At 59.4% G+C, this 57,477-nt stretch carries 52 protein-coding genes, 1 pseudogene and 1 riboswitch; of the genes and pseudogenes, 20 read left to right on the forward strand and 33 right to left on the reverse strand.

The features are described from left to right. Window positions 1–384: 384 nt before the first annotated feature. Window positions 385–2,208 (reverse strand): biosynthetic-type acetolactate synthase large subunit, encoded by a 1,824-nt coding sequence (gene ilvB, locus ACNA0I_RS22080; protein WP_415808237.1) that lies wholly within the window; start codon window positions 2,206–2,208, stop codon window positions 385–387. Between the two features lie 93 nt (window positions 2,209–2,301). On the opposite strand from ilvB, the gene ACNA0I_RS22085 reads away from it, so the two are divergent. The 3 genes from ACNA0I_RS22085 to ribB all read left to right on the forward strand — a co-directional run bounded on the left by ACNA0I_RS22085 (window position 2,302) and on the right by ribB (window position 4,507). Continuing rightward, window positions 2,302–2,775: an Lrp/AsnC family transcriptional regulator gene (locus ACNA0I_RS22085; protein WP_415808179.1), complete on the forward strand. Its 474-nt coding sequence runs from the start codon at window positions 2,302–2,304 to the stop codon at window positions 2,773–2,775. 140 nt (window positions 2,776–2,915) lie between these two features. Next, window positions 2,916–3,443: an SET domain-containing protein gene (locus ACNA0I_RS22090; RefSeq protein ID WP_415808180.1), complete on the forward strand. Its 528-nt coding sequence runs from the start codon at window positions 2,916–2,918 to the stop codon at window positions 3,441–3,443. 39 nt (window positions 3,444–3,482) lie between these two features. Next, window positions 3,483–3,634, forward strand: a riboswitch (FMN riboswitch). Window positions 3,635–3,769: 135 nt separating this feature from the next. Then, the gene (gene ribB, locus ACNA0I_RS22095) at window positions 3,770–4,507 is read left to right on the forward strand and encodes a 3,4-dihydroxy-2-butanone-4-phosphate synthase (RefSeq protein WP_415808181.1); all 738 of its coding nucleotides are present in this window, start codon (window positions 3,770–3,772) and stop codon (window positions 4,505–4,507) included. A gap of 125 nt (window positions 4,508–4,632) precedes the next feature. On the opposite strand, the gene ACNA0I_RS22100 is transcribed toward ribB, so the two are convergent. Next, a complete protein-coding gene (locus ACNA0I_RS22100) occupies window positions 4,633–5,148 on the reverse strand; it encodes a nucleoside 2-deoxyribosyltransferase (RefSeq protein ID WP_415808182.1) in 516 nt (171 codons plus the stop codon). Window positions 5,149–5,194: 46 nt separating this feature from the next. Then, window positions 5,195–6,124, reverse strand: coding sequence for a 2-dehydropantoate 2-reductase (gene panE, locus ACNA0I_RS22105; RefSeq protein WP_415808183.1), 930 nt, complete (start codon window positions 6,122–6,124; stop codon window positions 5,195–5,197). 218 nt (window positions 6,125–6,342) lie between these two features. On the opposite strand from panE, the gene ACNA0I_RS22110 reads away from it, so the two are divergent. After that, window positions 6,343–7,398, forward strand: a complete 1,056-nt coding sequence (locus tag ACNA0I_RS22110; protein WP_415808184.1) for a BMP family protein — start codon at window positions 6,343–6,345, stop codon at window positions 7,396–7,398. Here ACNA0I_RS22110 and ACNA0I_RS22115 read toward each other — a convergent pair. Both ACNA0I_RS22115 and ACNA0I_RS22120 read right to left on the reverse strand, forming a co-directional pair. Continuing rightward, entirely contained in the window at window positions 7,380–8,210 is an 831-nt protein-coding gene (locus ACNA0I_RS22115) for an AraC family transcriptional regulator (protein ID WP_415808185.1), read from the reverse strand. The genes ACNA0I_RS22110 and ACNA0I_RS22115 overlap by 19 nt on opposite strands. A gap of 128 nt (window positions 8,211–8,338) precedes the next feature. Further along, window positions 8,339–9,502 (reverse strand): alpha-hydroxy acid oxidase, encoded by a 1,164-nt coding sequence (locus ACNA0I_RS22120; protein ID WP_415808186.1) that lies wholly within the window; start codon window positions 9,500–9,502, stop codon window positions 8,339–8,341. 90 nt (window positions 9,503–9,592) lie between these two features. On the opposite strand from ACNA0I_RS22120, the gene ACNA0I_RS22125 reads away from it, so the two are divergent. From ACNA0I_RS22125 to bioD, 4 genes are all read left to right on the forward strand, one after another. After that, window positions 9,593–9,877 carry an acylphosphatase gene (locus ACNA0I_RS22125; protein ID WP_415808188.1) on the forward strand — a complete coding sequence of 95 codons (285 nt, stop codon included), beginning with the start codon at window positions 9,593–9,595 and terminating at the stop codon, window positions 9,875–9,877. Window positions 9,878–10,244: 367 nt separating this feature from the next. Next, window positions 10,245–11,585 carry an adenosylmethionine--8-amino-7-oxononanoate transaminase gene (gene bioA / locus ACNA0I_RS22130; RefSeq protein WP_415808189.1) on the forward strand — a complete coding sequence of 447 codons (1,341 nt, stop codon included), beginning with the start codon at window positions 10,245–10,247 and terminating at the stop codon, window positions 11,583–11,585. Window position 11,586: 1 nt separating this feature from the next. After that, window positions 11,587–12,780, forward strand: a complete 1,194-nt coding sequence (bioF, locus tag ACNA0I_RS22135; protein ID WP_415808190.1) for an 8-amino-7-oxononanoate synthase — start codon at window positions 11,587–11,589, stop codon at window positions 12,778–12,780. Next, on the forward strand, window positions 12,770–13,486 hold the full coding sequence (gene bioD / locus ACNA0I_RS22140) for a dethiobiotin synthase (RefSeq protein WP_415808191.1): 717 nt from the start codon (window positions 12,770–12,772) through the stop codon (window positions 13,484–13,486). The genes bioF and bioD overlap by 11 nt, the downstream gene beginning before the upstream one ends. On the opposite strand, the gene ACNA0I_RS22145 is transcribed toward bioD, so the two are convergent. Then, window positions 13,487–14,392 (reverse strand): LysR family transcriptional regulator, encoded by a 906-nt coding sequence (locus tag ACNA0I_RS22145; protein WP_415808192.1) that lies wholly within the window; start codon window positions 14,390–14,392, stop codon window positions 13,487–13,489. A gap of 223 nt (window positions 14,393–14,615) precedes the next feature. On the opposite strand from ACNA0I_RS22145, the gene ACNA0I_RS22150 reads away from it, so the two are divergent. Together ACNA0I_RS22150 and ycaC are read left to right on the forward strand one after the other, a co-directional pair. Further along, window positions 14,616–15,482 carry a pirin family protein gene (locus tag ACNA0I_RS22150; RefSeq protein ID WP_094823990.1) on the forward strand — a complete coding sequence of 289 codons (867 nt, stop codon included), beginning with the start codon at window positions 14,616–14,618 and terminating at the stop codon, window positions 15,480–15,482. A gap of 118 nt (window positions 15,483–15,600) precedes the next feature. Beyond that, window positions 15,601–16,227, forward strand: a complete 627-nt coding sequence (gene ycaC, locus ACNA0I_RS22155; RefSeq protein WP_415808193.1) for an isochorismate family cysteine hydrolase YcaC — start codon at window positions 15,601–15,603, stop codon at window positions 16,225–16,227. A 19-nt stretch (window positions 16,228–16,246) separates the two neighbouring features. Here the strand turns inward: ycaC and ACNA0I_RS22160 are convergent, their stop codons facing one another. Genes ACNA0I_RS22160 through ACNA0I_RS22200 form a run of 9 tightly spaced genes read right to left on the reverse strand, consistent with a single transcriptional unit; the run spans window position 16,247 to window position 25,620 of the window. Continuing rightward, the gene (locus ACNA0I_RS22160; protein ID WP_415808194.1) at window positions 16,247–16,978 is read right to left on the reverse strand and encodes an IclR family transcriptional regulator; all 732 of its coding nucleotides are present in this window, start codon (window positions 16,976–16,978) and stop codon (window positions 16,247–16,249) included. An 18-nt stretch (window positions 16,979–16,996) separates the two neighbouring features. Beyond that, entirely contained in the window at window positions 16,997–17,986 is a 990-nt protein-coding gene (locus ACNA0I_RS22165; protein WP_415808195.1) for an NAD(P)H-dependent flavin oxidoreductase, read from the reverse strand. A gap of 13 nt (window positions 17,987–17,999) precedes the next feature. Further along, on the reverse strand, window positions 18,000–18,812 hold the full coding sequence (locus tag ACNA0I_RS22170) for an SDR family NAD(P)-dependent oxidoreductase (protein WP_415808196.1): 813 nt from the start codon (window positions 18,810–18,812) through the stop codon (window positions 18,000–18,002). Window positions 18,813–18,859: 47 nt separating this feature from the next. After that, entirely contained in the window at window positions 18,860–19,651 is a 792-nt protein-coding gene (locus tag ACNA0I_RS22175; RefSeq protein ID WP_415808197.1) for an enoyl-CoA hydratase/isomerase family protein, read from the reverse strand. Window positions 19,652–19,661: 10 nt separating this feature from the next. Next, complete coding sequence (locus ACNA0I_RS22180; RefSeq protein ID WP_415808198.1) at window positions 19,662–20,819, reverse strand: thiolase family protein; 1,158 nt, start codon at window positions 20,817–20,819, stop codon at window positions 19,662–19,664. After that, window positions 20,816–21,205, reverse strand: coding sequence for a Zn-ribbon domain-containing OB-fold protein (locus ACNA0I_RS22185; RefSeq protein ID WP_415808199.1), 390 nt, complete (start codon window positions 21,203–21,205; stop codon window positions 20,816–20,818). The genes ACNA0I_RS22180 and ACNA0I_RS22185 overlap by 4 nt, the downstream gene beginning before the upstream one ends. 38 nt (window positions 21,206–21,243) lie before the next feature. Beyond that, the gene (locus ACNA0I_RS22190; RefSeq protein ID WP_415808200.1) at window positions 21,244–22,323 is read right to left on the reverse strand and encodes a CaiB/BaiF CoA transferase family protein; all 1,080 of its coding nucleotides are present in this window, start codon (window positions 22,321–22,323) and stop codon (window positions 21,244–21,246) included. After that, the gene (locus ACNA0I_RS22195) at window positions 22,320–24,449 is read right to left on the reverse strand and encodes an acetate--CoA ligase family protein (protein ID WP_415808201.1); all 2,130 of its coding nucleotides are present in this window, start codon (window positions 24,447–24,449) and stop codon (window positions 22,320–22,322) included. The genes ACNA0I_RS22190 and ACNA0I_RS22195 overlap by 4 nt, the downstream gene beginning before the upstream one ends. Window positions 24,450–24,468: 19 nt before the next feature. Further along, window positions 24,469–25,620, reverse strand: a complete 1,152-nt coding sequence (locus ACNA0I_RS22200; protein ID WP_415808202.1) for an acyl-CoA dehydrogenase family protein — start codon at window positions 25,618–25,620, stop codon at window positions 24,469–24,471. Between the two features lie 185 nt (window positions 25,621–25,805). Between ACNA0I_RS22200 and ACNA0I_RS22205 the strand changes: the two genes are divergently transcribed. Further along, window positions 25,806–26,795: a Bug family tripartite tricarboxylate transporter substrate binding protein gene (locus ACNA0I_RS22205; RefSeq protein WP_415808203.1), complete on the forward strand. Its 990-nt coding sequence runs from the start codon at window positions 25,806–25,808 to the stop codon at window positions 26,793–26,795. A gap of 89 nt (window positions 26,796–26,884) precedes the next feature. On the opposite strand, the gene soxR is transcribed toward ACNA0I_RS22205, so the two are convergent. After that, window positions 26,885–27,361 carry a redox-sensitive transcriptional activator SoxR gene (soxR, locus tag ACNA0I_RS22210; RefSeq protein WP_415808204.1) on the reverse strand — a complete coding sequence of 159 codons (477 nt, stop codon included), beginning with the start codon at window positions 27,359–27,361 and terminating at the stop codon, window positions 26,885–26,887. 160 nt (window positions 27,362–27,521) lie between these two features. On the opposite strand from soxR, the gene ACNA0I_RS22215 reads away from it, so the two are divergent. The 3 genes from ACNA0I_RS22215 to ACNA0I_RS22225 are packed head-to-tail and all read left to right on the forward strand — an operon-like array spanning window position 27,522 to window position 33,441. Continuing rightward, the gene (locus ACNA0I_RS22215) at window positions 27,522–28,754 is read left to right on the forward strand and encodes an efflux RND transporter periplasmic adaptor subunit (protein WP_415808238.1); all 1,233 of its coding nucleotides are present in this window, start codon (window positions 27,522–27,524) and stop codon (window positions 28,752–28,754) included. Window positions 28,755–28,766: 12 nt separating this feature from the next. Beyond that, entirely contained in the window at window positions 28,767–31,973 is a 3,207-nt protein-coding gene (locus tag ACNA0I_RS22220) for an efflux RND transporter permease subunit (RefSeq protein ID WP_415808205.1), read from the forward strand. Further along, window positions 31,966–33,441, forward strand: a complete 1,476-nt coding sequence (locus ACNA0I_RS22225; protein ID WP_415808206.1) for an efflux transporter outer membrane subunit — start codon at window positions 31,966–31,968, stop codon at window positions 33,439–33,441. The genes ACNA0I_RS22220 and ACNA0I_RS22225 overlap by 8 nt, the downstream gene beginning before the upstream one ends. An 88-nt stretch (window positions 33,442–33,529) precedes the next feature. Here the strand turns inward: ACNA0I_RS22225 and gyrB are convergent, their stop codons facing one another. From gyrB to ACNA0I_RS22245, 4 genes and pseudogenes are all read right to left on the reverse strand, one after another. Next, window positions 33,530–35,983 carry a DNA topoisomerase (ATP-hydrolyzing) subunit B gene (gene gyrB / locus ACNA0I_RS22230; RefSeq protein ID WP_415808207.1) on the reverse strand — a complete coding sequence of 818 codons (2,454 nt, stop codon included), beginning with the start codon at window positions 35,981–35,983 and terminating at the stop codon, window positions 33,530–33,532. A gap of 95 nt (window positions 35,984–36,078) precedes the next feature. Next, a complete protein-coding gene (dnaN, locus tag ACNA0I_RS22235) occupies window positions 36,079–37,188 on the reverse strand; it encodes a DNA polymerase III subunit beta (RefSeq protein WP_415808208.1) in 1,110 nt (369 codons plus the stop codon). Between the two features lie 2 nt (window positions 37,189–37,190). Continuing rightward, a partial coding sequence (gene dnaA, locus ACNA0I_RS22240) for a chromosomal replication initiator protein DnaA (RefSeq protein ID WP_415808209.1) occupies window positions 37,191–38,334 on the reverse strand: 1,144 nt, incomplete at its 5' end. A gap of 7 nt (window positions 38,335–38,341) precedes the next feature. Beyond that, window positions 38,342–38,654, reverse strand: a pseudogene (locus ACNA0I_RS22245) (DnaA N-terminal domain-containing protein); the annotation flags it as partial. 279 nt (window positions 38,655–38,933) lie between these two features. On the opposite strand from ACNA0I_RS22245, the gene rpmH reads away from it, so the two are divergent. The 4 genes from rpmH (at window position 38,934) to yidC (ending at window position 41,530) form a co-directional block, all read left to right on the forward strand. After that, window positions 38,934–39,068 carry a 50S ribosomal protein L34 gene (rpmH, locus tag ACNA0I_RS22250; RefSeq protein WP_003800771.1) on the forward strand — a complete coding sequence of 45 codons (135 nt, stop codon included), beginning with the start codon at window positions 38,934–38,936 and terminating at the stop codon, window positions 39,066–39,068. 48 nt (window positions 39,069–39,116) lie between these two features. Further along, complete coding sequence (locus tag ACNA0I_RS22255) at window positions 39,117–39,497, forward strand: ribonuclease P protein component (protein ID WP_415808210.1); 381 nt, start codon at window positions 39,117–39,119, stop codon at window positions 39,495–39,497. Window positions 39,498–39,501: 4 nt separating this feature from the next. After that, window positions 39,502–39,774: a membrane protein insertion efficiency factor YidD gene (gene yidD / locus ACNA0I_RS22260; protein WP_415808211.1), complete on the forward strand. Its 273-nt coding sequence runs from the start codon at window positions 39,502–39,504 to the stop codon at window positions 39,772–39,774. A gap of 61 nt (window positions 39,775–39,835) precedes the next feature. Further along, entirely contained in the window at window positions 39,836–41,530 is a 1,695-nt protein-coding gene (gene yidC / locus ACNA0I_RS22265; RefSeq protein ID WP_415808212.1) for a membrane protein insertase YidC, read from the forward strand. A gap of 73 nt (window positions 41,531–41,603) precedes the next feature. On the opposite strand, the gene ACNA0I_RS22270 is transcribed toward yidC, so the two are convergent. The 12 genes from ACNA0I_RS22270 to ACNA0I_RS22325 all read right to left on the reverse strand — a co-directional run bounded on the left by ACNA0I_RS22270 (window position 41,604) and on the right by ACNA0I_RS22325 (window position 54,100). Continuing rightward, on the reverse strand, window positions 41,604–42,083 hold the full coding sequence (locus ACNA0I_RS22270; RefSeq protein WP_415808213.1) for a low affinity iron permease family protein: 480 nt from the start codon (window positions 42,081–42,083) through the stop codon (window positions 41,604–41,606). Window positions 42,084–42,132: 49 nt separating this feature from the next. Further along, entirely contained in the window at window positions 42,133–43,218 is a 1,086-nt protein-coding gene (locus tag ACNA0I_RS22275) for a calcium:cation antiporter (protein WP_415808214.1), read from the reverse strand. 104 nt (window positions 43,219–43,322) lie between these two features. Next, complete coding sequence (locus tag ACNA0I_RS22280; RefSeq protein ID WP_415808215.1) at window positions 43,323–44,198, reverse strand: ABC transporter permease; 876 nt, start codon at window positions 44,196–44,198, stop codon at window positions 43,323–43,325. A 97-nt stretch (window positions 44,199–44,295) separates the two neighbouring features. Further along, entirely contained in the window at window positions 44,296–45,108 is an 813-nt protein-coding gene (locus ACNA0I_RS22285) for an ABC transporter ATP-binding protein (RefSeq protein ID WP_415808216.1), read from the reverse strand. Continuing rightward, complete coding sequence (locus ACNA0I_RS22290) at window positions 45,109–46,155, reverse strand: ABC transporter substrate-binding protein (RefSeq protein ID WP_415808217.1); 1,047 nt, start codon at window positions 46,153–46,155, stop codon at window positions 45,109–45,111. It lies immediately after the preceding gene. Window positions 46,156–46,157: 2 nt separating this feature from the next. Further along, the gene (locus ACNA0I_RS22295; RefSeq protein WP_415808218.1) at window positions 46,158–47,060 is read right to left on the reverse strand and encodes a TauD/TfdA dioxygenase family protein; all 903 of its coding nucleotides are present in this window, start codon (window positions 47,058–47,060) and stop codon (window positions 46,158–46,160) included. Between the two features lie 112 nt (window positions 47,061–47,172). Then, window positions 47,173–48,372: a M20 aminoacylase family protein gene (locus ACNA0I_RS22300; RefSeq protein WP_415808219.1), complete on the reverse strand. Its 1,200-nt coding sequence runs from the start codon at window positions 48,370–48,372 to the stop codon at window positions 47,173–47,175. 101 nt (window positions 48,373–48,473) lie between these two features. Beyond that, window positions 48,474–49,541: an ABC transporter ATP-binding protein gene (locus ACNA0I_RS22305; protein ID WP_415808220.1), complete on the reverse strand. Its 1,068-nt coding sequence runs from the start codon at window positions 49,539–49,541 to the stop codon at window positions 48,474–48,476. Then, a complete protein-coding gene (locus ACNA0I_RS22310) occupies window positions 49,541–50,581 on the reverse strand; it encodes an ABC transporter ATP-binding protein (protein ID WP_415808221.1) in 1,041 nt (346 codons plus the stop codon). Before ACNA0I_RS22310 ends, ACNA0I_RS22305 begins: the two co-directional genes overlap by 1 nt. A gap of 13 nt (window positions 50,582–50,594) precedes the next feature. After that, on the reverse strand, window positions 50,595–51,512 hold the full coding sequence (locus ACNA0I_RS22315; RefSeq protein ID WP_415808239.1) for an ABC transporter permease: 918 nt from the start codon (window positions 51,510–51,512) through the stop codon (window positions 50,595–50,597). Between the two features lie 8 nt (window positions 51,513–51,520). Continuing rightward, the gene (locus tag ACNA0I_RS22320) at window positions 51,521–52,495 is read right to left on the reverse strand and encodes an ABC transporter permease (protein WP_415808222.1); all 975 of its coding nucleotides are present in this window, start codon (window positions 52,493–52,495) and stop codon (window positions 51,521–51,523) included. Between the two features lie 18 nt (window positions 52,496–52,513). After that, window positions 52,514–54,100 carry an ABC transporter substrate-binding protein gene (locus tag ACNA0I_RS22325; RefSeq protein WP_415808223.1) on the reverse strand — a complete coding sequence of 529 codons (1,587 nt, stop codon included), beginning with the start codon at window positions 54,098–54,100 and terminating at the stop codon, window positions 52,514–52,516. Window positions 54,101–54,211: 111 nt separating this feature from the next. On the opposite strand from ACNA0I_RS22325, the gene mnmE reads away from it, so the two are divergent. Further along, entirely contained in the window at window positions 54,212–55,570 is a 1,359-nt protein-coding gene (gene mnmE, locus ACNA0I_RS22330; RefSeq protein ID WP_415808224.1) for a tRNA uridine-5-carboxymethylaminomethyl(34) synthesis GTPase MnmE, read from the forward strand. A 43-nt stretch (window positions 55,571–55,613) separates the two neighbouring features. On the opposite strand, the gene ACNA0I_RS22335 is transcribed toward mnmE, so the two are convergent. Next, the gene (locus ACNA0I_RS22335; protein WP_415808225.1) at window positions 55,614–56,360 is read right to left on the reverse strand and encodes a sulfite exporter TauE/SafE family protein; all 747 of its coding nucleotides are present in this window, start codon (window positions 56,358–56,360) and stop codon (window positions 55,614–55,616) included. 95 nt (window positions 56,361–56,455) lie between these two features. Here ACNA0I_RS22335 and ACNA0I_RS22340 point away from each other — a divergent pair, with 95 nt between their 5' ends. Then, on the forward strand, window positions 56,456–57,367 hold the full coding sequence (locus ACNA0I_RS22340) for a LysR family transcriptional regulator (RefSeq protein ID WP_415808226.1): 912 nt from the start codon (window positions 56,456–56,458) through the stop codon (window positions 57,365–57,367). Window positions 57,368–57,477: the final 110 nt, after the last annotated feature.

Genomic DNA, 57,477 nt, shown 5'->3' on the forward strand with positions numbered 1-57,477 from the left:
GGCTGGNCAAACTCGCTCCGCTGCGCTCCACTCAAACATGCCCAGCCGACTGCCCCCCGCCTGACAAGGCAGGTTCGGCGGGCTCTACGGGCCGGCAGCGCCTATACGCGACGGACACCGGCTCGCAATGTCTGCAGGTTACGGATGCTTTGATGCGGTGGGTCGTGCTTTGAATGACGGCCTAGTTGTGGTGAGGGACTGCGGTGGCATGCCATGACTGTGAGTCGCGGGCGGTTGCCATGGGCCANGCTGGCCTTTTGAGCNNNGATTTAGCCCGCGAAGCGGGCCGAGGCCCCTGGTCATGGGCCGAGTCNNNGCGGCGACTAGGCCAGCGTGGCCCATGGCAACCGCCCGCGACGTGTTAACAGCGAAAGACCCACGCCATCAAACGCTGTCATCCTCGTACCAAACCCCTTCAGCCAACATCATCCGATGATGCCCCTCGCCAGCAGGCATCATGGGAAAACAGTTTTCCTGCGCAGCCACCGCAACGTCCAGAAAATATGGCCCAGGATGCGCCAGGCATTGCGCCAACGCCTCATCCAGCTGCGCCGGATCGTCCACCCGTGCCGCTCCCCAGCCGAACGCCTTGGCAACTGCAACGAAATCGGGCAGAGATGCGTTGTAGCTGTGGCTATAACGTCCACCGTGAATCAATTCCTGCCATTGGCGCACCATCCCCATATAGCCGTTATTGCACAGCACGACCTTGACGGGCGTGTCATGCTGCATGGCAGTGGATAACTCCTGGATATTCATCAACACCGAAGCATCGCCACTGACACACACCACCGTTTTATCGGGATGTGCCACTTGCGCGCCGATTGCAGCCGGCAGCCCATAGCCCATCGTTCCCGCACCGCCCGAGGTCAACCAACGATTCGGTTTATCGAAACGTAGATATTGCGCGGCCCACATCTGGTGCTGGCCTACATCGGTGGAAATGATCGCGTCGTGGCTGGCCAATGCAGTGTTCAACTGCTGCATCAACTGCTGCGGCAAGATCGCTTCCGGCGTGGGTGAGTAGGCCAGGCAATCTTTCGCACGCCATGTGTCGATCCGGCGCCACCAGTCGGCCAGTCTCGCGGCCGGCAGGGGATGCTCGTTCAGCGCACTGCGCAGTGCATCGATCAAAGGCAGGCAATCGCCAACGAGAGCGACATCGACGCGCACGACCTTGTTGATGGATGCAGGATCGATGTCGATATGGATCTTGCGGGCATGGGGGCAAAATTCGGCGAGTTTGCCGGTGATGCGATCATCAAAGCGCGCACCGATGCATACCACCAGGTCGGCCTCATGCATGGCCATGTTGGCCTCTAACGTGCCGTGCATGCCCAGCATGCCCACGAATTGAGGATCTGATGCGGGAAACGCTCCCAGGCCCATCAATGTCAGCGTGCAGGGCGCCCCCGTGTGACGCACGAGATCGGTGAACGCCTGGCAGGCCTGCGGGCCGGAATTGATCAGGCCGCCACCACCATAAAAAACGGGCCGACGCGCCTGTGCGATCAGGGCCGCAGCACGGCGCACTGCAGTTTGCGGCAGTTTCAATGGGGCTTTGCCCGCTTGCCGGCGCGCGCGCAATGCGGCGACACGCGAGCCTTCTGAGAGCTCTGCCGTCTCGGGCGATGACGACAACGGGGTCAACTGCACGTCTTTCGGAAAATCCACGAGCACAGGCCCCGGCCGTCCCTGACGCGTCAGATCAAAGGCGCGCCCGACCACATCGGCCACGTTATCGACGGTGCGAATCTGGGTATTCCACTTGGTGACGGAGCGCGAAATCCCCATGGCATCGCACTCCTGGAAAGCGTCCGTGCCAATCGCGGTGGTGGCCACCTGGCCGCTGATGCACAACACCGGAATCGAATCGCACATGGCATCCAGCAAACCGGATGTCGTGTTCGCCATCCCCGGACCCGAGGTCACAAATACCACGCCGGGCCGGCCGGTGGTGCGGGCATAGCCTTCAGCGGCGTGGACTGCCGCCTGCTCATGGCGCACCAGCACGTGACGCAAACGCGGCTCGGCGTACAGCGCATCGTAAAGCGGGAGTACGGCGCCCCCCGGATAACCGAACACAGTATCGACACCACGCGCAATCAACGTGTCGAGCAAAATTTGCGCCCCGTTGCGGGCGGGGCGGGAGTCGGAATTCAAGGCGGCGAGGGCGCTGGCGTGGAGTCGATCGTTCATAGTGGATATCTTATGCCTTTCTGCCCAGAAGATTTCTCTTATTTTCTCCAAATTCCGGGATTTTCCAGTAAATTAATCTTTGTTTTTAAGGAAACCCAGAAAATGAAACTAGACAAATTTGATCTTGCCATTTTGAGGGCCTTACAGCGAAACGCCCGAGCCAGTCTCAATGAGATCGGCGCCGAGGTCGGCCTGTCGTCCACGCCGTGCTGGAACCGCATCAAGCGCATGGAGTCCGCGGGCGTCATTCGCGGCTATACGGTGGATCTGGATCCTGCCAGTCTGGGCTTCATGGATACCGTCATCGTGCACATCACGCTGGAAAGCCACAGCGAGGAAACCCTTTACGAATTTGGCCGCGCGCTGGCGCAGATTCCTGAGGTCCTGGAGGCCTTTCTCGTATCGGGCGACTATGACTACTACATCCGCATCGCCGTGCGCGACACGCGCGACTATGAACGGCTATTGCGCGAACAGCTTTATCGCATTCCGGGCATTCGCCATAGCAAGTCCTGTTTTGTGTTGCGCCGATTGAAGGAAACGCAATTGCCCTTGAATACGGAGATCACCACGTGACGACCGCGCAGAACGCGTTGCCTTGCCCCATGCACTTGTCCACCCAAAAGGGCCACGCGGATCTGGCAAAACGCATCGCTTAGGGACTGTCATCCATTGCACCTATAATCCCCGCTGGCCCGCTACCTGGCTTTGCCTTCATGACCACTGCAGAATCCCCCAAGCCCTGGCACGTCGTGCGCCGCTCCAAGCTGCACGGCAATGGTGTCTTTGCTGCCCGCAAGATCCCCGCCGGCACCCAGATCATCGAATACCAAGGCGCACGCATCAGCGCCAAGGAAGCCGATCGCCGTCACCCCACCAACCCCGACGATCCGTTCCACACGTTCTTCTTTTCGCTGAGCTCGGGCCGCGTGATCGACGGCGGCGACAACGGTAATGATGCTCGCTGGATCAACCATGCCTGCGAGCCCAACTGCGAATCCCAGGAAAGCGCCGGCGGCAAGCGCGTCTTCATCACCGCACTGCGCGATATTGCGCGTGGCGAAGAACTGTTCTACGACTATGGCCTGGTGCTCGAGGACAAGATCACCAAAAAGCTCAAAGCAGCTTATCTCTGCCTGTGCGGCGCGCCGACCTGCCGCGGCACCATGCTGGCGGTCAAGACAAAGAAAAAGAAAAACAAGAAAGACAAGAAGGCCCTGAAAGATCAGGCCTCCTCGGACTAGGCGTACAATGTCCTTCGTGCCGCGTGTTGCGGCATAGCAGTACGTCTTCAGGGCGGGGCGAAAATCCCCACCGGCGGTAAGCCACAATTGGCGAGCCCGCGAGCGCCCGGTCTGTCTCATGGCAGCCGGGGTCAGCAGATCTGGTGCGATTCCAGAGCCGACGGTTACAGTCCGGATGAGAGAAGATGTGCCAGCTGAACCCACCCAATCGCGGGCAATCCGTCTCGGCCATAGGCCGTCGCGCGCTGCTTGGCTGTTGTACGGGCAAAGATGGCTATCATGTGCCCTGAAACGTTTTTCGCCACCTTTTTTGCGAGAGCGTTTCAATGTCTAGCGTTATTTCTACCGCAATTCCCACCAGCCACAGCGCCGGTATCCCAGCCTCACCGTATTCCCCGCCCGATCTCTACGCGCAACCGTTCCAAACCCGGCTGACGCGGGCATTGCATCATCTGCGCCTGGGCCGTCCCGTCATCTTGATGGACGATTTCGATCGCGAAAACGAGGCCGACCTGATCGTCGCTGCCGACAAGCTCACCGTCCCCGTCATGGCACAACTGATCCGCGACTGCAGCGGTATCGTCTGCCTGTGCCTGACCGATGAGACCTTGGATCAGTTGCAGTTGCCCCCCATGGTGGCACGCAACGAAAGCCGCTTCAGCACCGCGTTCACGGTGTCTATCGAAGCCCGCAACGGCGTGTCCACCGGCGTCTCCGCCGCCGACCGCGTCACCACGATCCGGGCCGCGATCGCCACCAGTGCCCAAGCCGACGATATCGTCAGCCCCGGCCATGTGTTTCCCTTGCGGGCGCAACCGGGTGGCGTGTTGACGCGGCGTGGCCACACCGAAGGCTCGGTCGATCTCGCCGTGCTGGCAGGTCTGCGCCCAGCCGCCGTATTGTGCGAGCTGATGAATCCCGACGGCACCATGATGCGCGGCCCGGCTATCGCACGCTATGCAGCGGAACATGGCTTGGTCGCCTTGACCATTGCCGAGCTGGCCGATCATCGACGTCAATTAGAACGAGCGGGCGCAACAGCGCCAGATGCTGTCGCCGCGTAATTAAAACGAGCCAGACAGACGCTGACCCCGCGTGCTTCATGCCAACGCTGATGGCGACGTAACGGGCCTGACGGTCTAACGATCGTCAGGCCTCAAACACCGTGATACGCCTGCGGCTTGATCCGTCAGGCGTCTTGCGCATGATGCAGCGTCCGCGCCATACGAGCCAGGCACTCTGCCGCATCCCCTACGACCACCGACGCACTGCAGGCCAGCATCAAATTAAGATTCAGGCCAAAGTCCTCGACGGTATAGCCTTCGCCATCAACATGACGCGGCGGATCATCATGTTGCGCGACCGCCAGACGTTGCACCAACGAATCCGCCTCGTCCACATAGGCCCATACCGGCTTGCCCAGTGCCGAGGCATAGCCCACCTCGAACGCCGTCCCCGAGTCGGGCTCCGCGCCGCGAAACGCATTCAGATTCGCCATCACCGCATCGGCCTGACGAATGAGCGCGACATTGGCCTCGTAGATCCACTGCGCCAAAGCCCGTCCCGACAGATGGGCCGGCGCCTGGTTGTCCAGGGGATACAGCCCCTCAAAGCCATAGCGGCGGCATTGCCGTTTCAACCATGCACCGTAAACCAGCGAGTCCGCACGAAACACGTCAAAGCCCGCCAGGTAGATCGTCTTCATCGGTTACCTCAGTCTGCGCACACCACACCGCCCAGGCCTGCGCGGCCTACTCTTTCGCTGCACGCTGCGCCTGATAGACCTGCAGATGGGTATAAGCCACTCGCAGATGCGGCACATCCAGCTGCAATACGCCGGCGCGCCGCACCATATCGCCAACAATGTGATCGGCCTCGACCGGCGCATTCAAGCTCAGATCGCGATACATGGACGCGGTCATGGGCGACTGGCGGTCCGTCAGGATCTTCAGTGCCGACTCGTCCGCCTCGGCACGCACGGCATGCCCGGACGCCGCTGCCACCTGCTGGCATTCCCTGAGCAGGCTGCGCAGAATGTCCTCTCCCGAATCCGTCGACGCGATCTGTCCGATGGGTCCGCGCATCAGGCAGGTCGCCGACGCCATGGTGGTCAGGAACACGTACTTTTCCCAGATGTCCTGCTGAATCTCTGTGCTCAGGCGGCTGGTGAATGCTGCATCGGCCAATGCGGCCTCCAGTGCAGTACAACGCGCACTGCGCGGCTCGCCGGCGCGTTCGCCGTACACAAACACCGCATGCTGACCTAGATGCTTGACCTGGCCCTCCGCCCCCAGCGTCGCATTGATCTGACAGAGCCCACCCAATACGCGCGATGCCCCAAACGCCGCATCCAGGGCATCGTATTGCAGCACCCCGTTCATGATCGGCAAAATCGCCGTATCCGGCCCGACCGCAGGACGAATCGCCTCGATCGCACTGGACAGGTCATAAGCCTTGCAGCTGACCACCACCACGTCATAGGCCGCTTTCAATTCGTCCGCCGTGACCAACTGCGGCTGCACGACGGCATCGCCACGCGGACTTTCGATCCTCAACCCCTCTGCCCGCAGCTTTTGGGCACGCGCCTCTCGTACCAGAAACGTCACATCGGCGCCCGCTTGCGCGGCCCGCCCGCCGAAATAGCCGCCCGTACCGCCAGCGCCAAGGAACAACAATCTCATGCGTTTCTCCAGTGAATGCTGCGCACCGCTTCAGGACGGGCGCGGAATCTGAAATTATGCACCCATGCAGGCCTCACACGGGGCACAAGCTGCCTATAATCATCGCTACGCGCAGTGACGACGCACTACAGCGCCAGCTCGTCATGTTGCACTGCGCGACTTGTGCGCATGGCGCGGCCTTATGCCGCAATGTTACTGGGCGATCAGGAACCTCACCCATGACTATTGGTGCTTCTTTGCCAACAACCGAACTAACACGACGACGCGCGCTGCTGCAGCTCGGCGCAGCGGTGGGCGCTATCCTGATAGCAGGAAAACTCCACGCGCAATCCGGCGACAAGATCAAAGTCGCCGCCGTCTACACTGTCCCGATCGGGCAACCTTGGGTATCACGCGTACACACAGCACTGGTGCTGGCCCGGTCTCGCGGCGAGATCGACTACCTCTATTCGGAGAATATCCTTCCCGAAAACTACGAGGCGACAATGCGCAAATACGCCCAGCAGGGCGTACAACTCATCATCGGCGAAGCTTTCGACAGCGAGTCCAGCGTCTATCGGATTGCCAAAGACTATCCAACCATTGCGTTCCTGGTCGGCTCCACAAACCGTCCGCAACAACCCAATCTTTCGGTTTTCAACAACTACATCCAGGAACCCGTCTATCTGGCCGGCATGATTGCCGGCGGCATGAGCCAAACCGGCACTATCGGCCTGATCGCCTGCGATCCCATCCCGGGCACCAACCGCTTATTGCACGCCTTTATGGATGGCGTACGCGAAATCAATCCCGACTCAAAATTTCTCCTCACGTTCATCCATTCGCGCTTTGATCCGCTCAAAGCCAAACAAGCGGCCTTTTCCCAAATCGACCAGGGGGCCGACGTCCTTTACGCAGAGCACTTCGGCGCTGCCGAGGCAGCCGAACAACGTGGCAAGCTGATCATCAGCAATATCGTCGACATGCAAGCTCAGTATCCCGATACCGTTATCTCTTCGGCGGTATGGGATATGGCGCCGACCATCGAGCGAGCGTTGACCATGGTCAAGCGCGGCACATTCAAGGCGGACGATTACGGCAAATACTCGCAAATGCGCTACCAGGGCGCGATGCTGGCGCCGCTAGGGACCTTTAAAGACAAAGTCCCCAGCGCACTGATCGCTCGCGTAGAGGCCCGTCAACAGACCATGCTCGACGGGCGCTTCACCATCAAGCTCAACGAGGCACCGTTGTCTCCGACCGGCCGTTCATCGACTCAAATGAGCGGCAAATAAATACGCGTTTTTAGTTCCGCAGCAGGGGTCGTCTTCGGATCATTGACGTATTCTTCCCACATGGGAAAATCCCGCGTTTCATAGCCGCTAGCCGGCAACCATTGCCCGAATAACCAGTTATACGCCGACTCCAACTCACTGTACGGCCCCGTATATTCCAATACGGCGCAACGCGTGGCAGGCAACGCAAATGGTTCAAACACCGCATCCACGGCCGCTCCATCGGGCAACGTAAAACCCGCTAGCGAGCGCAACTGATCAGCCGGCACCTGTTGCGGATCATCGAAATACACGCCAAACGACCGTGTCGCAGGCCCGACCAATTCGCGACCGGATGCCAACAAGAACAAGCGGTCGAACGTCATGCCGATATGTTGATAATCGCCGTGATGCGCCAGCGTTGCCAACGATGCGCCCGCGAAAGTTTCGATAGTAGTGGGATACATGCCAAGCTCCTGAGGATTAAAGGGCCTGGAGCGCGCATGCCGGTAACGCCCCGGCGGTACGCCGAAGGTGGTCCCGAAAGCCCGGTTGAACGCCGCTTGCGAGGTATATCCCGCACGTTGCGCCACCTGCTGCATGGGCCGGTCTCCCGCAAGATCCGTCGACGCACGATGCATGCGCAAGCGCAACATCGTAGCGTTCACCGTCTCACCCATCAACGCGCGATAGACACGATGAAAGTGATACGGCGACAAGCATGCCAAATCGGCCAGCAGGTACAAGTCCGGCGTCGCGTCAGGATGCGACGCCAACCATTGCAACACAGGGTCCAGCCGGTTGGCGTAATGAATGCGGGTTTTGGCTTTCATTCGTTCTCCAGTGCTTGCACTGTAACGAGGGCCTATTTGCAGATTTTGCGCTTTTGCGATGACTCACCCTGCCCAAGCCAATGCAGGCCTCTTGCACCCGGCCTTGCGAGCATCTCTCGCCAAGCAGGTCAGGAGGGGAAAGTCCCCGGCAGCAACATGCCCCGATCGCCCGGCGTCAGCGACTTGCGCCCGCACAGCGCCATCGTCACGTCCAATTCCTTGTAGAGGATTTCCAGGGCACGGGTCACGCCCGCTTTTCCATATGCCCCCAAGCCATACAAAAATGCGCGTCCGATCATGGTGCCGCGCGCGCCCAGGGACACGGCCTTCAGCACATCCTGACCCGATCGAATGCCACCATCCATCCACACCTCGATCCGTGATCCCACCGCATCCGCAATGGCAGGCAGCGCCGCGATTGACGACATTGCGCCGTCCAATTGACGCCCGCCATGATTACTGACAATCAGTGCGTCAGCGCCGCTATCGACAGCCAAACGCGCATCCTCGACGTCCAGGATGCCTTTCAGGATCAATTTTCCACCCCAGCGCTGCTTGATCCACTCGACATCGTTCCAGCTCAAACAAGGATCAAATTGCTCTGCGGTCCACGACCCGAGCGACGACATATCGGCGACGCCTTTCGCATGACCGACGATATTGCCGAACGTACGGCGCGGTGTGCCCAGCATTCCCAGGCACCAGCGCGGCTTGGTCGCCAGGTTGATCAGATTCGCCAAGGTCGGCTTGGGCGGCGTCGACAGACCATTGCGGATATCTTTGTGGCGCTGCCCCATGATCTGCAGATCCAACGTCAACACCAGCGCCGAACAATTTGCCGCCTTGGCACGATCAATCAGGTTCCCGACAAAATCGCGATCACGCATCACATACAGCTGAAACCAGAATGGCTTGCCCGTCGCGCGCGCCACGTCTTCGAGCGAGCAGATGCTCATCGTCGACAGCGTAAAAGGCACACCGAACTCAGCCGCTGCTTGCGCGGCCAGCATTTCGCCATCCGCGTGCTGCATGCCCGTCAAGCCCGTCGGCGCGATCGCCACCGGCATAATGGCATCGGCGCCTGCCATCGTGGTGCGCAACGAGCGGCCTTCCATATTGACGGCGACCCGCTGACGCAGCTTGATTTTTTGAAAATCACTTTCGTTGGCACGATACGTGCTCTCGGTCCATGCCCCCGAATCGGCGTAGTCATAGAACATGCGTGGCACGCGTTTCTGCGCCAATACACGCAGGTCTTCGATGCAGGTTATTTTGGCGAGGTTCCGGCTCATAGGACACTATTGCAAAATAGAGGGCTCCGAAAGTATACGCGCCGCTCCAGGCGCCGCTGCGCCAGATCAATCAGGTATCAAAGGATTCTCATGCAAGTCCCTCAACACGAAACCGTACACGCTGTCATCAAAGGCGTCGTACAAGGCGTGGGCTACCGGCACGCCACCGTGCGCCGTGCCCATATGCTGGGTGTCACCGGATGGGTGCAAAACATGGAAGACGGCACCGTACAAGCTATGGTGCAAGGCAGCCCTGATCAGGTCGATCACATGCTGGAATGGCTGCGCCGCGGCCCGCCCGGTGCGATCGTGCGCGAGCTGATTACCGAGCGTGAATACACCGACAAGCGTTACGTACGCTTCGAGCAACTGTAGGCCCAACGCATAGCAGCCGCCATGCTGTAGGTGCTTGTGGCCCCCATGCCCGAGTGCCACGCACGGTGCCTGCCGCTCGCACGCTCCGCCGCGACCTGATTGCCAGTGGCATCAACAGATGAATTTTCAAATTGTTTCATTTGTTCTGCCCCGAAAGATAGGTACCAGATGACAGCGCGATCTTCCGAACGCACCGGCAAATGCCGCCTATTTCTCTCATATATCACCTAAAACTCATAAATTCGCAGGATTGCCAGCGCGTGCGCGCACTCCTTACTATCCGCCCCTCAATGGCCTGACCGGGCTATTCAACCGCAGTGCGCCTATTGCCCGCGGACCCGGCGAGGCACCTTCCATGGAGTCGCGGATGCACCATCGCACGCACCTTACCCAGTCCGCCGAATGGCGGGCGCGCAGCCTGCGCCATGTATGGCACCCGTGCACACAGATGAAGCGCCAGGCCACTTTGCCATTGCTGGCGCTGTCTCACGGCACCGGCCCGTGGTTAGTGGATATGGACGGGCGGCGTTACCTGGATGGCATCAGCTCTTGGTGGGTGAATCTGTTCGGCCATGCCAATACGCGTATCAATGCCGCCTTGAACGATCAGTTGAGCCGCCTGCCGCATGCCATGCTGGCGGGTTGCACTCACGCCCCGGCCGTCGAGCTGGCCGAACGTTTGTCCATCCTGACAGGCGGCGCACTGGGCCATTGCTTCTTTGCCTCGGACGGCGCATCCGCCGTGGAAATCGCCTTGAAAATGAGCTTCCACGCTTGGCGCAATCTTGGGCACGATCAAAAGCGTGAGTTCGTCTGCATACGCCACAGCTACCACGGTGAAACCCTCGGTGCGCTCAGCGTCACCGATGTCGCAGTATTCCGGAATGCCTATGGACCGTTACTCGGCCACGCCCATGTCGTGGCCTCCCCCGACGCGCGAACCGCGCAAGCTGGCGAAGACGCCCTGGCAGTGGCGCAACGTGCCGCGTCCGATCTGCAAACTCTGCTTGAGACGCGCCATGCACAGATTGCCGCCATCATCGTCGAACCTCTGGTGCAATGCGCTGCCGGCATGGCCATGCACCATCCAGCCTACCTGCGCCGTGTGCGTGAGTTATGCGACCAATACAGCGTGCATCTGATTGCCGACGAGATCGCCGTCGGATGTGGACGTACGGGATCCTTCTTTGCCTGCGAGCAGGCGGAAATCTGGCCGGACCTGATGACATTGTCCAAAGGCATCTCGGGCGGCACGCTGCCTTTGTCGCTGGTGTTGAGCACAGACGCCATCCACGAAACGTTTTACGACGACCAAATTGCCCGCGGCTTTCTGCACTCGCATTCCTACACGGGTAACCCCATGGCGTGCCGGGCTGCGCTGGCCACACTGGAAATCTTCGATACCGACGATGTGCTGGCGCGTAACCGTGACCGCGCGGCGGTACTGGATGCCGCCCTGGCACCGTTGCAGGCACACGCGGCAGTCCACCACATCCGGCGCACGGGCATGATCTGGGCATTCGATGTCGCGGCAGATGCCGGCTTCGGCCAACGCTATGCCTCTGCCGCACTGGCGCGCGGGCTGTTGCTGCGCCCCATTGGCAACACCGTTTATCTGATGCCGCCCTATGTCTTGGATGACGACACAGCCATTTGGCTTGCACGGCAAACATTGGCCGCTTTAGACGACGCGCTGGAGCACCACTGACATGCGTTTGCTCGATACCCTGCATACCAACCTGCAAGCGCTGGACGCCCTGCATCTACGCCGGCATAGGCGAACCACCGAATCCCCCTGCACCCCGCACGTGCGCGTCGACGGCCGAGACATGCTGGCCTTTTGCAGCAACGATTACCTGGGTCTAGCCACGCACCCCGCCATTATCGCTGCCCTCGCCGAGGGGGCAGTACGCTATGGCGCAGGCAGCGGCGCGTCACACCTGATCAGTGGTCACGGCCACGCGCACATGCAATTAGAAGAGCGTCTGGCCGCCATGATGGCCGGGCACATCGAAATGCCGCGCGCGTTGTACTTTTCGACTGGCTACATGGCCAACATGGCGGTGTTGGGCGCGCTGGCAGACAAAGATGCCGAACTTTATTCCGACGCACTCAACCATGCTTCGCTGATCGACGGCGCACGTCTGTCGCGTGCCCGCGTCCACATCTATCCCCACAACGATATAGACGCGCTTGCCAGTTTGCTGGCCGCAAGCCGTGCGTCGACCCGGCTGATCGTCACCGACGGCGTATTCTCTATGGACGGCGACATCGCTCGCTTGCGCCAGTTGCTGCAATTGGCCGAACACCATCATGCCTGGCTGGTGATAGACGACGCACATGGGTTCGGAGTATTGGGCGAACATGGCCGGGGTGTCGTGGAACATGCCGACTTGCGTTCGCCGCATCTGATCGTAGTAGGTACGCTGGGCAAGGCGGCCGGTGTCAGCGGCGCATTCGTGGCCGCCCATGGCACCGTTATCGACTGGCTGGTCAATCGCGCACGCCCCTATATTTTCAGCACCGCCGCAGCCCCCGCACTGGCCCATGCGTTACTGACCAGCATCGACCTGATCGAAGGCGCAGAGGGCCGCCAACGACGCGCACACTTGCGCGCCCTGACACAACGTCTGCAATCCGGACTTCAACTGCATCGCTGGCAATATCACCCCATGCCCACCGCTATCCAGCCCATCGTGCTGGGCGAAAATTCCCAGGCGCTGCATGCCACTGCGGAACTTGAACGGCTGGCCCTCTGGGTGCCCGCGATCCGGCCGCCCACCGTCCCCCCAGGAACGGCTCGTCTGCGCGTCACGCTATCGGCAGCACATACCGACGCCGATGTGGATCGGTTGACGGCCGCCCTGAACCACCTGGACAGCGAGGCCAGCCATGCACCATGATCCACGCCCCGGAGACGTCTTCGTCACAGGGACCGACACCGAAATAGGCAAAACGCTGATTGCGTGCGCACTGTTGCACGCGGCTGCCCGGCAAGGATGGCGCGCCGCCGGCATAAAGATAACGGCCGCCGGCGCCGATTACATCGGAGGCCGGTGGCAAAACGAAGACGTAGAACAACTTCGTCACGCCAGCTCGGCGACGCTGCCCGACGCCGCGAGTTGCCCGTACATTTTGCCCCAGGCCGTAGCCCCGCATATCGCGGCTGCCGCTATCGGCGTCACACTCGACATGGAGACCATACACCGCGCCTACCAAATCGCCACGGCCCACGCAGATGCTGTGGTTGTCGAAGGCGTCGGGGGCTTCCGGGTGCCATTGGACGATCATCAGGATACCGCCGATCTGGCGCAGCGATTACGCTTGCCGGTCATCCTGGTGGTCGGTATGCGATTAGGCTGCATCAGCCACGCCCTATTGACCGCCGAGGCGATCGCGGCGCGCGGGCTGCGCCTGGCAGGCTGGGTGGCCAACCACGTCGATCCAGACATGCAGCATAGTGAGGCCAATGTGCAGACACTGGCCCACCGCCTGCCGGCCCCTCTGATCGGGAACGTACCGTATATGACGCAGCCCGATCCGGAAACCGTGGCGCAGCATCTGCGAGTATCGACGCTCTTTCCTACCCGCAACCTCGCGAGCCCTTGATCAGTCATCCTCCAACGCGGCGAATTGATCGGCCAGAAAATCGATCAACGCCCTCACTGAAGGCAATTGCCCGCGCCGCGATGCAAATACCGCATGCACAATCTCGCGGCGCGGAGCCCAGTCCGGCAACACCGTCACGAGTTCACCACGCTCGAATTGCCCACGCAGCAGCATGGTGGGCAATTGCACGATTCCCACTCCCGCTACGGCCGCGGCGCGCAGCGCTAACATTCCACGCGTAATCAACCTCGGCTGATGACGGATCGCCGCATGCACCCCATTCGGTCCAAACAAATTCCATACATGCTCGCCCTGCGGTAAACCCAAACCCAAACTAGGTAGGCTGCCCAGATCTGCAGGAACCTCGGGCTTGCCGGCGCGCGCCAACAACGCCGGACTCGCGACCAGGCACTGCCCACGTTCCGTAAATACCCGCATGATCAAATCACTGTCTTGCAGAGGCGGAGGCCGCACCCGGATCGCCACATCGATGCCTTCGGCCACCACGTCCACGCGGCGGTTGGTTTCTTCCAGGTGAATCTCAACCAGGGGGCACTGCACCATAAACGCCGCCAGCATCTCGGCCACCTGAGCGTCCAGCAGCGCGACGGGACACGTCACCCGCACCACCCCACGCGGTTCCGCCTGAGTCACCGCAATGGCTTCCTCGGCCGCCTCCGCTTCCACCAACATCGCCTTGCAATGCACGTAAAAGGTCTGCCCGATCTCCGTCACCGCAAACTGCCGTGTCGTGCGCATCAACAGTCGCGTATTCAGCCTGGTTTCCAATAAAGCGATTCGCCGGCTGAGTTTGGATTTGGGCACGCCCAGCGCACGCCCGGCGGGTGCGAATCCCCCGTGGTCCACCACCTGTACAAAATAATAAAGATCGTTCAAATCGTGCACAGTGGCTCCTGATCTGTCAGGCACCCGTTCCTCAGTCCGATCCCCTGCGGCCCAATGCAATGCGCAGCGCGGTATCGTCGAATGACCCGATGCCATCCATCATCGTTCTTTAAATAGAACACTAAGAACAAATTTTACGTACTACCGCCTCGATTGTCCCGAATCTATAGTTCTATCCATGGCGCTGCGACATCTGCTTGCAGCCAAGCACTGGAGAAACACGATGAAGAAAGTCCTCGGCGTCTATAGCGCACCGCGTCCCCACTGGGTTGGCGACGGCTTTCCCGTACGTTCGATGTTCGGCTACGACAGCCACGGCAAACACCTCAGCCCGTTCCTGCTGCTGGACTACGCCGGGCCCGCGCAATTCGCGCCTGCCGCCCGTCCCCGTGGCGTAGGTCAGCACCCGCATCGCGGCTTTGAAACCGTCACCATCGTGTACCAGGGCGAAGTCGACCATCGCGACTCCACCGGCGCCGGCGGCCACATCGGCCCGGGCGACGTCCAATGGATGACGGCGGCAGGCGGCATTCTGCACGAGGAATTTCATTCCGAAGCGTTCACCCGCCAAGGTGGCGCGCTGGAAATGGTGCAACTCTGGGTCAATCTGCCGGCACGCGACAAAATGTCCGCGCCAGGCTATCAAACCCTGTTGAATCGCGACATTCCCTCGGTAGCGCTGCCCGACGGTGCCGGTCAGGTCCGTGTCATCGCTGGCGAGTTCGACGGCCATCGCGGCCCGGCGCAGACTCACACTCCCATGAATGTCTGGGATGTGCGTCTGAACCAGCAAGGTGTCGCGACGTTTGACGTCCCCGAAGGCCACACGCTGGCATTGGTGGTGTTGCGCGGCACAGTGATGGTCAACGGTGCAGAAATCGTTCGCGAAGCGCAGCTGGTCCATCTGGAGCGCGACGGCACCCAAGTCCAGGTCGAAGCCAACAACGACGCCACACTGCTGCTGCTCAGCGGCGAACCGATCGACGAGCCCATCGTGGGCTACGGTCCCTTCGTCATGAATAGCGACGCCGAAATCCGTCAGGCCATCGACGATTTCAACCGCGGCCGTTTTGGCCAAATGACGCATTGACTTGACCCGATGCGCGCCGTCCTCGATTCGACAGCGCGCATCGCCCACCACCTCGCCCATGCGAGCCATATTTAACCCTGCCCGCCCGGGCGCCGCCTGAGTGCAATCGGAGATCATCATGACCAAACCCTACACCCGCCTGGACAAAAACAACGCCGCCGTCTTGTTGGTGGACCACCAAGCCGGCCTGCTGTCCCTCGTACGCGACATCGATCCCGACAAATTCAAAAACAACGTGCTGGCCCTGGCCGACATGGCCAAGTATTTCAACCTGCCCACCATTCTGACCACCAGCTTCGAAACCGGCCCGAATGGCCCGCTCGTCCCCGAACTGAAAGCCCAGTTCCCCGATGCCCCGTACATTGCTCGCCCCGGTCAGATCAACGCCTGGGACAACGAAGACTTCGTCAAAGCCATCAAGGCCACCGGCAAAAAACAGCTGATCATCGCTGGCGTTGTCACCGAAGTCTGCGTCGCATTCCCTGCACTGTCAGCACTGGAAGAAGGCTTCGACGTATTCGTCATCACCGATGCCTCCGGGACCTTTAATCCGCTCACGCGCGACGCTGCCTGGGACCGCATGAGCGCCGCGGGTGCCCAGTTGATGACATGGTTCGGCGCGGCATGCGAACTGCATCGCGACTGGCGCAACGACATCGAAGGCCTGGCAGAATTGTTCTCGAACCACATCCCTGACTATCGCAACCTGATCACCAGCTACAACACGCTGACGCAGGCGAAGTAATCAGCGCGAGCTAAAGCGATCAAAAAATAGAGGACTTCAGGCCCATCAAGACCTTCTGGTATTCCTTCTCATTGCGCTTGAAACGATTGAGCGGGCCTGAAATTGAAAACGCGGTCAACCGATCGCCGATACGCCCCGCAATCGCTAACGCTCCGACGTCTTCGACGCCCTCGTTAGCGCTGCGAGCGTAGCCGCTTTTTCTTACCGATGCGATTTCCTTCAGTAGCAACTTCGGGTCGGTTATCGTCTGAGCCGTTAGTGGTTTCAGCGGTTTCTTCGTCAATAACTTCAGGGCTTCTTCGTCTGTCAGCTCGGCCAACAATGCCTTGCCCAACGCAGACACATGCAGGCCGAAACGCGACCCCACGTCGAACACATACCGCAAATGATGCCGGCTCTGGCGTAAACCCGTGATTTCCACATGGTGGCTGCCGAGAATGCCGGAAATCGCGGTCTCTCCCGTTCGCTCGCTCAATAAATCCAGCGCGTCATTGCACATGCGGGCAATGGGGTCGTTCTCTGAAATCGACAATCCCAGTGCATGGAAGCGTGGCGAGGGATAAAAACGCCGTGAACGCTCCGTGCGTATTAAATAGCCCGTCTCTACCAGAGTATGTAACAGATCCGACGCACTGCTCTCCGCAATCTGAAGCAACTTTGCCACATCAGCGTTAGATAGCTCCCGCCGTTCATGTGCAAAAATCTCGAAAATTGTCAACGCTCTCGCCGCGGCGGTAACAAATGTTGGCATAGGAAAACCGGATAAGTGCTAAGGGCAGCCATTATTTTGACAGAATTGCTCATGCCAGCGTCGTTCCGTCTCTTGTACGAGTTGTGCAATGGCGGCGGCCACAGGTTCGCGCTGCCGGACAAATCCGACGGACTGCCCCAGCGACAATAGACCCGTATCAGGGTCTCCGGCATCATAGGCTGCCGTCTTTCCCAAGGTGCCGCGTATCAGTTCGCCAAACCCATCGTAGTCCGCCACACCCTGGGCTTCCAAACACAATACCTGTTTTGCTGTCTCGTTGTGCAACACTCGCCACGGGTGCTTGACCGCACGAAGGACTTGAACGCTATCGTACGAACCGCTCTGAATAATGCGCGCCTTCACCGCTGCGTGGCTGCTTATTTCGTCGCACGCCAGCAAGCGCGTACCTATCACGACGCCTTCGCAGCCCAGCGCCAATAATGCCGCGATCTGCCGGCCATGGCCGACCCCTCCGCCCAGCGCAAGCGGAACGGAGAGCTTCTCAAGTGCATAAGCACACGAGAGAAAGGCCGACTGCTCGTGCATACCCGGATGGCCCCCGGCCTCCATACCGACGATAGCAACCGCGTCGGCGCCATGCTGCTCGGCCTTGACTGCATGCTCCGCAAAACCGACCTTATGAATGAGTACCCCGTTCGCGTCGTGAATGCGATCAAAGCATTCCAGGCATGCGGAGCCGACCGTTTCGAAGTGACGTACGCCTGCATCCAGTGCCATATCCAACTGCCGCCTTAGCGTCACATTGGCGGCACTCCTCTGACTGGCGGTCAGATTGATTCCGAAAGGCAGACCTTCACAGAGTTGTGAGCACAACGCCAATTGCCGCTCGTACTCCGCGTCGCAGGCAAAAGAGCGAGGCGTCATAAACGCCATCCCTCCGGCACGTACGACCGCCGCTACATAACGGGCATCTGAAAGCCACATTAAACCGCCCGCAAAAATAGGCAGGCGGATGCCAAACAAGCGGGACAACCGAGTCGACCACATAAGCACGGCACAATCAAATCATGACGAATCCGCCGTTCACTCCGATGCTCTGCCCCGTCACATAGGCTGCGCGATCCGAGGCGAGCAAACACACCATAGGTGCGATGTCTTCGGGTTTGCACAATCTTTGCAATCCGGTGGCGATCGGATAGGCCTTGAGCATTTTCCCTAATCGCTCATTATTTTCCGGAGTTGCCTCCGGGCTCAGAGCGCCGGACTTTATGCCCTCATGCGACACTGCGCCCAGCGCAATCGTATTGACGTTAATACAGTCCCGGCCATGTTCCTGGGCAATCGCTTTGGCAAAACCGAGCATGGCAGCCTTTGCTCCGGAATACACAGCCAGGCGCGCTTCGCCCGCTCGTCCCGCCTCGCTCATGATGTTGACGATCTTGCCCCACCGGCGCGCCTTCATTCCCGGAAGCACTTTATTAACGCAATACAACATTCCCCAGATATTGAGATCGATGATCTCCTTCCAGTCGGCCACCGTGGTTTCGAGAAACATCGGCGCTATTCCCCCCTTGGTGCGGCGTGCCACCGTCACACCGGCATTGTTCACGAGGATGTCGACGGGGCCAAGCAAGGAGACGACCTTGTCGAACGCAGCGTCAATATCCGCATTATTGGTGATGTCCGCCGGCGCCGCTATTGCTGTGCCGCCTGCATTGCGGATCTCTTCAACAACCGCATCGGCACGCTCGGGAAAAAAGTCGTTGACAGCGACCTTCACTCCCTCTTCGGCGAGTTGCAGGCAGATGCGGCGGCCTACGCCTTGCCCACCGCCAGTCACGAAAGCAACCTTATCGCTGATCTTCAAATCCATACTGCTTACCTCTACCTGTTTTAATTCGTTAGAGCTGCAGGGCTAAATCACACGCCTTGAAATTGAGGCGTACGCTTTTCCACAAAAGCCCTCATTCCTTCTTTCCTATCTTCGCTGCTCACGACGATTGCCGCGGCATAGCGTTCATATTCCAGTCCCGACTCGAGATCGACTCTCATGCCCTGATTGATGGCTTGCTTGATAAAGCGAATCGACAAGGGCGCATTGGCGGAGATCTGGTTGGCAAGCTCAAGCGCTCTTGGCAACAGATCCGTCAGAGGAACCACTTCATTGACCAGGCCGATGGACAGCGCTCGTGCCGCTGTGATGTGTTCGCACGTGAACATCAATTGCTTGGCCAGGGCAGTGCCGATCATGCGCGGCAGGCGTTGGGTGCCGCCGGCGGCGGGCAAGGCGCCTAGCCGGGCCTCGGGTAATCCGAGCTTTGCATGTTCCGCCGCAATCCGAAGATCAGCGCATAGCGCTAGTTCCAGACCACCGCCAAGCGCAACGCCATTGATCGCGGCAATAACAGGAACTTCGATCGCCTCAATCGCGCTGAACAGCTGATGGGTCGCCTTTTGCCCGGCATGATAGGCCGGCAGTGTTAACGCACGCGAGACACGCTCCTTGATGTCGGCACCGGCACAAAATGCCCGCTCTCCCGTTCCGATGATTACCACAGCACGAATACTCTCGTCATTGCGAATGCGTTCGGTAAACACATGGTGCAGATCTTCTTTCATCGAACCGCCCAGCGTATTCATCCGCTCGGGCCGATTGAGCGTGACGATGGCGATAGCGCCATTGATGTCGAGTTGCAGGGTGTCGTAGTTCATTTTTTCTCCCTCAAGGTTTTGCCAGAACATGCGCGACGGCGACCGTGCCGAGTCCCACCATGTGCGCCATTGCGAAGCGTGCTTGCGTATGCTGGCGGCCCGTTGCCTCGGCTCGCATCTGGCGCGTAATCTCGGCGATCTGGCCCAGGCCTGTCGGACCTAGCGGATGCCCCATGCCAAGCAGTCCGCCCGACGCATTGATCGCGCACTCGCCGCCGATACTCGAGGCTCCCCGGTTCAGGTAATGCGCACCCTCGCCCGGCTCGCACACGCCGATGGCCTCGCTATAGACCAGTTCCTCGACGCTGAATGCGTCATGCAGCTCAACCACATCGAGATCTTTCGGGCCGATACCCGCTTGTTCGAGCGCCATTCGCGAGGACCGGGTAACCACGTCAATCACCGACGGCGTACCGTTCTCATCGCCGCTTGCAAGCCCTTCGCTATTGGACACCGAAGAGAGCACACGAATGGCTCGCTGTTTGTCCAAACCGTACCGCTTGATAGCTACGGGCGAAGCCACAATGACAGCTGCCGCACCTTCCCCGCGCGGCGTGCACTGCAACGACGTCAGGTCACCACAGATCTTGGGCGAATTCATCACCTGTTCGAGCGTGCGTACCTTGCGAAATTGCGCATACGGATTGAGCGATGCATTGCGATGATTCTTGACCGCGACACGAGCAAGATCCTCGGCAGTCAGTCCGTAGGTCTGCATGCAACGACGCACCATCAAAGCGAACTTGACCAACGGAATGGAAGCCGTCGGACTCAGCGGCACCAGTCCGTCCTTATTGGCAGCGCGCCGGCCATCGCCGAACTTATCAACACCGACAGCCAGCACCAGATCCTTTTCACCGGACGCCACTTGCAAGCATGCGATGCGAAAAGCCGTGGAACCCGATGCCGAGGCATTCTCAACTTGTTCTACTTCCAACCCTGTAGAGCCCAGGTGCTTGAGCATGACACGCCCGGCCGCCATGCCGATCGCGGCAGTCCCCACGACAGCGCCATCCAGATCGGAAAACTTCAGGCCAGAATCGGCGAGCGCTTCTCGAACGGCCGTGAGACCCAGCACGGGATAGGGTGTCTCAGTCGGAAACTGATATTTGTGCATGCCGATCCCGACCACATGTACGGGATGCTCCTTCAATAGCGTGCCATTCATGCCTTGTCTCCCACACCACCGACCACCGGCACGAAACGCCAGCGCCATTGATCTTTGCTGTCCTTGTATGCCTGCGGCTCCATTTGCTGTCCCAGACACAGTTCAGATTCGTCAGCGACATGAATCAAAGCCTCTTCGACAACCCCCGGCGCCAACTCGACCTCGCCGATCACGCATGGCACATCCAGTTCTGGCGTCAGAGCCGTATATAGCGTGACGTAGTTGCGCAGCACGGCCGGCGCGGGCGGACTGACAGGACGCAGCAGCGCGGCGCCACACTGCCGGCACCCATACGCCTGGGGCGGATAGGTATAGGTTCCGCACGCCTCACAATGTCCTATCGCAAACATGGCCGGTTGGACGGAGGTATCGATAGTCTCGTTCATGGATTTCTTTCGATCGATAGTGTTGAATCAGGGCCTGGCTACATGCCGGCAAGCCGAACGGGAAAACGGGCAAGCGGTCCGCGTGGCGTGTCGACAAAAAGTCCGCGCGCTTTGAACTGCGCGTTTTCGTGCAACATCAAGGGGCTTTCCACCAGGCTGACAGGCACATCGGCCGCCTCCAGCCGCGCGATCGCCTCCGCCGAAGACCAGCGAGCAATCGCTCGCCCAATCGCACGGTTGATGGCATCCGTGTGCTGCGCCCGGTATGGATAACTCTCGAAAACACCGTCGGCAAAATCGTCAAGATCCAACGTTCGGACCAACGCTTGCCAAAAATGCATTTCCAGCGCCGCAATCGTGATGGCTTGATCGTCGCTGCAGCGAAAAACGCCGTAACCTGGCCGCTTCTGGATTTTCGAAATCGATGCCCGGGCGTTGTCAGGATCGCTATTTCTCAAGACCGGGATACGCACATTGCACCAATGCGCCGCGCAATCCGCCATCGACACATCCAGATGCTGGCCACGATTCGTGCGCTCGCGTTGAAACAGCGCCGTAGTCAGTGCGGCCAGCGCATAGACACTCGCCCCGACATCGGCGTAGGGCACACCCATAAAGGGCGCAGGATTGGCCTCGGTCATGCTCAGCGCCACAATGCCGGCCGACGCGAGATAGTTCATATCGTGGCCCGAGCGCTGTCTCCAGGGACCATCAGATCCATATCCGCTGACGGACACATAAATGAGCCTTGGATGACGCGCCAGCATGTCCGCCGCCCCCAGACCCAGCTTCTGCATGACACCGGGGCGATAGTTTTCCACCAGCACATCAGCCCCGTCGAGCAGACGCAACACTTGCTCGCGATCATGCTCATCTTTCAAATTGAGCTGCATAGATCGCTTGCCGCGGTTCAAGGCATCAAACAGCGACGGCGACATGACACGCAGATTATCGCCATGCGGCGGGCGTTCGATCTTTATGACATCCGCACCCATCTCCACAAGACTCTGCGTCATGAACGGGCCGGGTACGAGCTCGCTGAAATCGAGCACCTTTACCCCAGCCAACGGTTTCTGATCCGGCACTGACGCGAGCGCCGTGGCGTTCCAATGCATCATCTGCGCGCCGCCTCATCGTCTGACTGACGCCCCACGATGACAGCATCGAGTACATAAGCTCCTTCGCCCTTAGGGCCGACCCAAACGGGATTCAGATCAATCTCATCGATGGCATCTGCATGACGCCCGACAAAATCCGAGACTTTCATCAACACATCGATCAGTGCTGCGACATCCGCCGACGGCCCGCCTCGCACGCCCTCGAGCAAAGCACTGCTGCGGATTTCTCCCAACATCGCGGTCGCCTCTTCGCGTTGCAGGGGCAGCAAACGACGAGTGACGTCTTTGAATACCTCGACATAGATGCCGCCCAAGCCAAACGTGATCACATGACCAAAGACGGGATCACGGGATACGCCAATCAGCACCTCGACCCCGCCGGCCGGCAACATCTCTTCGATCAGTAAACCGTCTACCTTTGCGCCTGGCGCATGCCGGTGGACGTTTTCCATAATCGTGTTCCAGGCCTCGTGGACGGCGCCTGCGTCGCGCAGATTCACGAACACGCCCCCGATATCGCTCTTATGCGTCAGCGTCGCGCTGGACACCTTGGCAACGACAGGAAAGCCGATTGCCGCCGCTTCTCGCACCGCTTCCTGCGCCGACGTTGCGAGCGCCGAGCGCGGCACAGGCAGGCCATTTTCGGCCAGCCAGCTTTTGGCGTTCCCCTCGCTGAGACTCAATGGCGTTGCGCCTTGTGGTGCAGCGCGGCCCAACGTCGGCCACGGTTTCCAATGCTGCGGGTGCGTCTGCGTCCGCCATTTTCCATAATCCATCCAACGGCGCACCGCCTTGACCGCCTTGCCTATGCTCTTGGCAGGCACAATCCCGTCTTCGGCGTACATAGAAAACGCCTTGCCGTTGCGGTCCGACATCCAGATCGGCAGGATCGGCACGGGACTTTCTTTCTGTACGCGGCTGACCGCCTGTGCCATCTTCTCCGTCGTCGTGCCATAGTCGATCGTCACCGGCAGCAATACCAGTGCCACGCCCGGATCAGAACAAACCGCGAGCAAGGTGCTGTCCATCAATTGCTCGTTAGACAGTACGGCGGTTGTCGTATCAACCGGATTGCCGATTGCCGCATACCCCGGCAGCAACGCTGCCAGTCGTTCCACTGTTGCCGGTGCAAATTCCGTGAGACGTACGCCGCGCTGCCCGACGATATCCGCGGTCAGCGCCGCTGCACCCCCGGAAGAACAATAAATCGCGATGTCGCTGCGGCCATCCGGCATATGCCGGTTGAGCAGCCAGCCCACATCAATGAGCTCGTCGATATCATCGACCTCGATGACGCCCAATTGCTTCAGCGCCGCCGAGTTCACCTCGGCGGCACCCGTGATGGAAGCAGTATGCGATGCGGCAGCGCGTTGCCCATACTCGGATCGGCCGACCTTCAGCGCAACAACCGGTTTGCCATTTCGTGCAGCCTTCTGTAGCGCGGCGACGAACTTTGCTCCATCCTTGATGCCTTCGACCAGCGTGAGAATCACCTTGATATCGGGTGCATCCGCCATGTAGTCAATAAAATCCGCGACTTGCAGATCCGCTTCGTTGCCAGACGAACTCCATAGCGCCACCCCGATGCCGCGCTCCATCGCCTGCATCAGATTGCGGCCGAGTCCGCCGCCTTGTGTGGCGATACCCAGCGGGCCGGGCCGAAGGTCATGCGGAAAGGAGGGCGAAAACGTCATGCCCAGCCGGGCGTTGATATTGCATGCACCGGGACAATTCGGGCCGTAGATACGCATGCCCGACTGAGCGGAGATCTGTTTGATCTGCGCTTCCAGGCGTTGTCCTTGCTCACCCGCCTCGCCGAAGCCCGAGCTCAAGACGACAGCAAACTTCACGCCTTTCTCCGCACATTCCTGCAAGACCTGGACTGCCGATTGCGCCGGGATCACGACAATAGCGACATCAGGCGTCTGCGGCACATCGACGATGCTCGCGTAGCAACGCTGGCCCCGCAGCTCGCTGCGTGTCGCGCTGACCAGATAAATACTGCCGTCGTAGCGCGAATGATCGAACAGATTTTCCAGTGTCCGTGCGCCAATGGAGGCAGGCTTGTCTGAGGCGCCGATCACGGCGATCGAACGGGGATTGAAGAGGTAATGCAGTTCGTTCATGAATGACTCCTCTCTCGCCTCAGGCAATAGCATTGATGCCGAGAATCTCGCGTCCGGCAATCAGCGTCTGAATCTCTGTCGTGCCCTCGGGAATCATGCCGCCGCGCGTGTCGCGGAAAATTCGCTCGATAGGGTAGTCCTCCGAATAGCCGAGGCCTCCATGGACTTGCAAAGCCATGTTCGCCACTTCATGTGCAGCCTCTGTCGCGTACAGCTTGGCGATCGAGCAGGCTTGGCGTACATCCTTTCCCGCCTCCAGCGCGTGTGCAGCGCGCATGCCGAGGGCGCGAGCTGCCTCGACCCGTACGGTCATATCGACGATGTGTTTTTGAATCAATTGAAAACTGCCGATCAGTTTGCCGAACTGTTTGCGCTGCTTGACATACTCCGTCGACAGATCGAGGGCTGACTGCGCCGCACCCACCGCGCCCATCGCAATGTTCAAGCGCGCTGCGTCCAGCCCTTTTAACGTACCGCTGAGCGCCGAGCCCTCTGCGCCTACGAGATTTTCCTTGGGAATGCGCACATCGTTAAAACCCAGCTCTGCAGTTCCCGTACACCGCAACACCATGGTTTCCAGCTTGCGCACATCGTAATTGGCGTGGGTGCGCTCGACGATGAACGTGGACAATTTTCCATCGCAATCAGGGCTGAACGTACGGGCTACGATCATCGCAACATCGGCGTTATATCCGTTCGTGATCCACAGCTTGCGACCGTTGAGCACCCATTGGCCATCCACCAGATCCGCACGAGTCTGAATACCTGCAATGTTCGAGCCCGTGTCGGGTTCGGTCAGCCCCGTGCACACCTTGAGCTTTCCGGCGAGAACCGGCTTCAGATACTTTTCCTTTTGTGCGGGCGAGCCATGCGTCGCAATACGCTTGATCGAACCATTGGTGATGTTGACCATCGTCCGTAGCGACAGCCAGTGATACCCCAGTTCCTCCATCATCATGGCCCACGTGGGCATATCGATACCGTGTCCCCCCTCGCTCTCGGGCAACGTGCCTCCGAGATATCCCAACTCTGCCAATTGAGGCATGAGCTCAAAAGGGAACGTCCGGGTCTTTTCGTGCGACGAGATCAATGGAACGACCTCTTTCACCATGAAGCGGCGAATGTTGTCTTTCAACGACTGCTGCTCAGGCGTCAGGTCAATCTGGCTCATCACCTAGTCTCCGTTCGTTCTCGGTAATCGTCGTTGAGTCCAGCACGCGGGCGCTTGCACATGCCGTATCGAGCGTGCCTTAAGTAGAAACGAGTATTGAATCAACTTCGGATTAATCTACGATATACCGAATACTACTTCGATAAGTCGTATTTGAAAACACCACCGACATGGAGACAAACCCTATGATTCGCACTTTGATAAAGGCTGGGTCAGTACTGGTAGCGTGCGCAGCGATGTGCAATGCGCCCGCATTCGCTCGTCAATTGCCGGACTACCCGTCGCGTCCCATCACCCTCATCGTGCCGTTCACCCCAGGGGGCGTCACCGACAACAATTCGCGCATATGGGCAAAGAAGCTTTCGGAATTACTGGGCCAGCCGGTCATCGTCGAAAACCGGCCCGGCGCCGGTGGAAACATAGGCAGCGAATACGCAGCAAAGGCCAAACCCGACGGCTACACGCTGCTGTATGCCACTCAAGGAACGATGGCGGCGAACAAGTTTCTCTATAAATCGCTGCCATTCGATCCTCTGAGCGATTTCGAGATGATTCACGGCATGTTTCGCACACCGCTTATTTTGGTGACCAACGCAAAGACGAATCTGAAAACGGTGCAGGATGTCATCAACTACACCAAACGGCCGAATGAAGAAACGTTCTTTGGATCCGCCGGTGCGGGAACGGGCACACACCTCACCGCCGAGTTATTTGCCAACATCACGCAGAGCAAAATGACTCATGTGCCCTACAAGGGCAGCTCGCCTGCCATCCAGGACTTGCTGGGCGGCCGCCTTGACCTGATGTTTGATTATGCGTCGGTCGTCGGGCCGCATATCAAGAGCGGCGCACTCAACGGTGTGACGTTGATGGCAGAGAAACGTCTGCCTATCCTGCCGGATGTTCCCACCATGGCGGAGCAAGGCTATCCCGATGGCTTGTCCTACTCATGGTCCGGTATCGTTGCCCCCAAGAATACGCCCGAGCACATCGTAAAGATCCTGGAAAAGGCGATCGGACAAATGCTCGACGACAAACAGTTGGTCGCGCAATTCGTCGAGACGGGCAGTGAGCCTTTCTATGGAATGGGCTCAACAAAATTCCACGACTTTGTGCAACAAGAACAGCATAAATGGGGGGCGCTCATTGCCAAGACAGGTGCCAGCATCCAGTGATGCCGGCCATGCATGCATGTCCGTCAGTGCGACGCGCTGCGTCGCTCTGGCACCCGCCTGATGGCACGCGGACACGCCACGACCGATAGTCAAGTTTCATCCCCCTCAGGCGTCAACTGATCGCCCAGCCACAATCTGGGACCCGGCCCTTTGCGGCCAATACTATCGGCGCGGTTGAACACGTTGCAGACCTTCATCGACAAGCAACCGCAGCCTATGCAGGACTCGAGGTTGCGGCGCAATTGCTTGAGCTCCTGTATACGCTCGTCCACGCGGCCGATCCAGACAGGCGAAAGACGGCTCCATTCTTCCCCGGTAGGGGCATGATGTTTGGGCAGCCCGTCCAGCTGGGCAGCGATTTCGTCCAGTTGAAACCCCAATCGCTGGGCAAACACGATATAAGCCACGCGCCGCAATGTCGACCGGCGATAGCGGCGATGACCGGATCCGCTGCGGGTGGACTCGATCAGGCCGAGCGATTCGTAATAGCGCAGGGCCGAGGCATTGACCCCACTGCGTTGCGCGATAAACCCTATTGGCAGCAAAGCATCATCCCGCTCGTCCATGTCGCAAACTCCATTTTGTCACTTGACTTAAAGTTGACTTTAACTTTGAAAATATATTCCTTCAACGAGTAAATCGGGGCGCGTCGCCCCGTGTGGCCATTGCGGCCACGCTCATTCCTGGAATGTGACGATGACATCGACGATCAGCCAGCCCTGGGTTATGCGACTGGGTATAGCGGCCATGACCATGGCCGCATCATTGGGCCTGGCCGCCTGCGAACAGGCTGGAGGCAAAGAACAGGCCGCGGAACCGCCCCCTGCCCAGGTGACCGTCGAACCTGTGCAGCAACGGCAAATCCAGCAATGGGACACCTTCAATGGCCGTATTGCCGCCAAGGAAAGCGTAGAAATCCGGCCACGCGTGAGCGGCTACATTGACGCCGTGAATTTCCAGGACGGGCATCCCGTACGCAAAGGACAGGTGCTCTTTACGATCGACGCACGGCCCTATCAGGCCGCGCTTGCCAGCGCCCAGGCGCAATTGCAGCATGCCAGAGCGGCAGCGGCCTTGGCCCGGACACAGGACAAGCGTGCCCGAGCACTGCTGCCGGACCGGGCTATCTCGGCAGAAGAAGCGGACAACCGGGCGGGCACGTTGGCGCAAGCGCTCGCCAACGTGCAGGCGGCGGAGGCGGCCCTGGCGAGCGCGCAACTGGACCTGGACTTCACCGCGGTACGCGCGCCGATCGACGGTATGGCCGGACGGGCGATGCTGACGACAGGCAATTTGGCGCAGGCCAATACGAGCGTTCTGACGACGCTGGTGTCACAGGATCCCGTTTATGTTTATTTCGATGCGGACGAACAAAGCCTGTTGCGCAATAAACAGATTGCCCGCACAGCCAACGACCGCGGCACAAACACCACCCTCGTACGGATCGGCCTGGCAAACGAAGACAGCTTTCCACACCAAGGTACGGTGAGCTTCACCGACAACCGCCTCGATCCACAGACCGGCACCCTCCGCGTGCGCGCCACGCTTCCTAATTCGCAGGGCCTGTTCACCCCCGGCATGTTTGCACGTGTACAGATGCAGAGCCCTGCCAAATTCAATGCCATACTGATCGACGACAAAGCGGTACTGACGGACCAGGACCGCAAGTACGCTTACGTAGTGGGCCAAGGCAACCGGGCGGAACGTCGCGAACTGCAGTTGGGCCGCCTGTTCGAGGGCCGGCGTGTTGTGGAATCAGGGCTGCAGCCGGGAGACCAAGTCGTCGTCGCGGGCATGCAGCGGATCTACTACCCGGGAATGCCACTGGCGCCCACCGCAAGAAACGGCAACGCCTCAGAAAAGCCCGCCTCGACAGATCGAGATCAAACACGAGACTCCGTCGCGCAGTTGCACATGGCGTCGTCCTCAGAAAAAACTGCTGCCGCAAATCGGCCATAAATCGAGGACGTCATGGATTTCTCAAAATTCTTTATTGATCGACCGATTTTTGCCATTGTGCTGTCGATCATCATGTTCGCCGTGGGCTTGATTGCCATCCCGTTGCTGCCCTCTGGCGAATATCCCGAAGTCGTCCCGCCCAGCGTCGTCGTGCGCGCAACCTATCCGGGCGCCAATCCCAAGGAAATCGCCGAATCCGTCGCCGTACCATTAGAAGAAGCCATCAACGGTGTAGAAGGGCTGATGTACATGAAGTCCGTCGCGGCGTCCGACGGCACCCTGCAAGTCGTCTCCACCTTCCGTCCCGGCACCGATCCGGACGATGCCACCGTACGCGTACAAAACCGCGTCAGCCAGGCACAGAGCCGCCTGCCCGAAGAAGTCCGCCAGTTCGGTATCACGACACAAAAGCAAACGGCGACGCCGCTGATGTACGTGGGATTAGCCTCTACCGATGGCCGTCTCGACACGCTGTACCTGCGCAACTACATCACGCTCAAGGTCAAAGACGAACTGGCTCGAATCCAGGGCGTCGGCAATGTCGGCGTCTATGGATCAGGCGACTATGCCATGCGCGTCTGGCTGGACCCCGACAAAGTCGCCGCCCGGCAACTTACGGCAAGCCAAGTCATTGCTGCCGTACGCGAACAGAACGTGCAAGTCTCTGCCGGCCAACTCGGTGCAGAGCCTAGCACCAAGGACACCGACAAACTCCTGTCCATCAACGTGCAAGGCCGGTTGAAAACCGAACAGGAATTTGGCGACATCATTCTGAAAACCGGTGCAGACGGCCAGGTCGTGCGTCTGTCAGATGTGGCTCGCATCGAGCTGGGCGCCAGCGACTACACCTTGCGGGCCTCATTGAATGGCCAGAATATGGCCGCACTGGGCATATTCCTCACGCCCGGTGCCAACGCCTTGAAGGTGGCAGAGGAGGTGTACCAGACCCTGGATCGCTTATCCCGCGATCTGCCCCAGGCCACCTCGTTCGAATACTTGTGGGACCCCACCGTATTCGTACGCGAATCCATCACGGCCGTTCAGCATACCCTGATAGAGGCAGTCATCCTGGTCGTGCTGGTCGTCATCGTGTTTTTACAGACCTGGCGCGCGTCGATCATCCCGCTGCTGGCTGTGCCAGTATCCATCGTAGGCACATTCGCGTGGCTGCTGCTGCTCGGCTATTCCATCAATACCCTGACCCTATTCGGCCTGGTCCTGGCCATCGGTATCGTCGTCGACGACGCCATCGTCGTCGTGGAAAACGTAGAACGCTTTATCGAAAAAGGCCACAGTCCGCGCGATGCCGCTCACCTCGCAATGAAAGAGGTGTCCGGCCCCATCATCGCCATTGCGTTGGTGCTGTGCGCCGTGTTTGTGCCGATGGCTTTCCTGGATGGGATCACCGGACAGTTCTACAAGCAGTTTGCGGTCACGATAGCCATCTCCACCGTGATCTCTGCCATCAACTCTCTGACGCTGTCACCGGCGTTGGCGGCAAAGCTGCTGCAAGGCCACGGCGCACGCAAAGATGGGTTGGCGCGCGCCATAGACTGGAGCCTGGGTTGGTTCTTCAAACGCTTCAATCGCGGGTTTGAGCGCAGCGCCCAGGCCTACGAGCATACCGTTGGCCGCTCGTTCAAAAAAAGAGGGCTCGTATTTGCCGTATACCTCGCGCTGCTCGCAGGCACAGCGGTACTTTTTAATAGCGTGCCGGGCGGATTCATCCCGATGCAGGACAAGCTTTATCTGTTTGCGGGCGCCAAGCTCCCCGAAGGCGCATCGCTGCGCCGTACCGACGATGTCACGCAGGAACTTACACGTCGCGCACTGCAGATAGACGGTGTGCAATCCGTCTCGGCATTCGCGGGCCTGAACGCCTTGCAAGCCACCAACACACCGAATCTGACCAGCGCCTATGTCGGCCTCAAACCATTCGGCGAGCGCGGTCGCGACGCCACTGAAATCAGCGCAGAACTCAACCATGCGTTGGCGGGAATGGAGGGAGGGTTTGGGTACGCACTCATGCCGCCTCCCATACAAGGCCTGGGCAACGGCTCAGGCTACTCGCTGTTCCTTGAAGACCGGGCAGGCCTGGGCTATGCAGCGTTACAACAAGCGATGAACGCCTTTCAAGCTGAAATCGTCAAGACGCCCGGCATGAGCTACCCCGTCAGCGCCTATCAATCCAACATCCCTCAACTGGAAGTCAAAGTCGATCGCACCAAAGCCAAAGCACAAGGTGTCGCGCTCAACGATCTCTTTCAAACGTTGCAGACGTATCTGGGGTCTGTCTACGTCAACGACTTCAACGCTTTTGGGCGCGTCTATCGCGTGATGCTGCAAGCCGACGCAGACTACCGGCAAACCGCTGAAGACATCGGGAAACTGCAAACGCGCAACAGCGACGGGCAAATGGTGCCTATCGCGTCCATGGTGACCGTGGTTCCCGCCTACGGCCCCGATCCGGTCATGCGATACAACGGCTTTCCTGCGGCGGACCTGATAGGCGATGCCGATCCACGGGTCCTGTCCTCGGCCGAAGTCCTGGCCAAGCTGCAAGACATTGCCCAGAGGACCTTACCGCGCGGCATTGAGCTGGCGTGGACAGAGATGAGTTATCAACAGGTTGAACAGAGCGATGCGGCAGCCGTCGTCTTCGCGCTGGCGGTGATGTTGGTCTTTCTCGTACTCGCCGCACTATACGAGAGCTGGACCATGCCGCTGGCTGTCATACTCATCGTGCCTGTGTGCATCTGCGCAGCGCTTTTCGGTGTGTGGTTATCCGGCGGCGACAACAACATCTTTGTGCAAGTCGGTCTGGTCGTCCTCATGGGATTGGCGTGCAAGAACGCCATCTTGATCGTGGAGTTCGCGCGTGAACTGGAAATGCAGGGCGCCAGTATCTGGGACGCCGCCCGCACTGCCTGCCGCTTGCGCCTGCGCCCCATCGTCATGACCTCGATTGCCTTTATCGCTGGTGCAGTACCGTTGCTGATCGGGCAGGGCGCAGGCGCCGAGGTGCGCGCGGCGACGGGCATCACGGTGTTCTCCGGCATGCTGGGCGTAACGCTCTTCGGCCTGTTTCTCACCCCCGTGTTCTATGTCACGCTACGCAAACTCAGCGGCACTCAGCTCAGGCCGCAGGACAATACAGCCATGCAGGCGGCGACGATTCAACGCCATCATCCAGAATCACCGGAGCACACTCATGGCTAAGTCTCTAACGGTGCGCAGTCTGACCGTCGCGTGCAGCCTCATCGTAACGGGTTGCACAGTTGGCCCGGACTTTCATAGCCCGGCAGCCTCCGTACCCACCTCGACGCAGTTCGCACGCTATGAGACCGGCGAAGCCGAACCATCTGGCAGCGTGAGCTTGCCGGTCTTCGATGTGCGTGACACAGGCTTCTGGACTCAGTTCGGCGACAAGCAGTTGAGCGCTCTCGTACAACAGGCCTTGAACGGCAACCGCGACTTGCATGCGGCCTACGCTCGATTGCAGGGCGCCGATGCTCTACTGAACGAAACGCAGTTCGATCGTTTTCCTACCGTGACCATGAACGGCGAAGCCGCTCAGCAAAAACTCAGCCAAGATCAACTGAGTCCCGGCCAGCCGCGCTCTACGCGCAGCTACAACGCCCAGATCCAGGCAAGTTGGGAATTGGACCTCTATGGTCGCGTGCGGCGTACGGTAGAAGCACAGCAGGCGCAGCAACAGATGACGCAAGCCGACCTGGCCGCACTGCAAGTCATCATCGCCGCTCAAGTCGCAGATACTTATACACAGCTGCGTGGCACACAACTGCGCACGCAGATCGCACTGTCGCACGCGCAGAACCAACGCGATACCGCACGTCTGGTAGAACGCCGGCTACATGCCGGGATGGGCACGGACCTGGACCAAAGTCGGGCACAGGCCCAGTTACAGAGCACGCTGGCGCGCCTGCCCGCGTTGCAGGCCCAGATCTCCGTACTGCAACACCGACTCGCCGTGCTGTTGGGTGAACCCCCAGAGAGCCTCATTGCACGGCTGGACGCGGTACAGCCCCTGCCACAAGTACCGCCCATGTTGGACCCAGGCACACCTGCAGAATTGTTGCGCCGTCGACCCGATATTGCGGCAGCGGAAGCGCGGTTGCACGCAGCCACCGCCCGTATCGGCATTGCCACCGCGGATCTCTTTCCGCGTTTATCGCTGGGAGGTCTATTAGGCAGTTTCGCCTTGAGCGGCCATAACCTGTTCAATGCCAATACAGAAACGAGCAATGTTTTTCTGGGCGTAGATTGGTCGTTTCTCGACATCGGCCGCGTGCGCGCCCGCATTGCCGCCAGCGAGGCGGGTGCTGCCGAGGCGCTGGCCAATTATCAACAGACCGTGCTGGGTGCTCTAGAGGAAACGGAGAACGCGTTGGTGCGTTTGAATAGAAATAGAGACGAACTGCAAACGCTGCAGGCCGCCGTACAGCAGCGCAACAAGGCAGAGCATCTCGCTCAACGCATGTACCAAAGCGGCACATTAGGCTTGTTCGAGGTGCTCGACGCCCAACGTGAACAATTGGACGCCCAAGACATGGCGGCCGAAAGCCAGATCAATGCCGTGCGTTCGAGTATTGCCCTCTATAAAGCGATGTCTGGGCGCTGGGATCAAGCGGCAGATCTGCAGCGATATGCCGACGTCCGAGGTTAAAAAAAGAGCCGCACATGGCGGCTCTTTTCACGACCTCGCATGCCACTGAGGGAACACTATATTTCCCGCAGCATCGGCATCGACATCATCACGCATCAATATTCGACGCCGACAACGCATGCGTTTCAATAAACGCGCGGCGCGGTTCAACATCGTCACCCATCAACGTCGTAAACACTTCATCGGCAGCAATCGCGTCTTCGATCTTCACACGCAGCAAGCGACGGACCTTGGGATCCATCGTGGTTTCCCACAACTGCTCGGGGTTCATTTCACCCAGGCCTTTGTAGCGCTGCTTCGAAATACCGCGCTCGGCTTCGCTGCGCAGCCATTGCATGACCTCGCGGAAATCCGATACGAACTGCTCTTTGCGCTTGTCGCCCTCGCCACGCGCCACCACAGCGCCCGCGCCGATCAAGCCCAGGAACGTCTTGGCCGACTTGGCCAGCACCGCGTAGTCAGCGCCTTGTACAAAGTCGGCATCGATGACGCTGACCCGCACATTACCGTGATGCATACGGCGTACCATCAAGCGATGCTGCTCGTGCGCCTCGTCGAACTCGGCAGTGACTTCCACGCCATTTCCCGAGACCGCAGCGCGTAACGCCTCGGTCAACTGTTTTGCCGACGCGGCTGCAGTTTCTGCCGATGACAAATCGATCTCTACCCCTTCGGCCATTGCCGACAAGGCATCCACGTCAAACAAACGCGACAAGCGAGCAATCACGGCATCGGCCAGGACGTACTGACGTGCCAACTCGGCCAACGGCTCGCCGGTAATCGGGGCTGCACCTTGTGACGGCGTCAATTGTGCATCTTTCAACGCCAGCTGCAACATGAATTGCGCTTCTTCCTGATCGTCTTTCAGATAGCGTTCTTCGCGGCCGACCTTGACCTTGTAGAGCGGCGGCTGGGCAATATACACATAGCCGCGCTCCAGGAGCTCGGGCATCTGACGATACAAAAGCGTCAACAACAACGTACGAATGTGCGCACCGTCAACGTCCGCGTCAGTCATGATGATGAGACGGTGATAACGCAGCTTTTCCGCATTGAAATCCGGCCCGATGCTGGTGCCCAATGCGGTAATCAACGTCGCGATCTGTTCGCTGGCGATCAACCGGTCAAAGCGCGCCTTTTCTACGTTCAGCACCTTGCCGCGCAGCGGCAAGATAGCCTGGAATTTACGATCGCGCCCTTGTTTGGCCGAGCCGCCTGCCGAATCACCCTCGACGATGTACAGCTCGCACAAGGCAGGATCCTTTTCCTGGCAATCGGCGAGCTTGCCGGGCAGGCCTGCGCCCTCCAGCACGCTCTTGCGACGTGTCATTTCACGTGCTTTGCGAGCAGCCTCACGGGCACGCGCAGCCTCGACGATCTTGCCGCACAGGGCTTTCGCGTCATTGGGATTTTCCAACAACCAGCTTTCCAGCGTGCGGGCCACGGCTTCTTCGACAGCGGGGCGGACTTCGCTGGAGACGAGCTTGTCTTTGGTCTGGCTGCTGAACTTGGGCTCGGGCACCTTGACCGACAACACGCAGGCCAGGCCTTCGCGCATATCATCGCCCGAGGTCTCGACCTTGGCCTTTTTGGCCAGTTCGTTATCGGCAATGTACTTGTTGATAATGCGCGTCATCGCTGCGCGCAGCCCCGTCATATGGGTGCCGCCATCGCGCTGCGGAATGTTATTGGTAAAGCACAGCACGGTTTCGCTGTACGAGTCGTTCCATTGCATGGCGACTTCGACGCCCACCGGTACACCACCGGCACTGGACTCGGCCGTCACCGCAAACACGTTCGGATGCAGCACGGTCTTGGAACGGTTGATGTATTCCACAAACCCGCGCACGCCGCCGGAAAACGCGAAATTTTCTTCTTTGCCCTGACGCTGATCCACCAGGCGGATCTTCACGCCGTTATTCAGGAACGACAACTCGCGCAACCGCTTCGACAGAATCTCGTAGTGGTATTCGATGTTGTTGAAAATGATCGGATCGGCCAGGAAACGAACCTCGGTACCGCGCTTGTCGGTGGTGCCAGTCACGGCCAACGGGGCAACGCGTTCGCCTTGGCGAAACTCCATCTGATGCACTTGGCCATTGCGGCGAATGGTCAATCGCAGCCATTCGGACAATGCGTTCACGCACGACACACCCACACCGTGCAGACCGCCGGATACCTTGTATGAGTTCTGGTCGAACTTACCGCCTGCGTGCAGTTCGGTCATGACGATTTCTGCCGCGCTACGGCCGAATTCGTCGTCCTTGTGAATATCGGTAGGAATACCGCGACCGTTGTCGGTCACCGAAATCGAGTTATCCGTATGGATGGTGACGACGATGTCATCGCAATGACCGGCCAAGGCTTCGTCGATGGCGTTATCCACCACCTCGAACACCATATGGTGCAAGCCCGTACCGTCGGAGGTATCGCCGATGTACATGCCCGGGCGTTTGCGTACGGCCTCCAGCCCTTTGAGCATCTTGATCGAATCGGCGCCATAGCCGGTGTTCTCGGGATTGCTGTTCTGCTGATCTGACATGTTTATATCGCTAACACTTCAAAAGACGGCCTTGCGGCCAGAGCGCGGTGGGCGGCAGTATGCACGCCCCCGCGACATCGACCCATCGAGGAAAATCAAATCCGCATGGGCATGACGACGTACTTGAACTGGTCGTCATCGGGCAGGGTAATCAATGCCGATGCATTGGCATCCGGCATCACCGACCACTGAATATTTTCAGCCTTGACGTTGGACAGCACGTCCAACAGATAGCTGACGTTAAAGCCGACATCCAAGGCCTCATGGCCGTAATCGATGTCGAGTTCTTCCTGGGCTTCTTCTTGTTCCGCATTGGAAGAAGAGATCTTCATCAGGTTTTGCGCCAACTGCAGGCGCACACCTTTGAACTTGTCCGTCGTCAAAATCGCTGCGCGTTGCAAGCTGCCTTGCAGCGCCTCGCGGCTGATGACGAACTGACGCGTGTAGTTCGAAGGAATCACGCGCGTGAAATCGGGGAACTTGCCTTCCACGAGCTTGGAGACGAGTTCGACTTCGCCAAAGCGGAAACGAATCTGACCCGGCGCGACGTCAATGGATACGGGCTCGTCCGAGTCCTCGAGCAAGCGCTGCATCTCCAGCACGGTCTTGCGCGGCACGATGACTTCGTGACGCTGGGCAATGCCCTCAGCCTCTGTCGCGCAATGCGCCAGACGGTGGCCATCGGTGGCCACTGCACGTACGCAGCCGGCTTCGAATACCAGCAGCATGCCGTTCAGGTAATAGCGGATGTCCTGCTGCGCCATGGCAAAGTGCACCATGTTCAGCAAATGACGCAAGGTGCGTTGCGGCAGCGTCAGCGACACGTCCCATTTCTCGGGTTGGGCCACCGTGGGAAACTCGCTGGCGGCCAAGGTTTGCAACGCAAAGCGGCTTTTTGCCGATTGCACCGACAGCTTGTTGCTGGCCAATGCCAGTTTTACCTCGCCCGTATCGGGCAGCGCCTTCAAGATGTCCAGCAGCTTGCGCGCGGCCACCGTCGTGGACTCGTTGTCCTGTCCCACACCAAAATCCGCGTGCGTGGTGATTTGCACTTCAAGATCGGTGGCAATGAAAGCAACCTTGCTGCCTTCTTTGCGCATGAGGATGTTCGCGAGGATGGGCAGGGTATGGCGTCTTTCGACGATTCCCGCCACTGTCGACAGCGGTTTCAGCAATGCATCGCGCGTGGTTTGTACGAGTTGCATGTTCATCCTTTTAGAGTTTGTTCCAACACGTGCAGGGTATGGTTCAGCTCTGCCTGCTTGGCGCGGGCATCAGAGATTTTGCGTACTGCGTGCAGCACGGTCGTGTGATCGCGGCCGCCGAATAAATCGCCGATTTCGGGCAGGCTCTTTTGGGTTAGCTCCTTGGCCAGGTACATCGCGACCTGACGCGGCAAAGCAATATTGGCCGGCCGCCGTTTCGAATACATGTCGGCGACCTTGATTTTGTAGAAATCCGCCACGGTTTTCTGGATATTTTCCACCGTGATCTGGCCGTTCGATACAGACAGCAGGTCTTTGAGCGCTTCTTTGCACACATCGACCGACACCACATCGCGCCCGTGAAAACGGGCATAGGCCAGGACCTTGCGCAAGGCGCCTTCGAGCTCGCGCACGTTGCTGCGCAGGTGCTTGGCGATAAAGAAGGCGACCTCTTCGGGCATCGGGACGCCCTCGGACTCGGCCTTGCGCAGCAGAATGGCCACGCGCATTTCCAGCTCGGGCGGCTCGATCGCCACCGTCAGGCCGGAATCGAAACGCGAAATCAAGCGGCTGTCGATACCAGCGAGTTCCTTGGGGTAGGTATCGCTGGTGATGATGATCTGCTTGCGCTGCGCCACCATCGCCTCGAACGCATAGAAGAATTCTTCCTGCGTGCGGCTTTTGCCCGAGAAAAACTGAATATCGTCGATCAGCAGCAGGTCCAGCGAGTGGTAATAGCGTTTGAAGTCGTCAAACGCCTTGCGCTGATAGGCCTTGACCACGTCAGACACATACTGGTCCGCATGGACATAGCGCACGCGCACACCCGTGCCCGCCGCCACCATGGCGTTACCAATGGAGTGAATGAGGTGAGTCTTGCCCAGACCCACGCCACCGTACAAAAACAGCGGGTTATAGGAAATGCCGGGGTTTTCAGCCACCTGCAACGCCGCCGCGCGAGCCAATTGGTTGGCCTTGCCGGTAACGAAGTTTTCAAAGGTCAAATCGGTGTTCAGGCGCGAACGTTCGTACACCACACCGGCGGCATCAGCCTGCATCGCCGCTGCCACATTGACTGCGGGTGCGGCAGGTACAGGCGCAACGGCCGCTGGGGCTGGCGGCGCCGCCGCGGCAATCGCGGCGCCGNCCGCGNCTGGACCCGGCGGTGCGGCGCCGGGTACCGGCGCCCGGGGAGCGGTCGGAATACGGGCTGCAGCGCCATTGGCGGGCAACTCGAACGCCACCTGTACCGGTCGCTGAAACCATTCAGCCGCCAATGCCTCGATCTGGTGAGAAAAGTTCTTGCGCACCCAATCCAGCTTGAAGCGGTTGGGAGCGGCTACGCGCAACACTGCCTGCGTTTCGTCGTACGCAAGCGGTACCAGCGGCCGTATCCAGGCGCTGATTTGCTGAGGGGGGAGTTCCTGCTCTAGACGACTGACGCAGGTCTGCCAGAATTCTTTCATGTCGCTCTTATTCAAACCTCGATTCTACCTTGGTTAGGGGCAGGTTATCCACAGGCTATTCTGGTCTCTTCACTGTTCCCTTGCCGTAACTGTTTGACAAAGCAGAGAAAACTTGCTGAAATGATGGGCTTTTCCGAATTCTGTCTGTCAGAAGGTTCTTTTTACTACGCCTGAGAGGCCCCGCGCCCCTTAGCCATTATGTAGGCCAACGCACTATGCACTGGCCAGGAACCCGTCGGGCAGGTCCCTTCTGACTTTTGTTCTTTTTGTGGATCGTCCATGAAACGCACCTACCAACCTTCAGTTACCCGCCGCAAGCGTACCCACGGCTTTCGCGTGCGCATGAAAACCCGCGGCGGCCGTGCCGTGCTGAACGCTCGCCGCGCCAAGGGCCGCAAGCGCCTGGCCGTCTAAGGTCAGCACCGGGTCTGTTGCGTTTCACGCATCGACCACTGGTTGTTCATGCCGCGCGCCACGCTTCCTCCAGAGGCGCGGCTGCATCGCCCCTCTGAGTTTGCTGTCGCCCTGAAAGGCCGACGGCTGGCCCGAGGGGCTTTCTTCATTCTCAGTGCCGCCGCGCCCAGTGGCTTGCCCACGGGTCAGGCGGCTCAGGCACGTCTGGGCATGGTCATCGCCAAACGCTTCGCCGCGCATGCGTCGACGCGCAACGCGCTCAAGCGGGTCATCCGCGAGGCCTTCCGGCATCGCCGTTTGCAACTGCCCCCCCAGGACTACGTGTTGCGCTTGCACAGCAAGGTGGCACCGATGTCTCTGACCGCACTGAAACGGCTGGCTCGCACCGAAGTGGACGCTCACTTTGGCCGAGTCAAGCCACGAGAATGATGCCATGCTCAAAGCCTTGCTCATTGCGCCTATCCGGTTTTACCGCTTTTTTCTCAGCCCCTGGCTGGGGCGGCAATGCCGGTTCACGCCGACGTGCTCTGCTTATGCGATCCAGGCGATTGAACAACATGGCGCCTGGCGTGGTCTATGGTTAGCAGCGCGTCGCATTGGCCGCTGCCACCCCTGGTCACCAGGCGGCCACGACCCGGTACCGCCTTCGCATCACCCCGATGGGGCCTCATGTTGCGCGCATCACCGCCGCACTGATCCCAATTGACGCTAAACTTGTGGGTTTGCCGCTCCGATTTTGGCCGGCCCGCATACCTACCGTAGGCACCATGGATATCCGACGAACCATCCTGTGGATGATTTTTTCCTTCTCGCTGTTGCTTCTGTGGAACAACTGGCAAGTCCATAGCGGCAAACCGTCGCTTTTCGGGACGCCTCCCGCTTCCTCCAGCGCAGAATCATCCACCAACGGCGCGCAAGCCGGCGCCAACGGACAGGCTGCGACACCGTCGGTGCCCAACGCGCCTGCTGCCGCTGCGCCCAGCACAGTTCCTGGCGCCACGCCCGCACAGGCTCCCGCCCGCGCGGAGCAGGTCGTCATCACGACTGACGTGCTGCGTCTGACTTTCGATACGGCAGGCGCCCAGTTGGTTCGTGCCGAGCTGCTGAAATACCCAACCGCGGGCCAGCCTAACAAGCCCACCGTACTGCTGGATCGCTCTCCCGAGCTGACCTACGTCGTGCAATCCGGCCTGGTGGGTGCGCCTAATGGCGAAAGCTTCCCCAATCACCAGACACCGTTCCGTTTGACCTCGAGCGAACGCGAGCTATCCGGCGACACCCTGAAGGTCTCCTTCGAGGCGGAATCCGGTGGTCTGAAACTCACCAAGACCTATACGCTGCATCGCGGCCGCTACGACATCGACGTCCAGCATGCCCTGAACAACGTCTCCGGCCAAGCGCTGTCGCCTTCGCTGTACCTGCAGCTCGAGCGCGATGGCAATGATCCGGCCGATACGTCCAGTTTCTATCACACGTTCACCGGCGTCGCGGTCTACTCCGAGCAAGAAAAATTCCAGAAAGTCACGTTCTCGGACATCGCCAAAAAAAAGGGCTCCTACATCAAGCAAGCCGACAACGGCTGGCTGGCGATTGTTCAGCATTATTTTGCGACCGCCTGGGTTCCCCCGGAAGGCAAGGCCCGTACGAACGAACTGCTGCAGGTCCAACCTAATTTGTACGCGGCTCGCAGCATCGAAGCCGTCGGTACGGTCCAGCCCGGCGCGACGACCCAGGTCGATTCGCACCTGTGGGTCGGCCCTCAGGACCAAAAAGCCATGGCCGCGCTGGCGCCCGGGCTCGATACCGTGGTCGACTATGGCTGGTTGAGCATCATCGCCAAACCGCTGTTCTCGTTGCTGACCTGGCTGCACGGCCTGCTGGGCAACTGGGGCTGGGCCATTGTTGCGCTGACCGTCATCATCAAAGCGGTGTTCTTCCCGCTGGCAGCCGCCAGCTACCGTTCGATGGCGCGGATGAAACAAGTCGCGCCCCGTCTGCAGGCCCTGAAGGAAAAGTACGGCGACGATCGCCAGAAACTCAATCAGGCCATGATGGAGATGTATCGCACCGAAAAGATCAACCCGCTGGGCGGCTGCCTGCCCATGTTGGTGCAGATCCCGGTATTCATCGCCTTGTACTGGGTGCTGTTGGCCAGCGTCGAAATGCGCGGTGCGCCCTGGATCATGTGGGTGCATGACCTGTCGGTTCGCGATCCGTACTTCATCCTGCCCGCCGTGATGATGGCCACCATGTTCCTGCAGATCAAACTGAACCCCACGCCGCCGGATCCCATCCAGGCCAAGGTCATGATGATCATGCCTCTGGTGTTCGGCGGGATGATGTTCTTCTTCCCGGCAGGTCTGGTGTTGTACTGGTGCGTCAACAACACGCTGTCGATTGCTCAGCAGTGGACCATTACGCGCGGGATCGAGCGCAAAGCCGCTGAGGCGGCCAGCCGCTAAGGTCTGGCGCCCCTAGGAAAAAGCCCCCGCGGCGCCTGGCAGGCATCGCGGGGGCTTTTGTTATGAGGCCGCGTTATTCCGGATCCTTGAGCTTGCGCGCGGCCTGGGCCAGCCGGCGATAACGTTCGGCAATCTCGTTGATTTCGTCTTCTTCCATGTCTTCGATATCGACCAATTGATCACTGGCTCCCTTCAACGTCATCAGCAACTCATCCAATTTGACGTGCAAGGCACGGCTGTCCTTGTTCTGATTTTGCTGGATCAAGAAAACCATCAGAAAAGTAATGATGGTAGTGCCCGTGTTGACGACCAACTGCCATACTTCGGAAAACCCCGCCCACGGGCCGGCCAGCGCCCATAGCAGAATGATCAACACGGCACAGCCAAAGGCCATCGGCGAGCCCGTCGCCCGAGCGACGGCGCTGGCGAAATGATCGAATAGCCGGGCCATCCGCGATTGAGAGGAATGTTCATGCGCTCGAGCCCCACGGCTCTCGGCCGCATGGCCGGCCGGCGTATCACGGTGTTCAGCCTTGTTGATCTTTTGGTTCATGGCATGCTCCTTTGCAATGACGGAAAGCCGGAGTCCGCCAAAGTGCCTGCTACAACCCCAAGGCGGACAACATCAAGAACGTCGCGAACAAAGCGAAGTGAGTCATACCCTCGATGGCATTGGTCTGTCCGTCGTTCACGTTGATAGCGGCCACCACCAGCGTGACGAGCACCATCATGGTCTGAATCGGCGTCATGGCCATCTCGAACGGCTGGCCGGTATACAGCGCCAGCGCTTCCATCAAGGGCACAGTAAGAATGACTGTGGATAACGAAGCCCCCAGCGCGATATTCACAACAGACTGCATGCGATTGGCCAATGCCGCTCGCAGGGCAGTCAGAATTTCCGGGCTGGCCGAGATCAGTGCCACCACGAGAGCAGGAAGCGCCGGCGGAACATCGACATGTTCGAGCGCGACATTCAGCGATTTGGCCATGACCTCCGACAGAGCGCCGATGATGACCACGCCTGCCACCAGCAGCGCCACCGACCGTAACGTATCGGGACCACGCGAAGGCGGCGCAGCCGGCCGGCGCCGCTTTTCGGGATAGGCATAACTGAAAAAATAACTGTGCGGCCCTGTCTGCATGCGCAGGAACACCGCATACAGCATGACCATGATGAAAATCGTAAAGCCGGAATAAACATGCCACCGGTCGCGCGGAACGAACTCGGGCATGATCATGGAAATCGCCATGGCCGTGAGAATCATCACCGTATAGACGCGGCCCGAGTCGTCGTTGTACGACTGTTCGCCATGCTTGATGCCGCCCATCAGCGCCGCCAGGCCGAGGATGCCGTTGATGTCGAGCATGACCGCAGCATAGATCGTGTCGCGCACCAGGGTGGGCGAGGTATCGTGCGACATCACGATGCCCAATACGACCACCTCCACCAGCACGGCCGACAGTGTCAGCACCATGGTCCCATATGGGTCGCCGAGCCGATGCGCCAATTGCTCGGCATGAAAGGCCACGCGCTGCGACGCACAAATGATGGCAATTACCAACAGCACCGTCGCGACGGCGGCAGGGGCGGTGCCATGCGAGGTCAAACGGTCGCCTGCCGTATAGGCGATCACCGCGGCAGCGACAGCCAGGAGCAGCAGCTTTTCCTGCTTCAGTAGTGCTTGCATGACATTTTCCCGGGTTGGTACGGCAGCTTACCCCGGCGACAGTATTGTGCTCAATCATGACCGCCCCCCAGCAAACCGCGTGCCTGGGACGTTTGCACACGGATCTAGCGTTGCATGCCCCAACGCCGCACGGTGACGCGTTCCAATGTATTGAACACGAGGTTTTCCACAGCCAACCCGATCAGCACCACCGCTGCCAGGCCGGCGAACACTCGATCGGTATAAAGCTCATTGCGGTTTTGGAATATGTACCAGCCCAGTCCGCCTTTACCACTGGAGGCGCCAAATACCAATTCCGCCGCGATCAACGTGCGCCAGGCAAAGGCCCAACCGATACGCAATCCCGCCAGAATCGCCGGCAGCGCGGCAGGAACCAAGATACGCAAGACATAACCCGGTCCCTTCAAACCGTAGTTACGCCCCGCCATGCGCAACGTCTCCGGTACCGCCTGGAATCCCGAATAGATATTCAAAGCCAGCGCCCACAGCACGGAATGAATCAGCACGAACACCAGGCTGCCTTCGCCCAGGCCAAACCACAACAGGGCCAACGGCAACAAGGCAATTGCAGGCAAAGGATTCAGCATGGCCGTCAACGTCGACAAGAGATCTCGCCCCACACGCGTCGACACCGCCAACGTCGTCAGGAGAAATGCCAACACGATGCCGGCCACGTAACCCTTCAATAGCACGGCCAGCGATTGAAATGCACGGGCCGGCAGCTCGCCATTGATCAGCCCTTGTGCAAAGGCCTGAGCCGTCTGCCATGCGCCCGGCAACAGCAGATCATTATCGGTATAGCGCGCCGCGGCCTCCCATATCAGAGCCAGCGCCAACAAGATAAGAGTCTTGCGAAATGCGGCATGTTGCCGCAGTCGCTCGTACCAGGAGAGGGGAGCTTCTGCTGTTAACCCTGGCAAAGGGGGCAACACATACTCAACTTCCGGGCGCACCACGGCGCCATCCGCACGATGCGTCATGGAAATTCCTTTCATTCAATAAGAGAAAGCGCGGATCCTTATCAGCGCTGGTGTGTGGCGGCTCACGGACAACAACCCGTCGATGCGGTCTCGCAGTTCAAGCAGCACGCCGCTGTACTTGTTCCTCGGCACGCTGATGCGAGGGTATGTCAAACAGCAAATCGTGAATACGCCGCGTGGCCGTTTGAAATGCCGCTGAACCTTGGCTATGCAACGCAAATTGATGCGCATTCAATTCGGCGCGCACGCGTCCCGGGTGCGGTGACAATAGCAATATGCGATTGCCCAGCACCAGTGCTTCCTCGATGGAGTGGGTCACGAACAGCAGCGTGAAATTCGCTTCTTCCCAGAGTCCTTGCAACTCTTCTTGCATCTTGCGACGCGTCAACGCATCGAGCGCCGCAAAGGGTTCGTCCATCAACAGGACACGCGGCTGCATGGCCAGCGCACGTGCAATGGCCACGCGCTGCTTCATCCCACCCGACAACGTATGCGGATAGGCATCGGCAAACGCCGCCAAACCGACTTTGTCCAGGTAGTGCAAGGCTCGTTCGCGAGCCTCGGCACGACCCAGTTTACGCGTCGCCACCAGTGGAAACGCGACGTTATGCAATACCGTTTTCCACGGCGGTAATTGATCAAACTCCTGAAACACAACGATGCGATCAGGCCCCGGACCAGAAACCGCCTTGCCATCCAACAATATCTGCCCCGCGGCAGGTGGTATAAAGCCTGCGATCGCCTTGAGCAACGTCGATTTGCCACACCCCGATGCGCCCAACAGAATGTAGCGATCACCGTCATGCACATCGAAACTGACTTCGTGCGTAGCGCGCACACGGCGCTGCGGTGTCTTGTATTCCAGGGTCAGCTCACGGACCTGCAGCAACGCAGCGGGGGTGGTAGACATTTAGCTTCCCTCACCAATGGCGGGATCTTCGAAGAAATAATCACGCCAGCTCACAGGCGCATTTTTGATCGCGCCGATCTGATGCATGAACTTTGCCAGACCCAGCGTATTGTTCGGCTGCAGCGTGAATTTCACGTCAGGATTCGTGATGACCTTGACCAGGAAATCGCGATCCAGCTTGGCGCCCGTGACCCGGATATAGGTATCAGCCGCTTCTTGAGGATGGGCGGTCACATACGTCGCAGCCTCCTGTAGCGCCTGCAAAAAGGCACGATACGTCTTGGGGCTGTCATTGCGAAATTTTTCTGTCGCGAACAACACCGTCGAGGACGCCGGACCGCCCAATACCTCATACGAGTTCAGCACGATGTGCGCCTTCGGGTTTTCAGCCAGCTCCTGGTCTTGAAAAGGCGGATTGCCAAAATGAGCCGAGATTTCCGTGCCACCGGAAATGATGGCTGCCGTCGCATCGGGATGCGGCACGGCGACCGAGATCGCATCCAGCTTGGCGTATTGGTCATTGCCCCATTGCTTGGCCGACGCCAACTGTAATACGCGCGATTGGACCGACACACCCACCGCGGGAACCGCGATACGGTCCTTGTCGGTAAAGTCGGCAATGGTTTTGACGGCCGGATTGTTCGATACCAGGTAATAGGGGAAGTTGCCCAGCGACGCCACACCCTTGACGTTCTGACGGCCATGCGTACGATCCCATATCGTCAACAGAGGACCTACACCCGCCGCAGCGATGTCCACACCGCCCGAGAGCAGTGCATCGTTGACGGCCGATCCGCCCGACAATTTGACCCAATCGACTTTAATGTCTACACCGGCCGCCTTGCCGTGCTTTTCGATCAGTTGCTGGTCACGCGCGACGTTCAGCAGCAGATACACCACGCCATACTGCTCGGCAATCCGCAGGCGGCCTTCCTCCGCCACCGCGGGAGTGGGCGAAACGAGCGCCATGATGGCGATCGCGACGGCAAGCAAGCCTGCACTCACAGCGCGGCCCACACGTTGTTTAAGAATCTGAGTCATGGCCATAGTCAGAACGGCGTGTCGCCTTCAATAGTGGTGCGGTAGAGCTTGCGGCGCAGGTGTGTCGGGGTGCCTGCGGCCAGGTGAATCAACGAACGGTTATCCCAGAACACCAGATCATGTTCGCGCCACTGATGGCGATAAATATGTTCGGGCTTGATGCTGTGGGCAAAGAGTTCTGCCAGGATCTGTTGGCTTTCATCCTCGGGCAGCCCCTCGATGCGGGTCGTAAAGCCTTCGCTGACGAATAGCGCTTTGCGTCCCGTTTCAGGATGCGTACGCACAACGGGATGCACGACCTCTTTGACCTGTGCGAGTTGCTCGGGGCTGAGCGTCGGCCGCCAATTCGCCTCTTTCTGCATCTGGCCATATTTGGCTAGATACGAATGCACGGCTTGACGGCCGTCGATGGCCTCGCGCAGGTGCGCAGGCAAGGTGTCGTAGGCCACGTGCATATCGGCAAAGAGCGTATCGCCGCCTTCGGACGGCAACTCTTGTGCATGCAGCAGCGAGCCCAGGCTCGGCAGCGGCTTGTACGAGATATCGGAATGCCAGTATTTTCCCGCGTCGCCCAAGCCCACCGGTTTGCCGTCCTCGACGATGTTCGAGACGATGAGGATCTCGGGATGGCCGGCCAAGTGAAACTGATGCAGCACATGAATCATCAGCTTGCCGAAACGGCGGCTGAAATCAATGTGCTGTTGGGGCGTAATACGTTGATCGCGGAACACCACCAGATGGTGATCCAGATGCGCGCGATGTACACGCGCAAAATCGCTGGCGTTCAGTGTGTGGCCCAGATCAATGCCGACGATCTCCGCACCGATCCCGCCCGGCAGAGGCCGCACTTCGAATGCCTGCGCAGCGTCGTCGACTTCATCAAGGCGTGCCGCGTTGCTACGTGTAGACATGGATTGCTCCGGTATTCAGAGCGATCCATTATGCAAAAAGCTTATTCGAACCCAAACGACGTTATCGGACTTTAATCAGATCACTTTCTCATATGGGTTTGAAGTTATTAACTTATGCCTTTGCCAAAAATTTCTCGACCAGCTTGACCCAATACGTTGCGCCGACCGGCAGCAACGCATCATTGAAGTCATAGTTCGGGTTATGCAGCTGGCATGGGCCCATGCCGTGATAGCTGGCGATCCGATGATCCCCATCGCCATTGCCTAGAAACAGGTAGCAGCCCGGCACTTTTTCCAGAAAAAAGGAAAAGTCCTCGGCGCCCATGAACGCAGGAATATCGCAATTGACGTGTTCGTCGCCAAACACCTCGCGCGCGAGCTCGGCGGCAAACGCCGTTTCTTTTTCCCAGTTCACCAAGGGCGGATACGCCCGCACGAAATCCAGCTCACCTGTTGCGCCATAGACCTGGGGCAGGGTGGTCGCGATGCGGCGCATACCGTCTTCGATTTTGTCGAGCACATCCACGGTATAGGTGCGCACCGTACCGCGCAACACCGCATCGCCCGGGATCACGTTATAGGCGTCCCCTGCATGGATCTGCGTGATCGTCAGTACCGCCGATTCCAGAGGGTCTTTGCTGCGCGAAATCAAGGTCTGCAGGGCATGCACCATATCGGCCGCGATGATGATGGGGTCCACCGCACTATGCGGCTGCGCGGCGTGGCCGCCCACACCACGGATCGTGATATCCCAGCGGTTGCTGGAAGCCATGGCGGGCCCGCTGCGAAAACCGAACTGATTGACCGGCATGCCCGGCATATTGTGCAAACCAAACACAGCGTCACACGGAAAGCGGTCAAAGAGACCGTCCTCCATCATGGCCCGCGCTCCCGCATTACCGCCTTCTTCGGCCGGCTGAAAAATAAAATGTACCGTGCCATCGAAATTACGATGCTTGGACAGATATTCCGCCGCCCCCAACAGCATTGTCGTATGCCCATCGTGACCACAGCCATGCATGCGGCCTGCGATCGTCGACTTATGCTCAAAGCGGTTGTGCTCCGGCATCGGTAGGGCGTCCATATCGGCGCGCAACCCCAGGGTCTTGCCGCTGTTGCCGGACTTCAGCACGCCTACCAGGCCCGTCTTGCCCAAGCCCGTATGCACCTCTATCCCGAAGCTGCGCAAGCGCTCGGCAACCAGTGCCGACGTCCGCGTTTCCTGGAAAGCCAATTCCGGATGCGCATGGATATCACGTCGCAAAGCGGTCAGGTCAGCATGGGCACGTTCGATTTCGTCTAGAGTTTTCATGGCAAAAGATAAACAGAATAAATTGGGTTAGATCCCGTAGGAGTCCGCGTCCGATATCAAATTTTCAGCACGGCGGGCATGCTGCGATCGGGGTTCAGCCCTCATCCCGATGGCACCTTGCCTGTCGGCTCGTCATTCAAATGGCAGGCGCTGGCATGACCCGCCGCCACCGCACGCAACAGCGGCCGTTCCGTACTGCAGCGTGGCATCGCGTGCGGGCACCGAGGATGAAAAGCACAACCCGTCGGGGGCGCCAGCGGAGAGGGCAGTTCTCCCTTGATCGGCCGGTAATCGCGCCGGCCAGGCCGCAGATCCGGCAGTTCTTTCAGCAACGCCTGCGTATAGGGGTGATTCGCCCGGGAAAACACCGCGTCGGTCGAAGCAATCTCGACGATACGCCCCAGATACATGATGGCGACACGATCCGAGATATGGCTCACCACACTCAGATTATGGCTGATAAACAGATAGGTCAAATCCAGCTCGCGGCGCAATTGCGCGAACAGGTTCAACACCTGGGCCTGAATCGACACATCCAGGGCGGCCACAGCCTCGTCGCACACGATGACAGACGGCTTTAACGCCAACGCCCGGGCAATGCCTATACGCTGGCGCTGCCCCCCGGAAAATTGGTGTGGATAACGCTGTGCATAAGTCGGGTCCAGCCCCACCTGGCCCATCAGGCCCGCCACGTAGCTGGCCTTCTCGCCCGAGCGGATCAGGCCATGCGCCACGGGCGCCTCGCCGATGATATCGACTACCCGCATACGGGGATTCAAGGAGGCGTACGGATCCTGAAAAATCATCTGCACGCTCAATTCGTACGCACGCCGCTGCGCAGCCGACATCTGCGTCACAGGGGACCCCTGATAATCGATCTGTCCCCCTGTCGGCCGCAGAATTCCCGCCACCATGCGGCCCAACGTCGATTTACCGCAGCCCGACTCTCCCACAATGCCGATTACTTCGCCGGGATAAACATCCAGGTCCACGCCGGCGACCGCCTGCACCACCAACGTTTTCAGGCCCGCACCAAACAAGTTCGCAATACGCCCGGCCAGATCGACCGGCTGGATAAAGTGCTGCTCAACCTGCCGCAGCGACAAAATAGGCTTGGCGGTGGCGACAGAGACGCTGGAATCCGGCGCCGCGAATTCAACAGTCTGCACTAGCGTTCTCCTGCATGCCAGCAACGGGCCCAATGGCTGGGCCGATGTTCCACCGCCGCGGGCGCCTGCGCACAGGCGTCAGTCGCCCGATGACAGCGCGTGCGAAAGGCACAGCCTTGCGGCAGATTCAATAACGAGGGCGTCATACCAGGTATCGGGTCCAGGGGCTGGCCGCGCGTGTGCGGCGTGGGGATGGACGCAATCAAGCCATGCGTATAGGGGTGCAGGGCATGGCTGATCACGGCTTGCGTCGTCCCGGTTTCCACGACACGGCCCGCATACATGACCGCCACACGGTCTGCCAATCCCGCCACGACGGCCAGATCGTGGGTAATCCAGATCAGCCCGGTTCCCGTTTCACGGCACAACTTCTGCATCTCGTAGAGGATCTGCCCTTGAATCGTCACATCCAGTGCGGTCGTAGGCTCGTCTGCGATGATCAGGCGCGGCTCATTCAACAAGGCGATCGCGATTGCCACCCGCTGCCGCATGCCACCCGACAATTGATGAGGATAGGCACGCAATCGTTCCTGAGGCGAGGGAATGCCGACTTTGGTCAATACCTCCAATGCACGAGCCTGTGCCTGATTACGGCTGACGCGGCGATGCGCCAGCACGGTTTCTATCATTTGCGTATCCACGCGCAATACGGGATTCAACGTCATCATCGGATCTTGAAAGATCATCGCAATATCGTTGCCGCGCAGTTCCCGCCAGCGTTGCGCCGACACCTGGCGCAAGTCTTCGCCGTTGAAACGAATCTCGCCATCGACGACCCGGCCAGGCGCGTCGACCAAGCCCAACAAGGAAAAACCCGTGATGCTCTTGCCCGAGCCGGATTCCCCAACCAATCCCAGAATCTCGCCCGCCCCCACCGACAGATCCACACCGTCGACGGCCTTGACCACTCCCGCGCGGGTAAAGAAATGCGTTTTCAGTCCGCGAACATCCAATACCGTCCTGGCGCCACGGTTCGCAGCACCCACAGGGGCTGCTATGGAAGCACTATCGCGATGATCAACGGTCGTTTGAGAGCTCATAGTCGTCCACTGCTCATGCCGCGTTATGCGGATTCAATACATCGCGCAGATGATCGCCCACGAGATTGATGCCGATAATCGCAATGGCCAGGGCGATGCCGGGAAAGAAAGAAATCCAATACAGTCCCGACAGCAAATACTCGAAGCCATTGGAAATCAACATCCCCAGCGAAGGTTCCGTCACCGGGACGCCTACGCCTAGAAACGACAGCGTCGCCTCCAGCGCAATGGCGTGCGCCAGATCGATCGTCGCAATCACAATGAGCGGCGGCATGCAGTTGGGCAGTACATGGCGAAACAACACACGCCCCCAACCCAACGACATGCAACGGGCGGCCTCGACATATTCCTTGCCGCGTTCGACCAGCGCGGCTCCGCGTGCTGCACGCGCAAAGTAGGCCCACTGCACCACCACCAGCGCAATGATGACCTTATCCACACCCTTGCCCAGGATAGCCAGCAAAATCAACGCCACCAGAATCGCCGGAAACGACAACTGGATATCCACAGCCCGCATCAAAAACGCATCGATGCGGCCGCCAAAATACGCAGCGATCAATCCCACCGTAGCGCCGATCGCAAATGCCGCCAACACGGAAATCGAACCGACCATCAAGCTCGTGCGCATACCATACAGAATCGCCGAGAACACATCCCGCGCCTGACCGTCCGTTCCCAACCAATACGTCATGCTGCCATCGCCACTCACACTGCCGGGCGGCAATTTGGAATCGAGGATATCCAAGGTGGCAATATCAAAAGGATTCTGCGGTGCGATCCATGGCGCGAATATCGCTGCGCCTACCGTCAATAGCAGCAGCACGACGCCGAACAACGCCAGTTTGCTGGCACAGAAGTCCACCAAAAACCGGCGCAGCGGCGTTTCCACTCGCGCAGCAGGCGTGGGGGGTGACGTATCCACAGAAGTCATCGGTGTCGTCATGTTCTGCGCTCCAGACGTACGCGCGGATCCAGCACGGTATAGATAATGTCCACCACCAGATTCAGGATCACCAAGAAAAATACGATCAACATCAGATAGGCCACCACCACGGGGCGATCCAGATTGATGATGGAATCAATCAGCAATTTGCCCATGCCCGGCCACGAGAACACGGTCTCTGTCACGACAGCGAACGCCACGACCTGGCCAAACTCCAGGCCCGCTACCGTCACGATCGGGATCAATATGTTCTTGAGCAGATGCACGCCCAACACGCGCTTTTCCGCGAGCCCCTTGGCACGCGCAAACTTGATGTAATCCATGGGCAGCGCCTCGCGCGTCGCTGCCCGTGTGACGCGCACGATCATGGCGCATTTGGCCAGGGCGATCGTGGACGCCGGCAAAATCAGGCTTGCCCATCCATCCAGTGTCAACACGCTCAACGGCACGCCCAACACCGACACCGTTTCGCCCCGTCCGCTCGCCGGCAACCACCCCAGCGTGACGGCAAAGAGCATGATCAACATCAAGCCGACCCAGAAATTGGGCAGAGAAAACCCCAACACCGAGCCCGTCATGATCGCCCGGGAGCCTACCGCCTTGGGACGCAGGCCTGCGATGATGCCTAATGGCACGCCGATCAGTACAGACATGAGCATGGCCACACAGGCCAGCTCCAGCGTGGCCGGCATGCGCTCCAGAATCAAGCGCATCGCCGGCTCGCCCGTCAAAAAGCTATTGCCGAAATTGCCCTGTACTGCATGGCCGATAAACACCAGATACTGCATCCACAAAGGCTTGTCCAAGCCCAGCGACACGCGGATTGCCTCACGCTGCACATCGGTCGCTTCGGGGCTGGCCAGCATCGAGATCGGATCGCCCACCAGGTAAATCCCGGTGAACACCAACGCCGACATGACCAGCAGCACGATCAGCGTCTGCAACAGCCTGCGAATGATAGTTGCCAGCACGTCGATGCGACTCCTGGCCTACTTCTTTACGGTCGCGTATTGCACCAAGGTAGTCTGATCCGGCCGGCCGTCGTAACGGACGTCGTCCTTCATCGCCCATACAGACAACTCAAAGTGCAAAGGCAGCAGGGCATAGTCGTCCATCGCCATATTGCTGGCCTGTTGTAGCAGTGCCGAACGCTTGGCGTCATCCATCGTTGCGGCGGCCTCACGCGCCAATTTATCCATCTCCGGATTCGAGTAGCGACCACGATTGGTCGTGCCCTCGCCCGCATCGGGATTGCGCGTCATCAGCAACGAGGCCAAGGGGTTCAGCATCTCGCCGCTGGTCACCGACCAGCCCGCCAGATAGGCACTGAATTCATAGCTGTCGCGCTTCTTGAAAAACACCGAGGGCGCCAGGGCCTCGACGTTGGTTTTGACACCGATGCGCGACCACATGGACGCCACGGCTTGCGCTACCTTGGAGTCGTTCACATAACGGCCCGACGGCGCGCCCAACGTGATCGCAAACCCATCGGGATAACCGGCCTCTTTCAACAAGGCCTTGGCCTTCTCCACATCTGCCTTCGGCGCCTCGGCATGCTCTTTAGACGAACCGAACATGGGATAGGGCAGCATATTGCCTGCGGCCTTGGCCACGCCGCCCATCACGCGATCGACGATGGCATCGCGATTGATGGCCAGCGACAGCGCCTCGCGTACGCGCTTGTCTTTCAGCGGATTTTTCTGCAGGCCCGCAATGCCCGGCGTGGGTTCGGCGAATTGATCCATCGCCACATACATCACACGCACCGAAGGCGTTTCTTCGATGTACAGCTTCTTGTTCTTTTTCAGATTGGCCAGATCATCCGTTGGAGGATCTTCGATCAAGTCCACATCCCCGGCTAACAAGGCCGCCACCCGGCCCGCTGCATTGGACATCGGGCGATAGATCACCCGGTCCCATGCTGGCGCCGGACCCCAGTAATTTTCATTGCGTGCGAAGACCAATTCCGCGCCGCGCTTCCAGGACACGAACTTATAGGGCCCCGTTCCTGCCAGCCCGTTGCCGCTATTGAGTTCTGTTGTGGTTTTTCCTTCGGGCGCGGGACCGGATGCCGCCGTCTTGGACAGAATCGGCAGCTGTGCCAGGTTGATCAGCAGATTTGGCGCGGGCGATTTGGTCGTAATACGCACCGTCATCGGGTCCACGGCTTCTGTTTTGGCGACGGAACCCAGATACAAGGTAAAAGGCGAAGGACTATTCGGTACCTTGGGAATGCGGTCATAGCTGAACACCACATCATCGGCCGTAAAGGGCGATCCATCCGAAAACTTGACATTCGGACGCAGCTTGAAGGTCCACACATTGCCGTCCACCGTCCAGGACTCCGCTAGCGCAGGTATAGGCTGCAACTTGGAATCCGAGCGCACCAGGGGATCGAACAACGTTTGCGATATCTGGGTATTGGGCGTCAACGCATGGTATTGCGGGTCCATCGAGCTGGGCTCGGTCTTGAGCGCCACCACCAGATCGCGCGCAACAGCGGAAGTCATCGCCCCCAATGCCATTGCAGCCGTAAATGCCCCGCCCGCCAATAAACGTAACCAATGTGACGCCATCGTGCTCTCCTAGCCTGTGCTGTAGGTTGGACTGCCAGGGGCACATTAACCAGCAAACAGGCGCGTGCGCAACAGTTATATTCCCTTATTGCCGTCTTCAATGAATGCCCCATGTCCTTATCCACACAGGTTCCCATCGCCGCCATCGCCACCGCGCCGGGCCGCGGCGGTATTGGCGTTGTCCGGGTTTCCGGCCCCGATTTATCCGCCTTGGCGCGCCGCCTGCTCAACCGCGAACTCACGCCGCGTCACGCCCATTATTTACCCTTCACCGCAGAAAACGGCGAACACCTGGACGAAGGCATTGCCCTCTATTTCCGCGCCCCGCAGTCCTACACGGGCGAGGATGTACTGGAACTGCAAGGTCACGGCGGGCCGGCCGTATTGCGGCGCATCCTCGATCGCTGCCTGCAGGCGGGCGCGGACATGGGCGTACGTCTGGCCGAGCCCGGCGAATTCACACGCCGCGCCTTCCTGAACGATCGCATGGACCTGGCCCAGGCCGAGGCCGTCGCCGATTTGATCGATGCCTCATCAGTGGCCGCCGCGCGCGGCGCCATGGCATCGCTATCGGGGGAATTCTCGGCGCAGGTCAATGCACTATCGGATCGGATCATTCACCTGCGCATGCTGGTCGAAGCCACGCTAGACTTCCCCGAAGAGGAAATCGATTTTCTGGAGAAATACCAGGCACGTCCCACCCTGGAGGCACTGGCCGCGGACCTTGATACCTTGATCGCCCAGGCACGCCAGGGCGTCATCCTGCGCGAAGGCCTGCACGTCGTACTGGCAGGCAAACCCAATGTGGGCAAGTCCAGCTTGTTAAACGCGCTGGCCGGTGACGACATCGCCATTGTCACGCCGATCGCGGGCACCACCCGCGACAAGGTCGTGCAGGAAATCCACATCGACGGCGTGCCCCTGCACATCGTCGACACGGCCGGCCTGCGCGAGACCGAAGACACCGTCGAGAGCATCGGCATCGCCCGCACCTGGAAAGAAATCGAACGCGCCGACGTCATCCTGCATTTGCAGGATGCCACCCAGCCCGCCGATGAACTCGACGCGCAAATCATCGCCCGTCTGCCGGAGCGCACCCCCTTGTTGACCGTATTCAACAAGGTAGACCTGCTCGATACGCCTTTCGTGGCGGGCCCTCAGCAGCTCGGCATCTCTGCCCGCGAAGGGGTAGGGCTGGACACGCTGCGCGACAAGCTGCTGGCCTTGGCCGGCTGGAACCCCGGCGCGGAATCCCCCTGGCTGGCCCGAGAACGCCACGTACGCGCATTACAGGACGCTGCCGAGCACCTGACCACAGCCACCGAGCACGCAGCCCAGGATGACCGCGTATTGGATTTATTCGCCGAGGAGCTACGACTGGCGCATGACAGCCTGAGCAGTATTACGGGGCGGTTCACCAGCGATGATTTGCTGGGTGAGATTTTTTCCAGTTTTTGTATTGGGAAGTGAGCCCGATTTCATCTACCTCGCCAAAGCGAGTCGCGNGATCCGATCAAAAGAACGGCCGCGACGCCAACTCAAACCCCAGTACCGCCAGGAACACCAAAAAACATTGTTTAAACCGCTTGGGACTGATCCGTGCCCGGACTTTCTGCCCCGCCCACATGCCTATCAACGCCGGGACGATTGCCAACGCGGAGACCCCGAGTTGGTTCAGCTGAAATGCGCCATGCACCATCAGGCCAGCCGCCAACGCAATGGTGGACACGGTAAAGGACAGGCCCAGGGCCTGAACCAATTCGTCTTTATCCAAACCCAGTGCCTGTAAATAGGGCACCGCTGGCATGGCGAACACCCCGGTAGCACCGGTAATCGCTCCCGTTACAACGCCGATCACGGGCGACAACCAGGACTCGGCGCACACGGAGACGGACAGGGCAGGGCCGAGCAGGGCGTATAACGCATAGACGATCAACGCCACACCTAGAGAGAACGCGGACCACAATGGGTCGACTCGCACCAAGAGCGAAGCGCCGCCCACCGTCCCCGCCACAATCGCCAGCATCATCGGCCATAACCGGCGTAGCAAGCGCGCCGTTGCCGGACCGGACAATAGTTGCCAGACATTGGTCACAAACGACGGGATGACCAATATCGCGGCGGCGGCGGCAGGCGGCATAACGGTGCCCAACAAGCCCATCGCTACGGTAGGCAGTCCCATGCCGGTAACACCCTTGACCAGCCCAGCTGCCAAAAAGGTCAATGTGAACCATAAATAGAAGTTTGCAGATTCGTTCATGCCCCTATTGGAGCCTCACTCGTGGCTTGGCACAATGTGGTTTTCGGGTGCCTGCCTTCGGATTATCCGAAGGCAGGCAGAAAGCAGGAGACACTATGCGGCTCGATCTGGCGGATCTTCATTTATTCCTGTGCGTGGTCGAGGCCGGCAGCATTACCCGAGGCGCCGCACACGCCAATCTGGCGCTGGCCTCTGCCAGTGAACGGCTGCGCAACATCGAGGCCGATGCGCAGGTCCCCTTGCTGCAGCGCCATTCACGCGGTGTCATCACCACCGAAGCGGGCGAAGCGCTGGCCCATCACGCCCGCCTGATCCTGCGCCAACAAAACCTGCTCAAAACCGAGCTGAAAGACTTTTCCACAGGCGTGCGCGGCACCTTGCATCTCTATGCCAACACGGCGGCTCTCACCGAATTCCTGCCACCACGGCTCGCCCCCTGGCTCGCCGCACGTCCTCGATTGCATATCGACCTGAAAGAACGCACCAGCACCGAAATCATCACCGCGATTACTGCGGGTCTCGCCGAGGCTGGCATCGTCTCCGACGCCGTGGACGCCCCCGGCCTGCAACGGCAGCCCATCGCAAAGGATCACCTCGTTCTGATCATGCCTGCCGGACATCGCCTGACGCACCATCGCCATTTTCGCCTGGCGGACATCCTGAATGAATCTTTTGTCGGACTTGCTCCAGGCAACGCACTGCAAGACCACATCAACGAATACGCCCAGGCGGCGGGTAAACCCCTGAACCTGCGGATCCGTATGAAAACCTTTGAGGGGCTCTGCGAGATGGTGGCTCATGGTGTCGGCATGGGCATCGTTCCGCAGCCGATTGCGCAACGCTATCGGCGCAAACACGACTATCGCACCGTCGTGCTAGCCGAAGACTGGGCCTACCGGCAGCTGTGTGCGTGCTTTCGGGATTGGCGTGAATTGTCCGCGCCGATGCGAAGCCTCCTCGCACATCTGGGTGCAGTCCCGAGCGCGCCCCATCTCGGTGCACCGTGATGCACCATTCGCGGTCCAGCGCACCACATTGAGGAATGCCTTCACACAAGACCTTTTGTGACATTGGTTCCTCGATAGCCGGTATGGATTCCGTCGCACTGGCACGCTTG

Source organism: Bordetella muralis (assembly GCF_965139205.1).
GTDB lineage: Bacteria > Pseudomonadota > Gammaproteobacteria > Burkholderiales > Burkholderiaceae_B > Bordetella_A > Bordetella_A muralis.

Excerpts from the sequence above, each read along its gene's own strand:
- mnmE (WP_415808224.1), top strand. The coding sequence starts at position 54,212 with ATGTCCTTATCCACACAGGTTCCCATCGCCGCCATCGCCACCGCGCCG.
- ACNA0I_RS22325 (WP_415808223.1), bottom strand. The coding sequence starts at position 54,100 with ATGGCGTCACATTGGTTACGTTTATTGGCGGGCGGGGCATTTACGGCT.
- ACNA0I_RS22300 (WP_415808219.1), bottom strand. The coding sequence starts at position 48,372 with ATGAAAACTCTAGACGAAATCGAACGTGCCCATGCTGACCTGACCGCT.
- ACNA0I_RS22220 (WP_415808205.1), top strand. The coding sequence starts at position 28,767 with ATGGATTTCTCAAAATTCTTTATTGATCGACCGATTTTTGCCATTGTG.
- ACNA0I_RS22170 (WP_415808196.1), bottom strand. The coding sequence starts at position 18,812 with ATGGATTTGAAGATCAGCGATAAGGTTGCTTTCGTGACTGGCGGTGGG.
- ACNA0I_RS22310 (WP_415808221.1), bottom strand. The coding sequence starts at position 50,581 with ATGAGCTCTCAAACGACCGTTGATCATCGCGATAGTGCTTCCATAGCA.
- ribB (WP_415808181.1), top strand. The coding sequence starts at position 3,770 with ATGTCTAGCGTTATTTCTACCGCAATTCCCACCAGCCACAGCGCCGGT.
- ACNA0I_RS22200 (WP_415808202.1), bottom strand. The coding sequence starts at position 25,620 with ATGAGCCAGATTGACCTGACGCCTGAGCAGCAGTCGTTGAAAGACAAC.
- ACNA0I_RS22100 (WP_415808182.1), bottom strand. The coding sequence starts at position 5,148 with ATGAAGACGATCTACCTGGCGGGCTTTGACGTGTTTCGTGCGGACTCG.
- ACNA0I_RS22315 (WP_415808239.1), bottom strand. The coding sequence starts at position 51,512 with ATGACTTCTGTGGATACGTCACCCCCCACGCCTGCTGCGCGAGTGGAA.
- ACNA0I_RS22185 (WP_415808199.1), bottom strand. The coding sequence starts at position 21,205 with ATGAACGAGACTATCGATACCTCCGTCCAACCGGCCATGTTTGCGATA.
- ACNA0I_RS22165 (WP_415808195.1), bottom strand. The coding sequence starts at position 17,986 with ATGTGGTCGACTCGGTTGTCCCGCTTGTTTGGCATCCGCCTGCCTATT.
- ACNA0I_RS22180 (WP_415808198.1), bottom strand. The coding sequence starts at position 20,819 with ATGAATGGCACGCTATTGAAGGAGCATCCCGTACATGTGGTCGGGATC.
- ACNA0I_RS22150 (WP_094823990.1), top strand. The coding sequence starts at position 14,616 with ATGAAGAAAGTCCTCGGCGTCTATAGCGCACCGCGTCCCCACTGGGTT.
- ACNA0I_RS22125 (WP_415808188.1), top strand. The coding sequence starts at position 9,593 with ATGCAAGTCCCTCAACACGAAACCGTACACGCTGTCATCAAAGGCGTC.
- ACNA0I_RS22275 (WP_415808214.1), bottom strand. The coding sequence starts at position 43,218 with ATGCAAGCACTACTGAAGCAGGAAAAGCTGCTGCTCCTGGCTGTCGCT.
- ACNA0I_RS22205 (WP_415808203.1), top strand. The coding sequence starts at position 25,806 with ATGATTCGCACTTTGATAAAGGCTGGGTCAGTACTGGTAGCGTGCGCA.
- ACNA0I_RS22115 (WP_415808185.1), bottom strand. The coding sequence starts at position 8,210 with ATGAAAGCCAAAACCCGCATTCATTACGCCAACCGGCTGGACCCTGTG.
- ACNA0I_RS22285 (WP_415808216.1), bottom strand. The coding sequence starts at position 45,108 with ATGTCTACCACCCCCGCTGCGTTGCTGCAGGTCCGTGAGCTGACCCTG.
- ACNA0I_RS22175 (WP_415808197.1), bottom strand. The coding sequence starts at position 19,651 with ATGAACTACGACACCCTGCAACTCGACATCAATGGCGCTATCGCCATC.
- ycaC (WP_415808193.1), top strand. The coding sequence starts at position 15,601 with ATGACCAAACCCTACACCCGCCTGGACAAAAACAACGCCGCCGTCTTG.
- yidD (WP_415808211.1), top strand. The coding sequence starts at position 39,502 with ATGCTCAAAGCCTTGCTCATTGCGCCTATCCGGTTTTACCGCTTTTTT.
- ACNA0I_RS22190 (WP_415808200.1), bottom strand. The coding sequence starts at position 22,323 with ATGATGCATTGGAACGCCACGGCGCTCGCGTCAGTGCCGGATCAGAAA.
- soxR (WP_415808204.1), bottom strand. The coding sequence starts at position 27,361 with ATGGACGAGCGGGATGATGCTTTGCTGCCAATAGGGTTTATCGCGCAA.
- panE (WP_415808183.1), bottom strand. The coding sequence starts at position 6,124 with ATGAGATTGTTGTTCCTTGGCGCTGGCGGTACGGGCGGCTATTTCGGC.
- bioF (WP_415808190.1), top strand. The coding sequence starts at position 11,587 with ATGCGTTTGCTCGATACCCTGCATACCAACCTGCAAGCGCTGGACGCC.
- ACNA0I_RS22255 (WP_415808210.1), top strand. The coding sequence starts at position 39,117 with ATGCCGCGCGCCACGCTTCCTCCAGAGGCGCGGCTGCATCGCCCCTCT.
- ACNA0I_RS22290 (WP_415808217.1), bottom strand. The coding sequence starts at position 46,155 with ATGGCCATGACTCAGATTCTTAAACAACGTGTGGGCCGCGCTGTGAGT.
- bioD (WP_415808191.1), top strand. The coding sequence starts at position 12,770 with ATGCACCATGATCCACGCCCCGGAGACGTCTTCGTCACAGGGACCGAC.
- ACNA0I_RS22110 (WP_415808184.1), top strand. The coding sequence starts at position 6,343 with ATGACTATTGGTGCTTCTTTGCCAACAACCGAACTAACACGACGACGC.
- ACNA0I_RS22335 (WP_415808225.1), bottom strand. The coding sequence starts at position 56,360 with ATGAACGAATCTGCAAACTTCTATTTATGGTTCACATTGACCTTTTTG.
- ACNA0I_RS22280 (WP_415808215.1), bottom strand. The coding sequence starts at position 44,198 with ATGACGCATCGTGCGGATGGCGCCGTGGTGCGCCCGGAAGTTGAGTAT.
- ACNA0I_RS22085 (WP_415808179.1), top strand. The coding sequence starts at position 2,302 with ATGAAACTAGACAAATTTGATCTTGCCATTTTGAGGGCCTTACAGCGA.
- bioA (WP_415808189.1), top strand. The coding sequence starts at position 10,245 with ATGCACCATCGCACGCACCTTACCCAGTCCGCCGAATGGCGGGCGCGC.
- ACNA0I_RS22160 (WP_415808194.1), bottom strand. The coding sequence starts at position 16,978 with ATGCCAACATTTGTTACCGCCGCGGCGAGAGCGTTGACAATTTTCGAG.
- ACNA0I_RS22340 (WP_415808226.1), top strand. The coding sequence starts at position 56,456 with ATGCGGCTCGATCTGGCGGATCTTCATTTATTCCTGTGCGTGGTCGAG.
- ACNA0I_RS22270 (WP_415808213.1), bottom strand. The coding sequence starts at position 42,083 with ATGAACCAAAAGATCAACAAGGCTGAACACCGTGATACGCCGGCCGGC.
- dnaN (WP_415808208.1), bottom strand. The coding sequence starts at position 37,188 with ATGCAACTCGTACAAACCACGCGCGATGCATTGCTGAAACCGCTGTCG.
- ACNA0I_RS22215 (WP_415808238.1), top strand. The coding sequence starts at position 27,522 with ATGCGACTGGGTATAGCGGCCATGACCATGGCCGCATCATTGGGCCTG.
- rpmH (WP_003800771.1), top strand. The coding sequence starts at position 38,934 with ATGAAACGCACCTACCAACCTTCAGTTACCCGCCGCAAGCGTACCCAC.
- yidC (WP_415808212.1), top strand. The coding sequence starts at position 39,836 with ATGGATATCCGACGAACCATCCTGTGGATGATTTTTTCCTTCTCGCTG.
- ACNA0I_RS22195 (WP_415808201.1), bottom strand. The coding sequence starts at position 24,449 with ATGAACGAACTGCATTACCTCTTCAATCCCCGTTCGATCGCCGTGATC.
- gyrB (WP_415808207.1), bottom strand. The coding sequence starts at position 35,983 with ATGTCAGATCAGCAGAACAGCAATCCCGAGAACACCGGCTATGGCGCC.
- ACNA0I_RS22225 (WP_415808206.1), top strand. The coding sequence starts at position 31,966 with ATGGCTAAGTCTCTAACGGTGCGCAGTCTGACCGTCGCGTGCAGCCTC.
- ACNA0I_RS22120 (WP_415808186.1), bottom strand. The coding sequence starts at position 9,502 with ATGAGCCGGAACCTCGCCAAAATAACCTGCATCGAAGACCTGCGTGTA.
- ACNA0I_RS22295 (WP_415808218.1), bottom strand. The coding sequence starts at position 47,060 with ATGTCTACACGTAGCAACGCGGCACGCCTTGATGAAGTCGACGACGCT.
- ACNA0I_RS22090 (WP_415808180.1), top strand. The coding sequence starts at position 2,916 with ATGACCACTGCAGAATCCCCCAAGCCCTGGCACGTCGTGCGCCGCTCC.